This is a genomic window from Streptomyces sp. NPDC006385, assembly GCF_040612485.1.
In the GTDB taxonomy this organism is placed as follows: domain Bacteria; phylum Actinomycetota; class Actinomycetes; order Streptomycetales; family Streptomycetaceae; genus Streptomyces.
Map to the genome: position 1 here is coordinate 55,096 of NZ_JBEXQG010000009.1, position 56,803 is coordinate 111,898.

Sequence of the window (56,803 nt, forward strand, 5' to 3'; positions counted from 1 at the left end):
GCTGGTCGAGGGGCCGGTGGCCGAGGGCCCGGCGTCGCGCTGTCCCGTCGCCGGCTTCCCGGTGGCCTCCGCCGCGGGCGCCGCCCCCAGCAGCGCCCGCCCGTGCGCCGCCAGCGCCCCCCGTCCGGTCACCCCCAGCAGCTCCGCCTCGCTCAGCGTCCACCGGGCGAGCCTGCTGCGCAGATCGTCCTCCTGCTGGGGGCCGCGCAACGGCCGCTCCCAGCGCAGGCGGGCCAACACCGACTCGGCGGACGGGGCCGCCCCCTCCGGCAGCCCGGCGAGCAGGGTGAGCACCCGGTGCCGCACCTCCGGCGCGGCGGAGCGGTCCAGACCCGGGCCCAGGGCCGACAACGTACGGTCCTTCGCGTCCCGCCCCCCGACCAGCCCCGCCGTACGCGTCGCCGTCAGCCACGCCTGCGCCAGCCGTGCCCAGCGCTGCGCGGCGGGCTGGTCCAGCCACTCGTCGTAGGCCGGGGTCGCCGCGTACCGCTCGTCGGCCTCGCCGTCGGAGGCCAGCAGCCCCGCGGCGTAGGCGAGTTCGACCCAGAAGGCGGCCACGGGCTCGGGAACGTCCAGCGCGACGGCGGTCCGCTTGAGGTCGCGCACGCTCAGGCCGCCCGCCCGCAGCACGGCCGGGCCGCCCTCGTGCCAGTCCTTCAGCAGCTCCTCGACGGTCGCCAGCGCCGTGTACGCCTGCCCGGCCGCCGTCGCGTCCACAACCTGTGGACGGTGCGTCGCGGCCGCCTCCACAGGCGGCGGCAACGGCTCGGTGGCGCGGTGGGCGCGGCCCGCCCGCAGATGCAGGGCCACCTCGCGGGGGAGCACGACCGTGCCGGGCGCCGTCGGCAGCAGCAGGCCGCGGTCCAGGAGCCAGCGCAGGCGGGGCGCCGGGTCGGCGGTGACCTGGCCGTACGGCGGCCCCCAGACCAGGCGGGACAGGACCTCCCGGGACTCCTCCGGGGCGTCGGCGAGCAGGGCCGCCATGCGCCGCCGGTCGGTGAACAGGGCGGTGAGCGACGACACGGCGGACACGGCGTCGTGGGTCGAGGGCAGCCCGGCCGTCGTGACGATCTCCTGGATCCGGCCCGGCGACATGCCCGCGGTGGCTTCCTGCACCGTCGGGCCCAGACCGGTCGGCGACGGATGCTGGGGCGAGGGCGCGAGCAGCTCCCGGGCCGTACGCACCAGCCGCAGCCGGTCGTCGGCGCCCCACACCAGGGCCTGCGCGCGCAGGGTCCCCAGGGCGTGCGGCAGCGCGCCGGCCACGGCCGGGTCGCCCTCGTCACCGCTCATCAGGCCGAGCAGTTCGTCGTACGCCGCCGGATCCGACGCCACGGCCAGCGCCTGAGCCGTCTGCAGCGTGAAACGGTCCAGCCGCTCCAGGGCGCGCACGACGGAGGCCCGGGTGCCGGCGCGGGTCGCGAGCTGGGTGAGGTCGGTGGGGACGGGCGTGATGAGGTCGGGACGGCTGCGCAGGAGCACGGCCAGGGAGACGTCGTCCCGCGCGCGGAGCGCTTCCGCGAGGGAACGGGGCGGTGCAGCCGGGTCGCTCATCCGACTCACGTTACCGGGTGGAGGGACGGGGCAGGGGAGTGCGCCGGGCGGCTCCTGGGCGAACGGAACGTTTCGTAGTTGGCCCCCGGATGAACATCAGCCGGAGGATTCCGGCGCCTCTGGCACCACCGCACACCCACTCGTCACCCTGGGCTCCCTGCCAACCACTTCATGGTTCAAGGGAATTCGGGGGGCCCGGCGGTGAGCGAACAGGTCGAGCAGTGGATCGCGATACTGAGCCTCGGGTTCCCCGTCGCCGCGTTCCTGTGGGAGTTCGCGATCGTCGGCCGCAAGCGGCTCGGCTACCGGGTGCAGATGGACACCCTGGCCGCGGACGCCGCTGACAAGCCGTACGCCGGTGTCCTGGGGGACATGCAGCACGAGGGCCACCAGCTCAAGGACCCCTCGTTCGTGCTGCTGCGCATCGAGAACGCGGGATCGGCCAAGATCGTCTCGGAGGACTACCTGGCCGACCCCGCCGACCCCTACGGCATCAAGGTCACCTTCCGGGACCGCCGGGTCGCGGCCGTGGTCCTCACCGACCCGAGCAACAACGCGCTGCGCGACTTCTTCTTCGAGGAGGTGACCGAGGGCGACAACCTCCGCATCGTCGCCAAACCCGGCTTCCGCCGCAGCAACAACGCCCGGGACCGCACGGGCACCATCCGGCTGCCGAAGGTGACCCTGCCCCGGGGCGCCGAGTACAAGGTGCTCGTCGTGCTGGAACGCTGGCCCGACGACCACAGCACCGACACCTTCCCGGACCCCGTCGTCCAAGGGACCGACGGGCACGACCGCTGGTACGACCCGCTGGTGAGGTTCTTCCGTCTGAAGGCGACCAGGACCGAGAGCCATGTCTTCGCCTCCCGGCCCGCCTGGTGGGCGATCTGGATGCTGATCGCGGCCGTCGTCGTCCAGGCCGGCTTCACGCTTTTCCTCCGCGACGACCGGCGGCCCCCGCTGGACTGCGTCGAGGGCACCCTGCACCTGCACGGCTCCACCGCCTTCGCGCCCGCGGTGCGCGCCGCCGCCGAGGACTACCTCCAGCGGTGCGAAGGGGCGAACGTGGCGATTCCGCTGGAGAAGGACACCTTCCGGGGCAGCACCGACGGCGTCACCGCCCTGGACGCGGCCGGCGAGGACGCGAAGGTCCCGGTCGGTGAAGGACTCGGCGACCACCTGGCCTTCACCGACGGCCTCGCCTCCGCCGGACACCCCCGGCTGATCCCCAGGCCCGTCGCCTTCTCCGTGTTCACCCTCGTCGTCAACAAGGACGCGGGCGTGGAGAACCTGAGGCTGGACCAGATCCGCGCCCTCTTCGCCGGCCGCGTCCAGAACTGGTCGCAGGTCGGCGGCAACGACGTCCCCGTCCACCTCGTCAACCGCAACCCCGGCTCCGGCACCCGCGGCACCCTCGTCCGCAAGGTCCTCGACGGCCGCGAACCGCCCCAGTTCACCGAGACCGACTGCGCGGCCCTGGACGCGGGGGCGTACGGCCGCTGCGAGGTCAACAGCACGGACACCCTGCTCGACACGGTCGCCTCTACCCCGGGTGCCCTCGGCTACAGCGAGGCCGCGGTCGTCGACGGCCACGGCGGCGCCGACCGCTTCGTCAAGGTGGCGATCGACGGCAAGCAGCCCACCGCCGAGGGCGTGGAGGAGACGAACTACCCCTACTGGCAGACCGAGTTCGCCTACACCTACGGCGAGCCCCCGGCCGGCTCCGTCGCCGCCGCCTTCCTGAACTTCCTCACCCAGCAGAGCGGCCGCGACATCCTCCACGAGCACGGCCACGGCCTGTGCTCCGAAGTGCAGAACTCGGGGGAGTGCCGCCCTGCCTGACCCGCACCACCCGGCCTGTCCTGCGCTAACGTCCTCCCAGGGGGTATCCAACGCACCCACCCCGGAGGGGACTTCGTGGGCATCGAGAGCGACCAGGTCGTCTACGAGTATCTGAGCCGCGTCGGTGACGTGGCGCAGCAGCGGCAACTGCCGTCGGCCACCCGCATGCGCCTGGTGTCCGAACTGCGCGGCGAGATCGACCGGCGGCGCGCGAAGGCGCCCGTCGACAGTCCCGCCGCCGTCCGCCGCATCATCGCCCGCCTCGGCACCCCGGACGAGGTCGTCACGGCCGCGGGCGGCGACGCCGCCCCCGCCCCCCGGGCGCCGGTCGCCTCCGTTCCGGCGCAGCCGGACAGCGGCGGCGGCGAGGCCGACCGGCAACGCCCCAAGGGGCTGCGCCGCATCGTGCCGCGCCCGCGCCCCGCCGAACCCTCGGCGGCCCCCGACGACGCGCCCCCGCCGCCCCACCTCGCCGGCACGGCGGATCTCGGGGGCAGCGCGCTCCAGCCGGACTGGTGGCGGGCCGACAGCAGCCCCTTCGGCCCCGGCGAGGACGTCCCGGGATTCGTCGGCGGTGTCGAGATCCCGGAGATGCTCAGACGCCCGCCCGCGCAGGACGACCCGCTGCGGAAGAAGGAGCCGGCCGAGGAGCCCGCCGCGGCCGTCGAGAAGGCCGAGGAGACGGCGCCCGAAAGCGCCCCCCGCCGCCGGCTCCTGCGCCGCCCGGCCCTGCCCACCGGCCGCTGGAGCAACCCCCTCCTCCTGCTCTCGGCCGCCCTCCTCGTGGCCGGCGCCGTCCTCGGCAACCTCGTGGTCCTGCTCCTCGGCTGGCTCATCGCCTGGGGCTCGCGGCGCCTGTCCGACGCCGAGACCAAGTGGGCGGTCGTGATCCTCCCCGGCCTGTCCCTCACGGCCGGCGTCGTCTGGCTCTGGGGCCGCGCCAACGAGCGCTGGGGCACCGCCATCGCCGAGGGCGGGACGAACGCCGCGATCGCCGAGACCTGGCCGTGGGTGCTGCGGGGAGCGGCGGTGGCGTCGGCCCTGTTCATCGTCTGGCGGTCACAGAGGAAGGGCTAGGCCCCGGCGCACATCACACCCGCCCGGCGTCTGTCCCTCGGGGAGCCTGGGCACAATGGCCCATATGGCCTCCACCCCGCTCCCGCTCACCGTCGGCTTCGACCTCGACATGACCCTCATCGACTCCCGCCCCGGCATCCACGCCACCTACACGGCGCTGGCCGAGCGGACGGGGACCCACATCGACGCCGACCTCGCGGTCACGCGGCTCGGGCCGCCCCTGGCCCAGGAGCTGGTCCACTGGTTCCCGGCGGACGAGGTACCGGCCGTCGCCGACCTGTACCGCGAGATGTACCCGGCGATCGCCATCGCCGCGACCCCCGCCCTGCCCGGCGCCCGCGAGGCGATCGCCGCCGTACGGGAGGCGGGCGGACGGGCGATCGTCGTCACCGCCAAGTACGAGCCGAACGCCAAGCTGCACCTGGCCCACCTCGGCATCGAGCCGGACGCGGTCATAGGGAACCTCTGGGCCGAGCAGAAGGCGGAGGCCCTGCGCGAGTACGACGCGCGCGTCTACGTCGGCGACCACGAGGGCGACGTACGCGCCGCCCGCGCCGCCGGCACCCTGTCGGTCACCGTGGCGACCGGGCCCTACGACGCCGACCAGCTGCGCGCGCTCGGCGCGGACGTCGTCCTCACCGACCTGACACGGTTCCCGGCCTGGCTCACCGGCTACCTGGACGCACCGCGCGCCTGACGCCTCCCGGCCGCGACCGACTGGAGCACACCCGCGCCGGCGACGAGGAATCCGACGCCCATGAGCATGCTCAGTCCGAACATGTACGTCGGAAAGGGCGTCGTACCGAGCAGGAACGGGGCCACCGTGACCAAAGTGGCCACGGCACCGATGAAGAACACGGCCGCACCGGCACGGATCAGTCGGTCACCGGGAGCGGCGGAATTCGTTTGGGTTTTGTCACGCACTCGACCAGGGTAGTTCCCTGCGCGAGGGAACAGCCGGGCGACGTCTTGCCACCGGCCCGGGGACCATTAGCCTTGGTACCGGCGGGTCGTGGTCGACCCGCTGTAGTGCTATCAAGAGCCGTTTTCAGAAGCAGTTTTCCGACGAGTACGAGGACGAGGACAGACGTGCCTACCGGCAAGGTCAAGTGGTTCAACAGTGAGAAGGGCTTCGGCTTTCTCTCCCGCGACGACGGCGGTGACGTCTTCGTCCATTCCTCGGTTCTCCCCGCCGGAGTAGACACACTCAAGCCGGGACAGCGCGTGGAGTTCGGTGTGGTCGCCGGTCAGCGAGGTGACCAGGCGCTCTCGGTCACCCTGCTCGACCCGACCCCCTCGGTCGCGGCCGCCCAGCGCAAGAAGCCGGACGAACTGGCCTCCATCGTCCAGGACCTGACGACCCTCCTGGAGAACATCACACCGATGCTGGAGCGCGGCCGCTACCCGGAGAAGGCCGCCGGCAAGAAGATCGCGGGTCTGCTGCGCGCGGTCGCCGACCAACTCGACGTGTAGGCGCCTGCCGGCCTCACGGGAAGTCCAGCGCGTCCGGTCCGAGGGGCGGCACCAGCCCCTCGGCCGCCGCGCGTGTGAGCAACCCCCGCACCGCGGCATAGCCGTCCTCGCCCAGGTCGGCGGTGAACTCGTTGACGTACAGCCCGATGTGCTGGTCGGCGACCGCCGGGTCCATCTCCTGGGCGTGCTCCATGACGTACGGGCGGGACGCCTCGGGGTCGTCCCAGGCGGCCCGTACGGACGTACGGATGGACTCGGCGAGCAGGCGCAGCCGCTCCGCGCCCAGCGACCGCTTGGCGATGATCGCGCCCAACGGGATGGGCAGCCCGGTCGTGTCCTCCCAGTGCTCGCCCATGTCCGCGAGCTTGTGCAGCCCGTAGTTCTGGTACGTGAAGCGCGCCTCGTGGATGACGAGCCCCGCGTCGACCTTCCCGTCCCGCACCGCGGGCATGATCTCGTGGAACGGCATGACCACGATCTCGCCGACCCCGCCGGGCAGCGTGTCGGCGGCCCAGAGACGGAACAGCAGATACGCCGTCGACCGCTCGCTCGGCACCGCGACGGTACGGCCGCTGAGGTCCACCCCCGCCTCCCGCGTCAGCACCAGAGGCCCGCACCCGCGCCCCAGCGCGCCCCCGCAGGGCAGCAGGGCGTAGGTGTCGAGGACGTACGGCAGCACGGCGTACGACACCTTCAGCACGTCGAACTCGCCGCGCTCGGCCATGCCGTTGGTGAGGTCGATGTCGGCGAAGGTGACGTCGAGCGCGGGCGCGCCGGGGACGCGGCCGTGCGCGAGGGCGTCGAAGACGAAGGTGTCGTTCGGGCAGGGGGAGTACGCGATCTGCAGCCGCTGTCGCTGCTGTTCACCGGTCATGCGGGTGCCAACTCTCCAGGACGGGTGCGAGCTTCCCGAAACCCTCGGTGAGGGCCGCCAGCGCGTCGCCGATGCGCCAGGCGGCGCGGTCGCGCGGGCCGACGGGGTTGGAGACCGCGCGCAGCTCCAGCACGGGTGTGCGGTGCGCGGCCGCGGCCTCGGCGACGCCGAAGCCCTCCATGGCCTCGGCGAGGGCGGTCGGGTGGCGCTGAAGGAGCCGCGCGGCGCTCGCGGCCGTGCCGGTCACCGTGGACACGGTGAGGACGGCGCCGACGCGGGCTCCGGTGGCGGCCGCGACCTCTCGTACGAGTGCTTCGGGCGGACGGTGGGTGACGGTGCCGAAGCCCAGCTCGGTGACGGGCAGGAAGCCGTCGGGGGTCTCCGCGCCGAGATCGGCGGCCGTGATCTCGTCCGCGACGACGAGGGAGCCGACGGGGGCGTGGGGCACGAAGCCGCCGCCGATGCCGGTCGAGACGACCAGACCGTAGGGGGCGCCCTCCAGGGCGGCGGTGGTCAGGGCCGTGGCGGTGGCGGCGGCGGCCCGGGCGGGACCCACGCCGACGGCGATCAGGTCGGTGCGGGGGTCCGTGAGCGCCCTGGCCACCGCGTCCCTCTCCGCGGGGACGGCGGTGGCCACCAGGACCCGTACTCCGGCGGACGTGGTCAGCTGTCCTTCTGGAGCTTGAAGGACCACAGACCCGTCACGTCCTTCTCGCCCTCCTTGATCGACACCAGCGTCGAGTCGCCACTGGCGCCGTACTGGGCGTTGAAGAACACGCTGCCCGGGATGGTGCGGTACGTCTTCTTGCTGGAGTCGGTGAGCGGCTGGCCGTTCATCAGGACCGTCCAGCCCTCGTCCGCGATCTCCGGGTCGACGCCGAAGCGCACGGTCTCGTCGGGGTCCACCTTGATGGACTCGATGCCCTTGTCCTTCAGGCACTTCTCCAGGTCCGGCGTCTTCAGCGCGTCGCCCTCACCACCGCAGGTGGCCTCCGCGTGGACGGAGGAGGAGCCGACGGTGATCGTGGCCAGCGGCGTCGGCTTGTCACAGGCCGACAGGACGAGCAGTCCGGCGGAAACGGCGCCGGCGGCGGCGAGCGCACGGCGGCGTCGCACAACGCGTGTTACATCAGCGGCTTCGCCGCGGGGCAGCGTGGTCATGGGCGAAGGCTATCGGGCACGTCCGGTGGCCTCTCTACGTGGGTACGGCGTGCCGTAGGTCACGCAGGTGTCATGCCACGTGTGGTCGCGCGTGCCCGCCGTGCCGGGCCGAGCCGATCAGGCCCTTCACGGTGGTCAGCCAGCCGACGGCGACGATCCCCGAGCCGACCAGCAGACCGAACGAGCCCTGGAGCGGCAGCACGATGCCGACCGCGCCGCCGAGCACCCAGGACATCTGCAGCAGCGTCTCGGAGCGCGCGAACGCCGACGTACGGACCTGCTCGGGGACGTCCCGCTGGATCAGGGCGTCCAGCGACAGCTTGCCCAGGGCCTGCGCGAACCCGGCGACCGCGGCGAGGAACGCCACCAGGACGGCGCCGAAGAAGGCCGCGGCCGTGAGCGCCACGCCCATCACGAACCCCACGACGGTCACGATGATGATCTCCGGCGCCCGGGACCTGAGCCATGCCCCGACGGCCGTACCGAGCGCGTTGCCCGTGCCGGCCGCGACGGCCACTATGCCCAGCGACACGGCCGCGCTCTGGCCGGACATCGGGTGCTCGCGCAGCAGGAACGCGAGGAAGAAGATCAGGAAGCCGGACAGACAGCGCAGGGCGGCGTTGGCGCCGAGGGCGTGGGTGACGGCGATGCCGACCGTGCGCAGCCCGGGGCGCTTGACGGGCTTGCGGTGCGGCCCGTGCAGATGCTGCGCGTCGGCCGCCAGCAGCGCGGTGTCCTCGCCCTTGGCCGAGTCGACCTTGTGCGGGAGCGAGAAGGACAGGAACGTACCGGCGATGAAGATCACAAAGGCGCCGTAGAGCGGCCAGCGGGGCCCGATCGCCTGGAGCCCCGCGCCGACGGGGGCCGCGATGCCGGTGGCGAGCAGCCCGCCCAGCGTGACCCGTGAATTGGCCTTCACGAGGGAGAAGCGGGGTGGGAGCAGACGGGGCACGACGGCGCTTCTGACGACCCCGTACGCCTTGGAGGCGACCAGCACCCCGAGCGCGGCCGGATACAGCTGGAGGTCGCCGCTGACGACGGCGCTGGACAGGACCAGGGCGAGCAGCGCCCGGGCGAGCATCGCGCCGGCCATCGCCGCGCGGCGGCCGTGCGGCAGGCGGTCCAGGAGGGGGCCGATCACGGGTGCGAGGAGCGTGAACGGCGCCATGGTGATGCCGAGGTAGAGCGCGACCCGGCCGCGGGCCTCGTCGGTGGGGACGGAGAAGAAGACCGTGGAGGCGAGGGCGACGGTGATCATCATGTCCCCGGCGCCGTTGACCCCGTGCAGTTCGATCAGCTTGCCCAGGCCGGACTCACCGGCGCCCTGCGCGTGCGTGGCCTTGCGGATGCCGCGGGCGGTGCCGGTGACGGGGAAGTGCAGGGCACGGCCGACCGCGCGGAGGGAGCCGCGCATCCGGCCCGTTCCGCCACCTCGACTGCGGCCTCCCTTGGCACCACCGACACCGGTGGCTCCTTGGGGCTGCCTCGCGGTTGCCACGACGCAATAGTGCCCCGTAATGGGGGTGGGTAGTGCGGTTACGGCGCGTATGGAGGGCACGGTCTCAGGTGCGTGGGAGGTGGTGCGGGGGTCGGCGGCACGGTTTTGCCACCCGCCGCGCAGCGGTGAAAGGGCCGTCGGTGTAGGCCCAGCGCTCGCGAACAGGTAGCGTGCGTATCTCAGCCATCCCGCACAATGGATGACGTAGGTGCGCCCGAGCGTCGGTTCGGACGCGGACGTCGACGCGGCCCACAGGTCCGCTCCGTCCGTTCCACCGCCCTTGAGGCCGCACCCGAGAGACGGCGTAGGAGAGAAGCGATACCTGTGAGCGCAGCGACAACGCGAAGCCGCACCCCCGACCGTCTGTGCGCCGAGGCGGTCGACCTCGCGCGCAGCGCAGCCGAGGAGGCCGCCGCGCCCGGCGTCGTGGGCGAGCACGCGGGTCTGGTCTCCGAGGGCGACCGCGTTGTCACGCACTTCTTCGAGTGCAAGGAACTCGGGTACCGCGGCTGGCGCTGGGCGGTGACGGTGGCGCGGGCGTCCCGCGCGAAGATCGTCACGCTCGACGAGGTGGTCCTGCTCCCCGGCCCGGACGCGCTCCTCGCCCCCGAGTGGGTGCCGTGGAGCGAGCGCCTGCGCCCCGGCGACATGGGCCCGGGCGACCTGCTGCCCACGGACGCCGAGGACCTCCGTCTGGAGCCCGGGTTCACCGGCGAGGACGAGCCGGTGCCGAACTCGGTGGTCTCCGGGGAGATGGCGGAGCTGGTCGAGGCCGAGGACGCGGAGGTCGCGGGAGGCGTCCCCGCCAACCTCGCCGTCGCCCCCTTGCGCGGTTCGATCGCCTCGGTGGCGGAGGAACTGGGCATGCGCCGGGCGCGCGTGCTGTCCCGCTACGGCCTCCATGTCGCCGCGGACCGCTGGGAGGAGGCGTTCGGCGCGAAGACCCCCATGGCCCAGGCGGCCCCGGCCTCCTGCGTCACCTGCGGCTTCCTGGCGCCGATCGGCGGCTCACTGGGCCAGGCCTTCGGAGTCTGCGCCAACGAGTTCTCCCCGGCCGACGGCCATGTGGTGTCGCTGACGTACGGCTGCGGTGGCCACTCCGAGGCCGCGGTGATGCCCAAGCCACCCCGTCCGGCTCCGCCGGTCATCGACGAGACCCGTGTCGACCCGTTCCCGCTGCGTCCGGCGCCGGACTCGGGGTCGGTGCCGGTGACCACCGACGAGGACTCGGCGGAGTTGGGGCACTCGTAGGGCGTTCGGCCTTCAGAGCGTCGGCCGACCGTTGGCCACGTCCTCGTCCTCGGCTCCCTCGGCCTTGTACCGCGGCAGGTTCTCCGTCGAGATCGTCCAGTCGCCGAGCGAAGACGGCGTAGACGGGGATGCCGATCAGGGGGTAGTCGCGCATCTTGGGTGCCCGGCACGTCTGCGGCGCCCGCCCGGTAGGGCGGGCCGCGCGGTCCCCCCATCTGAGCGGTACCTTCGTCGTCACGCCGATGAGGAGAGTCAACGTGAGCAAGTTCGTGCGGCCCGCGGTCGAAGGTGCCGACCCCTTCGGTACGGCCCGTCTGCGTCGCGGAGTCATGGACGCCTGGGCCACCAGCCCCGCCCGTTTCCGGGAGGACGCCAACGCCGAGGAGGATCTCGTCCTCGGCGGGTACCGGGACCGGCTGGTCGTCGAGCTCGCTCAGAACGCCGCCGACGCCGCCGCCAGGGCCGGGGTGGCCGGACGGCTTCGGCTGACGCTGCGCGAAGGGGTGCTCGTCGCCGCCAACACCGGGGCCCCGCTGGACGCGGCGGGCGTCGAGTCGCTGTCCACCCTGCGCGCCTCCGCCAAGCGGGACACGGCTGCCGTGGGGCGCTTCGGCGTCGGGTTCGCCGCCGTTCTCGCCGTCACCGACGAGCCCGCCGTCGTCGGGCGGCACGGTGGCGTGCGGTGGTCCCTCGCCGAGGCCCGGGAGCTGGCCCAGGACATCGCGCGGCACAGCCCGGGACTGGGCGACGAGATCAGGCGGCGGGACGGGCATGTGCCGCTTCTCCGGCTGCCGTTCGCCGCCGAGGGCACCGCCCCCGACCCGTACGACACCGCCGTCATCCTCCCCCTGCGGGACACCGCGGCCGCCGACCTCGCCGAGCGGCTGCTGCACGCCGTCGACGACGCGCTCCTCCTCGCGCTGCCCGGGCTGGACGAGGTCGTCGTCGAGGTCGGCGACGGTGAGCCGCGCACCCTGCGCCGCAGCGTCGACGGCCCCTTCACCGTCGTGGAGGACTCACGCGACGGCGTCACCCACTGGCGTACGTCCGTCGCCCACGGCCCGCTCACGCCCGACCTCCTCGCCGACCGCCCGGTCGAGGAGCGGCTGCGCCCCCACTGGTCGCTCACCTGGGCCGTGCCCGTCAACGCCGCCGACAGCGCCCCGGCCCACCCCCGCACCGCACCGGTCGTCCACGCGCCCACCCCGAGCGACGAACCACTCGGTGTCCCCGCCCTCCTCATCGCGTCCTTCCCTCTCGACACCACCCGCCGCCACGCCGCCCCCGGCCCGCTGACCGACTTCCTCGTGCGGCGGGCGGCGGACGCGTACGCCGAACTGCTCGCCGACTGGCGCCCGGTGAGCGAGGGCATCATCGGACTCGTGCCCGGCCCGCTCGGCAAGGGCGAACTGGACGGGGCCCTGCGGCAGGCGATCCTGGAGCGCCTGCCCCGGACCGCGTTTCTCCCACCCGCCCAGCCGGCCTTCCCGCCCTCCGCCGTCCCCCCGCACGAGCACGACGACTCCGAACCGCCCGAGTCCCTGCGGCCCCGGGACGCCGAGGTCGTCGAGGGCGCCGGTGCCGACACGGTGCGGGTGCTGGCCGAGGTGCTGCCCACGCTGCTGCCCGCCGGGCTCGAACGGCGTGTGGAGCTGCGGACCCTGGGCGTCGCCCGCGTCCCGCTCACCGACGCCATCGACCGCCTCGCCGGGCTGGAGAAGGACCCCGGCTGGTGGCGGCGGCTCTACGACAGCCTCGCCGGCGTCGACCCCGACCGGCTGTCCGGGCTCCCCGTGCCGCTCGCCGACGGGCGCACCACCATCGGACCCCGGCAGGTCCTGCTCCCCACGCCGGACGCCACCGGCATCGATCCGGAGGTGCTCGCCCGGCTCGGCCTCAAGGTCGCCCACCAGGACGCCGCTCACCCGCTCCTGGAGAAGCTCGGCGCGCTGCCCGCCACGCCCCGCGCGGTCCTCACCACGCCCCAGGTACGCGCGGCCGTCGCCGCCTCCCTCGACGACGACGGGGGCGTGAGCTGGGAGGAGGACGCCCCGGACGCCGAGGAGCTGGCCGACACCGTGCTCGCGCTGGTGCGGGACGCGGGCCTGGAGCCCGGTGACGAGCCGTGGCTCGGCGCGCTCGCGCTGGCGGACGAGGAGGGCGAGCCGGCCCCCGCCGGTGAACTCGTCTTCCCCGGCAGCCCCTTCCACCAGGTGATGCGGGAGGGCGAACTGGCCTGCGTGGACGCCGAGTTGGCCGAGAAGTGGGGTGAGCGGCCGCTCGCCGCCTGCGGGGTCCTCGCCAACTTCGCCCTCGTCCGGGCCACGGACGTCGTCCTCGACCCGGACGAACTGGAGCCGAGGGAAGGGGACTTCGCCGAGCCCGACGACGCCGGTCTGCTGGACGCCGTGGACGTGTGGTGCGAGGACATCCTCGACCGCTTCCCCGACACCCCCGTACCGCCGGTCGCCACCGAGCTCATCGCCGTACGCGATCTCGACCTCGTCGACGACGACAAGTGGCCGCAGGCCCTCGCGCTGCTCGCCCAGCCGCCCCTGCGGGACGCGCTCACCCAGCAGGTGCGGATCCTGCTGCCGGACGGCACGCACGAGGTCGTCCGGCCGTACACGGCCTGGTGGCTGCGGGGGAACCCGGTGCTCGACGGACGCCGTCCCGCCGGGCTCCTCGCCGCCGGCGGCGATCCGCTCCTGCGCGGGCTGTACGACGAGGCCGACGCGACCGGCTTCGAGGACGAGCAGGTGCTGCGGGCGCTGGGCGTGCGCACGTCCGTCGCCGCGCTGCTCGACGAGCCGGGCGGCGCCGCCGAGCTCCTGGACCGGCTCGCCGACCCGGACCGTCCCGTCACCTCCGCCCAACTGCACGGCCTGTACGGCGCCCTGGCCGAGCTGGACCCCGAGCAGGTGACCCTGCCGGACGAGCTGCGGGCGGTGGTCGACGGGCGCGTCGAGGTCGTGGACGCGGCGGACGCGGTGGTCGTGGACTCGCCGGATCTGCTGCCCTTCACCGAGGGCGTGCCGTTGCTTCCGGTGCGGCCGTCCCGGGCCGCCGAGCTGGCCGAGCTGTTCCAGGTGCGGCGGCTGAGCGAGTCCGTCACCGGGGAGGTGACGAGCGAGGGCGCCGAGCACGACGTACCGGAGTCGGTGCGGGTGCTGCTCGGGGCGCGGACGCCGCGGTCGTACGTCGAGCACGAGGAACTCGTCGTGGACGGGATCGAGATCGACTGGCGCCTCACCGACGACGGCGCCCTGCACGCCTCGACCCTGGAGGGCGTCGCCGCCGGGCTCGCGTGGGCGGCGGGGCAGTGGCCGCGGCGCTTCGAGGTGGCGGCCCTGCTGGAGGACCCGTCGCGGACGGCGGAGTTGGCGCGGGACCGGTGGTTCGACTGACGGGCGGTGGCCGGCGGCGCGGTTGATCGTGGAATTTCTCGCACAAACTTTTCACTCGACGTACAACTATTCGCATGCCTCGCGAATCTGATCACCTGAGTCAACAGACTCCCTGATCACTTGTGGGGAAAACACATGCGCATGCGTGCCACCCTCGGCGTCGTGACCGGCGCCCTGGCTCTCTCCGTCGTCGCCGTTCCGGTCGCGCAGGCCGACGAGGTCCACGGCGACACGGCGATCTCGAACGTCGTGGTGAACGGTGGCAAGCCGGCGGTCGTCGGCGCGGTCGCGACGAAGACCATCACCGTCTCCTTCACCGTCAAGGACGGCTCGGGCGTCGACTGGGCCCAGGCGATCCTGTACCACGGCGCGGACATCGACAGCTCCGACTCCGGTGCCGTCGCCAACAGCGGCGACGGCCGCGCCACCTGCACGCAGGTCAGCGCCACGACCGCGAACTGCAAGTCCACCTTCGACCTGGAGCCGGCCGCCAACCTGATCAACAGCGTGGCCGGCACCTGGAAGGTCTGGGCGATCGCGGCGGGCAACGACGCCGACTACGTCCAGAAGGACAACGCCAAGAGCTTCCAGGTCCAGCGCCTGTCGAAGCTGACGGTCAACGCCTCGCCGGAGCCGGTGAAGAAGGGCAAGACCATCACCGTCACCGGCAAGCTGACCCGCGCCAACTGGGAGCGCGGCACGTACAACGGCTACTCGACCCAGCCGGTGAAGCTGCAGTTCCGCAAGAAGGGCAGCAACACGTACACCACCGTCAAGACCATCAAGACGAACACGTACGGCGACCTGAAGACCACGGTCACCGCGTCGGTCGACGGCTACTTCCGCTACTCCTTCGCGGGCACCACGACGACCCCGGCGGTCAACGCCACGGGTGACTTCGTCGACGTGCAGTAGGCCCTCGCCGGCTCCGGGTCGCCCGGTCCCGAAGTCACCTGGGACCGGGCAACTCGCCGTGGTTCACCCCGTGTTCATAACACTTGCGCAACATCACCATGCGCGGCACAACCGATCACTCCCGCCGCATATCTGCTCTCGTGAGTCAACAGACTCCAACGATCACTCGGGCCCCGTGTGACCGCGAAACGCGTCACAGCGACCGACGGGGCCCCTTCTCCACGTGGAGAACGCATGCGCATACGAGCCACCGTGGCCGCCGTCTCCGGCGCCCTGGCCCTCTCCGCCCTCGCCGTGCCGGCCGCGCAGGCCGACGACGCCGCGAGCCGTGCGGACATCGCGAAGATCCGCGAGGCCGCGCAGGCCTCGTCCGGGAAGAGCGCCCTGAGCACCCGCGCCCCCGAAGAGGGCCAGCCGTACGCCCTGAACGTCACCTTCTCCAACTTCAAGATCGCCAAGGCGGTCAAGGTGGGGACGACGAACCACGTCTCCACCAAGGTGACGTACACGATGACCCACGGTGCGGACGTGGACATCGCCGCGGACGACTTCTACACGGACCCCTTCATCTACAAGGGTGCCTTCGACGCGCCGGACAACATGCTGTTCGGCAACAACTACGGCAAGTGCACGCCCACCTCGTCGACCACGGCCAACTGCACCGGCACGATCGACTTCTACCCGGCCGACAGCGAGCTCATCAACTCCGACGCCGGCAGTTGGAAGGCCGGCGCGATGGCCATCGCGTTCAACGGCCAGGACCCGGACGGCGAGACCTTCGACATCACCAAGGTCGGCTACAAGGAGCAGGGCAGCCTCGCCTCCACGCTGGTCCAGCGCTACTCCAAGCTGACGGTCAACGCCTCGCCGGAGCCGGTGAAGAAGGGCAAGACCATCACCGTCACCGGCAAGCTCTCCCGGGCCAACTGGGAGGACAACAAGTACCACGGCTACGTCAGCCAGCCGGTGAAGCTGCAGTTCCGCAAGAAGGGCAGCAACACCTACACCACCGTCAAGACCATCAAGACGAACTCGACGGGCAACCTGAAGACCACGGTCACCGCGTCGACCGACGGCTACTTCCGCTACAGCTTCGCGGGCACCACGACGACCCCGGCGGTCAACGCCACGGGTGACTTCGTCGACGTGCAGTAAGAACCAGCGGTACGCCGCTCCGCGCGCCGTCGGCCTCCGGTTCCCGGGGTCGGCGGCGCGCTTCTTCATGCGGGCGCCAAGCGATGCACACGGGGGCGCCAAACATTGCGTATGCGCCGACAAAATCAGGACCTGCCGCTACAACCCGCCCCAGGCACCGCGGATCACACCACGTGAGTCAACAGACTCCTAGATCACCTCTCCCCCTGGGGAACGCACATGCGCAACAGAGCCACCCTGGCCGCCGTCTCCGCTCTCTCCGGCGCCCTGGCCCTCACGGCCCTCACCGCCCCGACGGCTCAGGCCGCCGACTCCGGCACCCCGTATCCGCTGGACGTCAGCTTCTCCGACTTCAAGATCGCCCCGGCGATCAAGGTCGGCACCACCAACCAGGTCACCGCCAAGGTGACGTACACGCTGACCCACGGCGCGGACGTCGACATCACCGCGCAGGACTTCTACACCGACCCCTTCCTCTACCGGGGCACCTTCGGCGGCGACAGCACGCCCGAGCTCTACGGCGACGACTACGCCACCTGCACGGCGACCTCGTCGACCACCGCCACCTGCACCGGCACCGTCGACATCCACCCGGCCGACGGCGACCTGACCAACGCGGAGGCGGGCACCTGGAAGGGCGCCGCGGAGGCCATCGCCTTCAACGGCCAGGACCCGAGCGGCAGCGGCATCGACTACAGCAAGGTCGGCTACAAGGACCAGGGCGACCTCGCCACCACCCTCGTCCAGCGCTACTCGAAGCTCACGGTCAACGCCGGTCCCGAGCCGGTCGCCAAGGGCAGGACCCTCACGATCACCGGCAAGCTCTCCCGCGCCAACTGGGAGGACAACCTCTACCACGGCTACACCGGCCAGCCGGTCAAGCTCCAGTTCCGCAAGGCGGGCACCAGCACGTACACCACCGTCAAGACCGTGTACACCGACTCCTACGGCAACCTGAAGACCACCACCACCGCCACCTACGACGGCTACTGGCGCTACAGCTTCGCGGGCACCACGACCACCCCGGCGGTCAACGCCACGGGTGACTTCGTCGACGTCCGGTAGGACAACGCCCCACGGGGCGCTAAGCGGGGACGCGGCGGTCGACCCACCTCCAGCTGAACTCCAGGACGACCGCCGCCACCGCCGCGACACCGACCGCGATCCACGGCATCGTCACCCCCACCAGCCGCAGCGCGAAGAACTCCTGGAGCCACGGCACGACCAGCACCAGCAGGAACCCGAGGCCCATCGCCGTCACCAGCCCGACCCGCCACCAGGTGTACGGCCGGGCGATGATGGCCAGCACCCACATCGAGATCAGGAACAGCGTCAGCGTGGCGGCGCTGGTCTCCGCGGGCAACGCGTCCGCGCCCGAGTAGGAGTGACGGGCGATCAGATACGTCGTGAAGGTCGCCACCGCGGCCACCACGCCGCCCGGGATCGCGTACCGCATGACCCGCCGTACGAAATGGGGCTTCGCCCGCTCCTTGTTGGGCGCGAGGGCCAGGAAGAAGGCCGGGACGCCGATGGTGAGGGTGGACAGCAGGGTCAGATGGCGCGGCAGGAAGGGGTACTCCACCTGCCAGAACACCACCATCAGCGCCAGCAGCACCGAGTAGACGGTCTTGACCAGGAACAGGGTCGCCACGCGCGTGATGTTGCCGATGACCCGCCGCCCCTCCGCGACCACCGAGGGCAGCGTCGCGAAGCTGTTGTTGAGCAGCACGATCTGCGCGACGGCCCGTGTCGCCTCCGACCCCGAGCCCATCGCCACGCCGATGTCGGCGTCCTTCAGGGCCAGGACGTCGTTCACGCCGTCGCCGGTCATGGCGACCGTGTGCCCGTGCGACTGGAGCGCGCCCACCATGTCCCGCTTCTGCTGCGGGGTGACCCGCCCGAACACCGTGGCCTCGTCGAGCGCCGTCGCCATCGCGTCCTTGTCCTGAGGCAGCCGGCGCGCGTCGACCGTGGCACCGGCCAGCCCGAGCTTGCCCGCCACCGCGCCCACGGACACCGCGTTGTCCCCCGAGATCACCTTGGCGCGGACGTTCTGGTCGGCGAAGTAGCGCAGGGTGTCGGCGGCGTCGGGCCGCAGCCGCTGTTCCAGGACGACGAGCGCGGCGGGCTCGGCGCCGTCGGCGATGCCGGGATCGTCGAGGTCGCGGCCCGCCCGGGCGAGGAGCAGGACCCGCAGGCCCTGCTCGTTGAGGCGGTCGGTCTCGGCCAGGGCGGGGTCGTCCGCGGGCAGCAGCACGTCGGGGGCGCCCAGCAGCCACGTACTGGCCTCGCCGTTGCCCTCGCTGAAGCTGGCGCCGCTGTACTTGCGGGCGGAGGAGAAGGGCAGGGACTCGGTGCAGCGCCAGTCCTCGGCGTCCGGGTAGGCGTCGATGATGGCCTTCAGGGAGGCGTTCGGGCGGGGGTCGGACTCGCCGAGGGCGCCGAGCACCTTGCGTACGTACTCCTCGTCGCTGCCGTTCAGCGGCCGCAGTTCGGTGACGTCCATGCCGCCCTCGGTGAGCGTGCCGGTCTTGTCGAGGCAGACCGTGTCCACGCGGGCCAGGCCCTCGATGGCGGGCAGTTCCTGCACCAGGCACTGCTTGCGACCGAGGCGGATGACGCCGATGGCGAAGGCGACGGAGGTGAGCAGCACCAGCCCCTCCGGGACCATGGGCACGATGCCGCCGACGGTCCGGGCGATCGAGTCGTCGAGGTCGTTGTCCTTGACGAACAGCTGGGTGATGATCAGGCCGGTCGCGGCCGGGATCATCATCCACGTCACGTACTTGAGGATGGTCGAGATGCCGGAGCGCAGCTCGGAGTGGACGAGCGTGAAGCGCGAGGCTTCTTCGGCGAGCTGGGCGGCGTAGGCCTCGCGGCCGACCCTGGTGGCCTGGAAGGCGCCGCCGCCGGCGACGACGAAGCTGCCGGACAACACCTGATCCCCGGGCCGTTTGACCACCGGATCCGCCTCCCCGGTGAGCAGCGACTCGTCGATCTCCAGCCCGTCGGCCTCGACGCACACCCCGTCCACGACGGCCTTGTCGCCCGGCCCGATCTCTATCAGGTCGTCCAGCACGATCTCGGACGTGCTGACCTCGGCGGCGACCCCGTCCCGCCGCACGGTGGGCCGCGCCTCGCCGATCACGGCGAGCGAGTCGAGGGTCTTCTTCGCCCGCCACTCCTGGATGATCCCGATGCCGGTGTTGGCGAGGATCACGAAGCCGAACAGGCTGTCCTGGATCGGCGCGACGAACAGCATGATCACCCAGAGCACGCCGATGATCGCGTTGAACCGGGTGAAGACGTTGGCGCGGACGATGTCGGCCATCGACCGGCTGCTGCGCACCGGTACGTCGTTGACCTGCCCGCGCGTGACCCGCTCGGCCACCTCGGCCGCGGTGAGTCCGCCCGTCGCCACCGGGGCGGGGGCGGGGTGCACAGGGTTGTCCACTTCGGCGCCCGCGTCGGTATGCGTCATGCATTCGACGGTACGTGCGGACGTACGGCTTCACCCGCCGAGTGCGCGGAAGTTCCGACCCGGGGAGGACGGGAACGGCCCGATGTGGTGCCGTGGTTGTACGCCCTCAGTCGGTGGCGGGGGCCTTGGCGTCGTCCTCGGCCCGCGTCGGCGCCGCCGCCCGCTTGATCGCCGCGTCCCGCCTGCGGACGTACCAGATGCCGATGAGCCCCAGCCCGCCGCCGGCCAGACAGGTCCACACCCACCAGGTGTGCCCGTGGTCGTCGAACCAGCCGTAGAACGGCAGCTGCACGACGAAGAGGACGAACCAGATGATCGTGCCGCCGGTGATGGTGGCGACCACGGGCCCCTCCAGGGGCTCCGGTGCCTCGTGCTTCGGGGTCCACTTCGCCATGGAGGACAGCTTACGAGGCGCCGGTGTCTACGCGCGGAGATGGCCGATCCGGACTTTATATGTTCATACTGAAACGGTTTGTGTCTGACCACTTCTCTTCGTAGGAAACGCCAAGCACATGTCCACCTCGGCCCCCGCCAAGGTCCCCGCCCCTGAACAGCCGGGAGCCGGCCCCGCCTACGGCGCGCTCGACCGCTTCTTCAAGATCTCCGAACGCGGCAGCACGCTGCCCCGTGAAATCCGCGGCGGTTTCGCCACCTTCTTCGCGATGGCCTACATCATCGTGCTGAACCCGATCATCCTCGGCAGCGCGAAGGACATGTACGGGCACCAGCTCGACAACGGGCAGCTCGTCACGGCGACGGCCGTGACAGCGGCGTTCACCACGCTTCTCATGGGCGTCGTCGGCAACGTGCCGATCGCGCTCGCCGCGGGCCTCGGCGTGAACTCGGTCGTCGCCCTCCAGTTGGCGCCCCGTATGTCCTGGCCGGATGCCATGGGCATGGTGGTGCTCGCCGGCTTCGTGGTCATGCTGCTCGTCGCCACCGGTCTGCGCGAGCGCGTCATGAACGCCGTCCCCTACAGCCTGCGCAAGGCCATCTCCATCGGCATCGGCCTGTTCATCATGCTGATCGGCCTCGTGGACGCCGGCTTCGTCTCCCGCATCCCGGACGTCGCCCAGACCACCGTGCCGCTCCAACTCGGCGGCGACGGTCACCTCAACGGCTGGCCGGTCCTCGTCTTCATCCTCGGCGCGCTGCTCACGCTCGCGCTCATCGTGCGCAAGGTGTCCGGCGCGATCCTCATCTCGATCGTCGCGATGACCGTGCTCGCCGTCGTCATCGAGGCGGTCGCGAAGGTGCCGTCCTGGGGCCTGACGACCCCGAAGTGGCCCGGCAACCCGGTCGCGAGCCCCGACTTCGGGCTGATCGGCCAGGTCAGCCTCTTCGGCGGCTTCGAGAAGGTCGGCGTGCTGACCGGCGTCCTCTTCGTCTTCACGGTCCTGCTCTCCTGCTTCTTCGACGCCATGGGCACGATCATGGGCGTCAGCGACGAGGCCAAGCTGACCGACGCCCAGGGCCAGATGCCCGGCATCAACAAGGTCCTGTTCGTCGACGGCCTCGCCGTCGCCGCGGGCGGCGCCAGCTCCTCCTCGGCCACCACCGCCTTCGTGGAGTCCACGGCCGGCGTCGGCGAGGGCGCCCGTACCGGACTCGCGAACGTCGTCACCGGCGCCCTGTTCGGGGTGGCGCTGCTCCTGACCCCGGTCGCGACCATGGTCCCGTCCCAGGCGGCCACCCCGGCGCTGCTCGCGGTCGGCTTCCTGATCCTGGCCAACTCGGTCAAGGAGATCGACTGGGCCGACTACACGCTCGCGATCCCGGCCTTCGTGACGATGGTGATGATGCCGTTCACCTACTCGATCACCAACGGCATCGGCATGGGCTTCATCACCTTCGTGGTGCTGCGTCTGGCGGCCGGGCGGGGCCGGGAGGTGCCGGTCGCGATGTACGCCGTGGCGGCGGTGTTCGCCTTCTACTACCTGATGCCGGCGCTGGGGCTCACGTGAGGCCGTAGAACTTCTCGGTCTCCTCGACGGCGGACTGGAACCGTTCGTCGAAGTCATCGCGGATGAGCGTCCGGACGACGTAGTCCTGGACGCTCATTCCTCTTCTCGCCGCATGCTCCCGGAGTCGTTCGAGCAGCTCGTGGTCTATCCGCAGGCTGAGCACGCTGGTCCCCATGGATACGAGGGTTGCCGCACCTGCCGGTTCGCTGTCTCACGTTCCGCCTTCGGATCACCCGGACGAGTGATGCTGTACCCGGTGGTCTTTAGCGAGAGTAATGAGGTACGCTAAAGAACATGTCGGACCTCACCCATGGCGACGACGCTGCCGCCGTGAACTCTCTGCGCTCCGCCGTGATGCGACTGTCGCGTCGGCTCAAGCACCAGCGGGTCGACGAGTCGCTGAGCCCCACCGAGATGTCGGTGCTGGGCACCCTCTCCCTCTGCGGCAAGGCCACCCCCGGTGAGCTGGCCCGCAAGGAGCACGTACAGCCACCGTCGATGACCCGCATCGTCGCCCTGCTGGAGTCCAAGGGGCTGGTCCGCCTGGAGCCGCACCCGGACGACCGGCGCCAGAAGGTCGTCACCAAGACCGAGCAGGCCGAGGCGATGCTCGAGGAGAGCCGCCGCAAGCGCAACGCCTTCCTCGCCACCCTGGTCGAGGGCCTGGACGAGGACGAGTGGGCGAAACTGCGCGCCGCCGCCCCCGTCCTGGAGAAGCTCGCGCATCTGTAAGCCGTAGCACCGCAAGGAGGCGAACCCTTTGAGTACGGGACCCGGAGCAGCTTCCGCACCCGCACCGGACACCGACGACTCTCTGTCCACCCCCACCAGCCGCTCCTCGATGTTCAGCTCGCTGAAGGTCCGCAACTACCGCCTGTTCTTCCTCGGCCAGGTCGTCTCCAACACCGGCACCTGGATGCAGCGCATCGCCCAGGACTGGCTGGTGCTCAGCCTCACCGGCTCCGCCACCGCCGTCGGCATCACGACGGCCCTGCAGTTCCTGCCGATGCTGCTCCTCGGCCTCTACGGCGGCGTCCTCGTCGACCGTCTGCCCAAGCGCCCTACGCTGCTCGTCACGCAGACGTCGATGGCGGCCACCGGCATCGGGCTCGCCGTCCTCACCCTCGGCGGACACGTCCAGGTCTGGCACGTCTATCTCGCCGCCCTGGCCGTGGGACTCGCCACGGTCGTCGACAACCCGGCCCGGCAGTCCTTCGTCACCGAGATGGTCGGCCCCGACCAGCTTCAGAACGCGGTCAGCCTCAACTCCGCGAACTTCCAGTCCGCCCGTCTGGTCGGCCCGGCCGTCGCCGGCCTGATGATCACCGGCGTCGGCACCGGCTGGGCGTTCCTCGCCAACGGCCTGTCCTTCGTCGCGCCCATCGCCGGACTGCTGCTGATGCGGGCGCGTGAGCTGCATGTCGTCGAGCGCGCCCCGCGCGCCAAGGGGCAGCTGCGGGAGGGGCTGCGGTATGTCGCCGGGCGCCCGGAGCTGATCTGGACCATCGTCCTCGCCGGGTTCGTCTCCACCTTCGGCTTCAACTTCCCGGTCTACCTGTCGGCCTTCGCCGACGACGTCTTCCGCGCGGGCGCCGGCTCCTACAGCCTCTTCAACACGCTGATGGCGGTCGGCTCCCTGGCGGGCGCCCTGCTCGCCGCCCGGCGCGGTACGGCCCGGATGCGGGTGCTGATCGTGGGGGCGGTGGCCTTCGGCGCCATGGAGATGGTGGCCGCGTTCGCGCCCTCCCTGTGGCTGTTCGCCCTGCTCATGGCTCCCATCGGCATGTTCGGCATGACGGTGAACGTCACCGCCAACAGCAGCATCCAGATGTCCACCGACCCCGCCATGCGCGGCCGCGTCATGGCCCTGTACATGATGGTGTTCATGGGCGGCGCGCCGCTGGGCGCGCCGATCGCCGGCTGGATCACGGACGCGTACGGCGTCCGGGCGGGCCTGGCGGTGGGCGGTGCCATCACCGCCGCCGCTGCCGTCACGATCGCCCTGGTGCTGGCCCGGGTGGGCGGCCTCAGGCTCTCGGTCGGCTGGAACCACGGCCACCCGCAGGTGCGGTTCGTGCCCCGGGAGCGGCGGGAGGAGCAGGTGGCGGCGGTGGCGTAGGAGGGGCCGGGCGGGTCAGTCGCGGGGGAACTCGTCGGTCTTGAGGACGAGACCGACCGGGGTCCCCGTCAGGTCGATGTCCTCCCCGAAGGGGAAGCTGACGTCGCTGTGGTACTTGCCGTCCTTCGGCAGGGTGTGCAGGTGCCACTCGCCGGCGTACGGGTCCACGATCAGGTACACCGGCACTTCGGCCGCGGCGTACGCGTCCTTCTTCGGGCCGTGGTCGTTGGCCGCCGTGTCCTTGGAGATGACCTCGGCGACGAACTCGACGTCCTGATAGCGCCAGCGCCCCTTGCTGTCCTTCACCGACCGATCGGCCATGGCCGCCAGGTCGCAGGCGAAGCCGTTCAGGTGCCCGGGGAAGTCGATCCGCACGTCCGACGCCAAGCGCTTTTGCGAGTACTTGGCGTCCATCTGCTTCGCGATGCCGAAAATGATCTCCCAGTGGCTCTGCCGCTGCGGTGACATGAAGATGTTCCCCCCGACGATCTCGACTTTCGTTCCCTGGGGGACGGGCATCTTCTCGAGCCACTCGAACAACACGTCCAGAGTCAGCTCGCCGCACTCCTCGGCCATCTCGATCCTGTCGTCAAGGACGGTCATCGTGGCGCTCCTCCCCGGCTGCCGCTCGGTCACGGGCAGCCGCGCAGTACAACGATACGCACGGTGACCGGGTCACGTGTGGCCGTGGTCACGCGTACGGCCCGCGGGGACTAGACACGGCGGGCCAGCACCTGCCCCGGCCACTTCCCGTCCGCCCCGGCGGTGTAGGTCTCGGTCGGGGTGAAGCCGTTGCTCTCGTAGTAGCGGACGAGCTTGCCGTCGTCGCCCGCGTAGCAGTCCACCCGCAGCAGCGAGACGCCCGCGCGCCGGGTCACCTCGGCGGCGTGCGCGATCAGGGCGCTGCCCGCGCCGTGCCCCTTGAAGCGGCGGTCGGAGACGAGCCAGTGGATGTACCGCTCGGGCTCACCGGGCGGCGGCAGGTGGGACAGGGAGGCGCCCGGTGCGTCGGCGAGGGTGAGGGTCCCGGCCGGCACGCCGTCGACCTCGGCGATGAAGACGCTGCCCTCGTCCATGTCCCGGGTCACCGACTCGACCACCTTCGGGTTCTCCGACAGGCGCCTCGTCCCCCACTGCCCCGGGCGCCCCTGCGCGACCAGCCACTGCGCGGAGCTGTCGAGCATGCCGAGTATCGCGGGGAGGTCGTCGGGCCCGCCTTCTCTGATGGTGATCGCGCTCCGGATTTCCATGGCTCCATGATCTCCCCTGCGCGATCTGCCCAGGGGCGTACGGGTCAGTCGCGGGGGAACTCGTCGGTCTTGAGGACCAGGCCGACGACGGTCCCGGTCAGGTCGATGTCGTCGCCGAAGCCGAAGCTGACCGCGCTGTGATACTCGCCGTCCTTCGGCAGGGTGTGCAGGTGCCACTGCGCGGTGTACGGGTTCACGACCAGGTACACCGGTACTTCGGCGAGGGCGTAGGCGGTCTTCTTGGGGCCGTGGTCGTTGGCGGCGGTGTCCTTGGAGATGACCTCGGCGACGAACTCGACGTCCTTGTACTGCCAGCGGCCCTTGTCGTCCTTCTGGGCGTCCTCCGCGAGAGCCGTCACGTCGGTGGCGAACCCGTTGAGATGCCCGGGATAGTCGATGCGGATGTCGGACTTGACGCGCTTGCGCGGGTACTTGGTGCGCAGTTGTTCGACGATGTCCAGGGCATCTTCTCCAGCCACTCGAACAGCGTGTCGAGCGTGAGTTCGCTGCTGCTTTCGGCCATCTCGATCCTGTCGTCAAGGACGGTCACCGTGGCGCTCCTCCCCGGCCGCCGCTCGGGCACGGACAGCCGCGCGGTACAACGATACGCACGGTGACCGGGTCACACGTGGGTGCGGCGGTGAGACTGGACGCATGAGACTCTTCGCCGCCGTGCTGCCGCCCGAGGCAGTGGTCCAGGAACTCGCCGCCCAGGTCGACCGGTTGAGGAAGCTGCCCGGCGCGGACGGGCTGCGCTGGACCGGCCGGCCCGGCTGGCACTTCACGCTCGCCTTCTACGGCGAGGTCGACGACGACCTCGTCCCCGACCTGTCGGCCCGCCTGGAGCGCGCCGCGCACCGCACCGCCCCCTTCCGGCTGGCGCTGCGCGGCGGGGGCCAGTTCGGGCGCGGGCGGGCCCTGTGGGCGGGCGCGGAGGGGGACGTGGCGGCCCTGCGGCTGCTGGCGGACCGGAGCGAGGCGGCGGCGCGCAAGGCCGGGGTGCCGATGGGGGAGCACCGGCGGTACAAGGCCCACCTGACGGTGGCCAGGAGCCGGTCGGCGGTGGACGTACGGCCGTATGTCACCGCCCTCGACGCCTTCATGAGCCGTGCGTGGACGGTGGAGGAGCTGGTGCTGGTGCGCAGCTGTCTGCCGCGGTCCGGGGTGGCGGGCGAGCAGCCTCGCTACGAGGCGGTCGCCCGCCGGCCGCTCGGCGGGGCCGGTTAGGCTCGTTCGCGTGGACCCCAAAACCCGGAACCGGATCATGGCCGGTGCGCTTGTGCTGATGTTCGTCGTGGTGGCGTTGGCGGCGGCGCTCGGACGGTAGTCGTCGCCCGAGCACCGCCCCGTCCCGACGACTGCTACCAGGCGAACGCCTCCGGGGACGGCCCCGGGCCGGGGAAGATCTCGTCCAGCCCCGCCAGCAGTTCCTCGCTCAGCTCCAGTTCCGCTGCCCGCAGCGCGGACTCCAACTGCCCGGCGGTGCGCGGGCCGACGATCGGGCCCGTCACGCCCGGGCGGGTGAGCAGCCAGGCCAGGGCGGCCTCGCCGGGCTCCAGGCCGTGCTTGTCGAGCAGGTCCTCGTACGCCTGGATCTGCGCTCGTACGGCCGGGTCGGCGAGGGAGTCGGCGGCCCGCCCGGAGCCGCGCCGCCCGCCCTCGACCTCCTTCTTGAGCACGCCGCCGAGCAGTCCGCCGTGCAGCGGCGACCACGGGATGACGCCGAGGCCGTAGTCCTGCGCGGCCGGGATGACCTCCATCTCGGCGCGGCGCTCGTAGAGGTTGTACAGGCACTGCTCGCTGACGAGGCCGATGGTGCCGCCGCGGCGGGCGGCGATCTCGTTGGCCTGGGCGATCTTGTACCCGGGGAAGTTGCTCGACCCCACGTACAGGATCTTGCCCTGCTGGACGAGGACGTCGATGGCCTGCCAGATCTCCTCGAACGGCGTGTTCCGGTCGATGTGGTGGAACTGGTAGACGTCGATGTAGTCGGTCTGGAGCCGCTTGAGCGAGGCGTCCACGGCACGCCGGATGTTCACCGCCGACAGCTTGTCGTGGTTGGGCCACACCTCGCCGTCCGCGCCCATGTTGCCGTACACCTTGGTGGCGAGGACGACCTTGTCGCGGCGCTCGCCCTTCGCGAACCAGGTGCCGATGATCCGTTCGGTACGGCCCTTGTTCTCGCCCCAGCCGTAGACGTTCGCGGTGTCGAAGAAGTTGATGCCGGCGTCCAGCGCCGCGTCCATGATCGCGTGGCTGTCGGCCTCGTCGGTCTGCGGTCCGAAGTTCATGGTGCCGAGGACCAGTCGGCTGACCTTGAGTCCCGTGCGTCCGAGCTGCGTGTACTTCATGGCTGCACGCTAGCCAGGTGGAGTGCGCTCCAGGCAACCGTGGGGGAGGTGTGATCGCTCGGTGCCCTCACCTTCACGGAATGTTCAGGCCGCGGCGTTGTCCGGACGATCATGGTGTTTTACCATCACTTGACCAGTTCGTTGAAAGATAAAGGAAATTTCATGAGCACTGCTCTCACCCCCCTCCGCCGCGCCGCTGTGGTGGCCGCCGTCCTCCTCGGTGCCCTCGGTGCCACGTTCGCCGCCCAGTCCCCGGTCCACGCGATCGGTGTCGGCCACCCGGGCTCCTGCCAGGCGGCGGACCAGGACGGCAACCGGGTCTGCCCGAGCCGGTAGGTCCCTCGCCCTGCGGCCGGCTCCGTGCTCCGGGGCCGGCCGCGGGCACTGAGCGCTCGGGGTGTCAGTCGCCGGGGAAGTCGTCGGTCTTGGCACCGCCCTTGGCAGGGATCGGCGATGACGTAGACGGGCACCCCGGCGCCGACGCCTTGGTGCGGGCCGTCGGGCATCAGGCCCCGTACGGCTCGCCCAGGTCCCACGCCTGATACATCGCCTCCGCGAAGGCTTCCGCGACCTTGTGCTCGCCGCTCGCGTTCGGGTGCGTGCCGTCGTAGGTGTCGAGGTGAATGTCGTACGACGGGGGTGGGGAGGCCAGGAGGAGGGGCGAGCGGGGCCCGTCCAGGTCGGCGACCGCCTTCCCCAGCAGTTCGTTGAAGCGGGCGACCTCCGCGGCGAAGGGCGCGTCCGCCTCGGCGCGGACGTTCGGGATCACCGGCAGCACGACCATCCGGACCCGCGGGTTGGCCGCCCGTGCCCCGGCCACGAACGCCCGCATGTTCTGCGCCGTCTGCTCGGCGTTCGTGTAGAAGCCCAGGTCGATCAGGCCCAGCGACACCAGCAGCACATCCGCCCGGTGCGCCCGCACGGCCTCGCCGATCAACGGCGCCATGTGCAGCCAGCCCTCGCCCCAGCCGGCCAGGTGGGCACGGGGGAAGGCCGGGTCGCAGCCGGGGGCGTACTCGTACGACGTGGGCGCGTCCGTCGCCTTGTCGTACAGGGTCTCGCGCGGGCCGACGAGGGCGAAGGGGCCGCCGTACGTCTCACGCAGGTGCTGCCACATGCGGTAGCGCCACGTGTGTTCGCCGGCGCTGCCGATGGTCATGGAGTCGCCGACGGGCATGAACCTGAGCATCCGCTCATGATGGACGATCGCTACCAATCGGTAGGGGCGGGCGCGGTGTGAAGCCGGACACGCCAGCGATTCCTCAGGCCGGATGGCAGGCTTGGGGCATGCGCCGACCGCTCGCCATACTCGCCGGGGTCCTTCTCACCGGTGCGCTCACCCTGCCCGCCTCCGCCGCGGACGGCGACGAGGACTTCACGATCAAGGACCCGCGGATCACCGAGTCCAGCGGTCTCGCCGCCTCGCGTCAGCACCCGGGCATCTACTGGACGCACAACGACCAGGACAAGGGCGCCTACCTCTACGCCGTCGACAGCCGCACCGGCGAGACCGTCGCGACGATCACCATGACGGGCGTGGGCACCCCGCGCGACGTGGAGGCCATCTCCATGGGGCCGGACAACCAGCTCTACGTCGGCGACATCGGCGACAACGACGGTGTGGAGTGGCCCTATGTGTGGGTCTACCGGCTTCCCGAGCCCAAGACGCTCAAGGACCAGACGATCCGTGCCACGCAGTACGTGGTGAAGTACTCCGACGGGCCCCGCGACGCCGAGTCGCTCGTCGTGCACCCCAGGACCGGGCGCGTCTACATCATCGACAAGCAGGAGGACGGCGGGCACCTGTACGAGGCGCCGGCCAGGCTCTCCCCCTCCGGCACGAACGTCTTCGAGCCCGTCGCGCCGGTCGACCTGTGGGCCACCGACGCCGCCTTCTCGCCGGACGGCGAAACGCTCGCCGTGCGCGGCTACTTCTACGGCATCGCCTACGACTGGAACGGCGGCAGGCTCAAGCGCCTGGAGCGCATCAGCGTGCCCCTCGGACAGGGCGAGTCCGCCACCTACTCCCGCGACGGGAGCAAGCTCATGCTCGGCAGCGAGGGCGCCGGCAGCGCCGTGATCGCGAACGACGCCCCCGGGGACGCCGGATCCTCCGACTCCTCGCCCGGCGCCGGGAGTTCGGCCTCGGACGACGGCGCCGGCGGCCCGAGCGGTGACCTCAAGGTCGGCGCCGTCGCGGTGGTCGTCGCCTGTGTCCTCGTCTTCGGTCTCCGGCGGCTTCTGCGGAGGGGATGAGGGGAGAGCGCGCGGGTCCGGGGGCGGACGGGCAGGGCGGGGCGGGGCAGCGAGCCGGACACGATCCGGCGGGCCGGGTTCTGGGGTGTCGGGCCGGGTTCTGGGGTGTCATGGGCGAGCTGTGGCAGGTCGCGCTGTGCGTGGGCGTCCTCGCCGCCCTCGCGTACCAGGCGATCGAGCCGCGCGGACAGGACGACCGCTGTGAGGCCCGTCGCCGCTGGAGCGCCATGCTCGTGGAGCCGGCGCCCTAACTCTCCTCCGCGCGCCGGGCGACGATGACCTCGAGTCCGTCCAGGATGCGTTGCAGGCCGAACTCGAAGTGGTCGAAGCCGGGGGTCCAGGTGTCCTCGTCGAGGGAGGCGAGGAGGGGATAGCGGCCGGACGCCATGATCTTCTCCAGTACCGGGGTCTGGGCCTGCCAGAACTCCGCGTCCGTCAGGCCCGTCCGGCGCTCTGCCTCCCGCTGGTACAGCTGGTTGCGCGCGGCCCCGACGACATAGCCGTCGATCATGATGATCGCCGAGACCAGCTCGCGGTCGGTCAGACCCATGGGCTTGATGCGGGCGAGCACCTTCTCCAGCCCGTCGAGCGCGCTCGGGCCCAGGATCGGGCGGGACTGGTTGACCTGGAGCAGCCAGGGGTGGCGCCGGTAGAGGGCGAGGGTCGCGCGGCCCATGGCCTCCAGCGCCGAGCGCCAGCCGCCGTCGCCGAGGTCGGCCGGGTTCTCGGAGGGGCGCTGGACGCGGTCCAGCATCAGGTCGAGCAGCTCCGCCTTGCCGGGGACGTACCGGTACAACGACATCGTGCCGGTGCCCAGCTCGGTGGCGACGCGGCGCATGGACACCGACTCCAGTCCCTCGGCGTCCGCGACCCGGACGGCCGCTTCCACGATCTGGTCCAGGGAGAGGGTCGGCTTGGGCCCGCGGCTCGGACGTCGGCCTGTGTCCCACAGCAGCTCCAAGGTGCGGACGATGTCGCCGCTGCCGCTGGTCTCCGTGTCGCTGGTGCCGCCCTTGCCGCTCGTCATGCCGTTCAGCTTAAGTCCTTCCGAAAAAAATTGGGTACGGTGTACGCGCAATCGGGTACGCTGTACTCAATTAACGAAAGGGGGACCCATGGGGGACGACGGATACGCGGTCCGGGCCGAGGGCCTGGAGAAGCGCTACGGCGACAAGCGCGCCCTCGACGGCTTCGACCTCGCAGTACGGGAAGGCACGGTGCACGGCCTGCTCGGTCCGAACGGCGCGGGCAAGACGACGGCCGTACGCATCCTGTCGACGCTGATCAGGCTGGACGGCGGCCGGGCGACCGTAGCCGGACTGGACGTGGCCCGGCAGCCGCGCGAGGTCCGCGCGCGCATCGGGCTGACGGGTCAGTACGCGGCCGTGGACGAGGTGCTCACCGGCCGGCAGAACCTGGAGATGTTCGGCCGGCTTTTCCACCTGGGCGGCAAACGGGCGAAGCTGCGCGCCACCGAGCTGCTGGAACAGTTCGACCTGACCGACGCCGGCGACAAGGGCGTCGGCAAGTACAGCGGCGGCATGCGGCGCCGCCTCGACCTCGCCGCCTCGATGATCCTCGCCCCGTCCGTCCTCTTCCTCGACGAGCCGACGACGGGCCTCGACCCGCGCAGCCGGGGCGAGGTCTGGGAGTCGGTGCGGGCGCTGGTGGCGAGCGGCACGACCGTGCTGCTGACCACGCAGTACCTGGAGGAGGCCGACAAGCTGGCCTCGCACATCACCGTCATCGACCAGGGGCGGGCCATCGCCGACGACACCCCCGACGGGCTGAAGAACCTCGTCGGCGGTGACCGTATCGAGGTCGTGGTCGCCGAGCGGTCCGACATCCCGCGGGTCGTGAAGGTGGTCGCCCGGGTCTCGGATGGTGAACCCGAGTCCGACGAGAACGAACTGCGCGTCCACGCGCCGGTCACCGACCGGGTGCCCGCGCTGACCGAGGTGGCGCGCACGCTCCAGGACGAGGGCGTCGCGGTCGAGGACATCGGGCTGCGCAGGCCGAGTCTCGACGACGTGTTCCTGCGCCTGACCGGCCACCGCACCGAGCAGACCGAGAAGGAGGCCGTCGCATGACCGCCGTCGACACCGCCGTGGACCTCACCGTCCCGGCCACCCGGGGCCGCCTGTACTGGGCCCTCGCCGACGTCTGGAACATCGTCCGCCGGGGCATCACCCACTACCAGCGCCAACCGATCAACATCGCCTGGCAGTTGGGCTTCCCGATCCTGTCCGTCCTGCTCTACGGCTATGTCTTCGGCAGCGCGATGAAGGTGCCCGGCGGCGGGGACTACACGCCCTATCTGATGCCGGGCATGTTCGTGATGACGATGGCGTTCGGCTTCATCAACACCGCGACGCTCGTCGTCTACGACTCGACGAAGGGTGTCATCGACCGTTTTCGCTCCATGCCGATGGCCTCCTCCGCGGTGGTCGCAGGGCGCGGCATCACCGATCTGCTCGCCGCCTGCGCGGAGTTGGCCATCATGATGCTGACGGCGTTCGCGATGGGCTGGCGCCCGGACGGCGGCCTCGGCTTCCTCGGTGCCTTCGGACTGCTGCTGTGGCTGCGGTTCGCGCTGATCTGGATCGGGGTGTGGCTGGGCCTGCTGGTGCCGAACCCGGAGGCCGCGGGCGGCCTGTTCGCCGTCGCCTTCCCGCTCACGATGATCTCCAGCATCTTCGTCGCGCCCCAGCTGATGCCCGACTGGCTGGGCTGGGTGGCGGCCTGGAACCCGATCTCCTCCACGGCGGCGGCCACCCGTGAGCTGTTCGGGGTGCCGCGCGAGGCTGTGGCCGGGGACTCCTGGGTCGAGCAGCACGCGCTGCTGATGGCCGGGGTGTGGCCGGTGATCCTCACGGCGATCTTCCTGCCGCTCGCGGTGCGCCGCTTCCAGAAGCTGAGCCGGTGACGGGGGGTTGAGGGCGTTGATGGCCGGTTGACGGGCGGTTGAGCTCGCCGGGGTCGTGCCCTCCCAGGGTCTTGACGTGCCCATGGTGCGTCAGTTCTCTGGGAGGTGCGCGGCGTTATGGGAGCGCTCCCATTCCGTTCCGGGTGCCGCGCCTCCCCCCGAGAGGAAGCAGCCACATGTTCCGCACTCTGCGCAGAGCGCTGTGTGTTGCCGCGGCGCTCCTGTTACTACCGCTGGCCGGCACGCGGTCGGCCCACGCCGACGACGTGACCGTGCAGGCGGGCGGCGCCGGCTACTGGCACACGAGCGGCCGCCAGATCCTGGACGCGGCCGGGCAGCCGGTCCGTATCGCCGGGATCAACTGGTTCGGCTTCGAGACCGGCAACCACGTCGTCCACGGCCTGTGGGCCCGCGACTACAAGAGCATGATCGACCAGATGAAGTCGCTGGGCTACAACACCATCCGCATGCCCTACAGCGACGACATCCTCAAGCCCGGCACCATGCCGGACAGCATCAACTACGACGGCAAGAACGCCGACCTGCGCGGCCTGACGTCGTTGCAGGTCCTGGACCGGATCGTGGCGTACGCCGGTCAGCTCGGCCTGAAGATCGTCCTCGACCGGCACCGTCCGGACGCGGCCGGCCAGTCGGCACTCTGGTACACCTCCTCGGTCCCCGAGTCGACGTGGATCAGCAACCTCAAGGCCCTGGCCACGCGCTACAAGGGCGACCCCACCGTCGTCGGCATCGACCTGCACAACGAGCCGCACGACCCCGCCTGCTGGGGCTGTGGCGACACGTCACGGGACTGGCGGCTGGCCGCCCAGCGCGCGGGCAACGCGGTGCTGTCGGTCAACCCCCAGCTGCTGATCATGGTCGAGGGCGTCCAGTCCCACAACGGCGTCAACGGCTGGTGGGGCGGCAACCTGATGGGCGTCGCACAGCACCCGGTCCACCTGGACGTCCCGAACCGGCTGGTGTACTCCGCCCACGACTACGCCACATCGGTGGCCCAGCAACCGTGGTTCAGCGACCCGTCCTTCCCCGCCAACATGCCGGGCATCTGGGACAGGTACTGGGGCTACGTCTTCAAGCAGAACATCGCCCCGGTCTGGCTCGGCGAGTTCGGCACCACACTCCACTCGACGGTGGACCAGAAGTGGCTGTCGGAACTGGTGAAGTACCTGCGCTCGACATCGACGTACGGAGCGGACTCCTTCCACTGGACGTTCTGGTCCTGGAACCCCAACTCCGGTGACACGGGCGGGATCCTGAAGGACGACTGGTCGACCGTGGACACCGTGAAGGACGGCTACCTGGCGAGCATCAAGGCGCCGGGGTTCGCGCCCGGCACGGGCGGGGGCGACCCCGACCCCGACCCCGACCCTGATCCCGACCCCGGCGGTGGCACGGCCGCGTGCCGCGCCGCCTACTCCGTCAGCAGCGACTGGGGCGGTGGCTTCAACGCCGAGGTGAAGGTGAGCAACACCGGCACGACCCCGGTCAAGTCCTGGAAGGTGACCTGGACGTGGAGCGGGTCCCAGAAGGTCACGTCCATGTGGAACGCCTCGTACACACAGACTGGGGGCACGGTGACCGCGTCCAACGCCGCGCACAACGGGGCGATCCCGGCGGGCGGTTCGGCGAGCTTCGGTTTCGGGGGTGCGCCCGGGGGCGGGGGTGTGCCGAGTGTGAGTTGTACGGCTACGGCTGCATGACGGGTTTCGTGACAGGGGTGCTCGGTGGTCGGGCACCCTCACCCGCGAGGGCCAGCAATTGCGTGTAACGTGCAGGCGTATGCTCGTCCCAATGGTTGAGCATCGCATGATCGACGTGAACGGTATCCGGCTGCACATCGCCGAGGAGGGCGAGGGTCCGCTCGTCGTGCTGCTGCACGGCTTTCCTGAGTCCTGGCACTCCTGGCGCCACCAGTTCGGCCCGCTGGCCGCCGCCGGGTTCCGGGTGGTCGCGCCCGACCAGCGGGGATACGGCCGCAGTGATCACCCCGAGGACGTGGAGGCGTACAGCATCCTCCATCTCGTCGGTGATGTGATCGGGCTGATCCACGCCCTGGGCGAGGAGCATGCGTTCGTCGTCGGACACGACTGGGGCGCACCGGTGGCCTGGCACACCGCGCTGCTGCGGCCCGATGTGGTGCGCGGGGTGGCGGGGCTGAGCGTGCCGCCGCCGTTCCGCGGGGAGCGTCCGCCGCTGGTGGCCATGCAGGAGCGGTTCGGCGGGCGGTTCTACTGGAACTACTTCAACCGGCCCGGGGTCGCCGACGCCGAGTTCGGCAAGGACACCCGGACCGCCCTGCGCAAGCTGTTCTACTCCGCCTCCGGTGACGCCCCCGACGCCGGCCGCCCCGACCAGGCCCTGGTGACCGACCCGGAGCGGGGCTGGCTCGCGGACATGACCGACCCCGAGGTGCTGCCGGACTGGCTCACGGAGGAGGACCTGGACGAGCTCACCGAGAGCTACGCCAAGGGCTTCACCGGCGCCTTGAACTGGTACCGCAACCTGGACCGCAACTGGGAGCTGACCACCGCCTGGCACGGCGCGGTCGTCGGTCCGCCCGCGCTGTACCTGTACGGCGACCGCGACCTGGTCCCGGCGTTCCCGGGCACGCCCGAACTCATCGCGAGGCTCCCGCAGTTGCTGCCCGACCTGCGCCGCCCTCCGATCGTGCTGCCCGGCTGCGGCCACTGGACCCAGCAGGAGCGGCCCGAGGAAGTGAACGCCGCGCTGATCGACTTCCTGACGGAGCTGCGGGGATGACTGACGCATGAAGAAGGGCGCCCGGTGTTCGCCGGGCGCCCTTCGACGACGTACCGAGAACGACTACAGCTTCTCGATCACGTAGTCGACGCACTTCGTCAGCGCCTCGATGTCCGCCGGGTCGATCGCCGGGAACATCGCGACGCGGAGCTGGTTGCGGCCGAGCTTGCGGTAGGGCTCGGTGTCGACGATGCCGTTGGCGCGCAGGACCTTGGCGACGGCGGCCGCGTCGACCTCGTCGGTGAAGTCGATCGTGCCGATGACCGCCGAGCGCTTGGCCGGGTCGGTGACGAACGGGTTGGCGTACTTGATGTCCTCGGCCCAGCCGTACAGCGTGCGGGCGGAGGTGGCCGTGCGGCGGACCGCCCAGTCCAGGCCGCCCTGGCCGTTGATCCACTCCAGCTGCTGGTTGAGGAGGAAGAGCGTCGCCAGAGCCGGGGTGTTGTACGTCTGGTTCTTGCGGGAGTTGTCGATCGCCGTGGGGAGCGAGAAGAACTCCGGGATGTGGCGGCCGGAGGCGTGGACGCGCTCGGCGCGCTCGATCGCCGCCGGGGAGAAGACGCCGATCCACAGGCCGCCGTCGGAGGCGAAGGACTTCTGGGGGGCGAAGTAGTAGACGTCCGTCTCCGACACGTCCACCGGGAGGCCGCCGGCGCCGGAGGTGGCGTCCACGAGGACCAGGGCGCCCTCGTCGGCACCGGCCACGCGCTTGATCGGCATGGCGACGCCGGTGGAGGTCTCGTTGTGCGTGAAGGCGTAGACGTCCACGCCCGACTGGGCGACCGGCTCGGGGTGCGTGCCCGGGTCGCTGGAGATGACGTCCGGCTCGGCGAGCCAGGGGGCCAGCTTGGCGGCCTTGGCGAACTTGGAGCTGAACTCACCGAAGGTGAGGTGCTGCGACCTGTTCTCGATCAGGCCGTGCGTCGCGATGTCCCAGAAGGCCGTCGAGCCGCCGTTGCCGAGGACGACCTCGTAGCCGTCGGGCAGCTGGAACAGCTCGGAGATGCCCTCGCGCACCTGGCCGACCAGGTTCTTGACGGGGGCCTGGCGGTGGGAGGTGCCGAGGAGGGAGGTACCGGTCGCGGCCAGCGCGTCCAGCGCTTCCGTCCGCACCTTGGAGGGGCCAGCGCCGAAACGTCCGTCGGCGGGCTTGATGTCAGCGGGAATCTGGATCTCAGCCACGAGGTGAGGTTAGCCGGTGGGGGAAACCTGGGTGAAACCTCGTCCGTCGGGTGAGACGGCGTTTTGGCGGCCGTCGGCTGGTTTGCTGGAGGCATGACGGATCTTGAAGCCGCGCTGCGTACCGTTGTCCGGGGTGAGGTGAGCTTCGACGTCACCTCCCGGGCGCTGACGACCATGGACGCGTCCAACTACCGGCGTGTCCCCCTCGGTGTGGTCGCACCACATGACGCTGACGACATCGCCGCCGTGCTGGAGGTGTGCCGGGACCACATGGTGCCGGTCGTGGCGCGCGGCGGCGGCACCTCGATCGCGGGACAGGCCACCGGCACCGGCGTCGTGCTGGACTTCACCCGCCACATGAACCGGATCGTGTCCCTGGACCCGGAGACCCGCACCGCCGTCGTCCAGCCCGGCCTCGTCCTCGACCGCCTCCAGGAGGCCGCCGCCCCGCACGGGCTGCGCTTCGGACCGGACCCCTCCACCCACAGCCGCTGCACGCTGGGCGGAATGATCGGCAACAACGCGTGCGGCTCGCACTCGGTGGCGTGGGGGACGACCGCCGACAGCGTGCGGGAGCTGGACGTGGTCACCGCGCGCGGGCGGCGGCTGCGGCTCGGGCAGGGGTGGGCGGGGGCTCCGGACGGGCTGCGGGACCTGGTGGCCGGGGACCTGGCCCGGCTACGCACCGGCTTTCCCGAGCTCCCGCGCCGTATCTCCGGGTACGCGCTGGATGCCCTGCTGCCCGAGAAGGGCGCCGACGTCGCCCGTTCCTTCTGCGGGAGCGAGGGCACGCTCGGGATCCTCACCGAGGCGGTCGTACGGCTGGTGGAGGCGCCACGCGCGCGTGCGCTCGCCGTGCTGGCGTACGGCGACGAGAGCGCGGCGGCTCAGGCGGCGGCCGGGCTGTTGCCGTACAGGCCGTTGACGGTGGAGGGCATGGCGGCCGACCTGGTGCCGCCCGGGACCACCGGGCTGCCGCGGGGCGCGGCCTGGCTGTTCGTGGAGACGGGCGGGGCGTCGGAGGGGGAGGCACGCGCGCGTGCGGAGACGATCGTGCGGGCCGCCGATGTCGTCGACGCGCTGGTCGTGACCGATCCGGCCGGGCAGCGGGCGCTGTGGCGGATCCGGGAGGACGCCAGCGGTACGGCGACCCGTATGCCGGACGGCAGCGAGGCGTGGCCCGGCTGGGAGGACTGCGCGGTGCCGCCTGCCCGGCTCGGGGCGTACCTGCGGGACTTCCGGCGACTCCTGACCGCCCACGGGCTGCGCGGGACGCCCTACGGGCACTTCGGGGACGGCTGCATCCACGTCCGTATCGACTTCGACCTGCTGACGGAGGCGGGCATCGGTCGTTTCCGGCGCTTCTCCGAGGAACTCGCCGAGGTGGTGGTCGCGCACGGGGGCTCGCTGTCCGGGGAGCACGGGGACGGGCAGGCGCGGGCCGAGCTGCTGCCGAAGATGTACGGCGCGGAGATGGTGGGGCTGTTCGAACGGGCGAAAGCGGTGTGGGACCCGGACGACCTGCTCAACCCCGGGATGCTGGTACGGCCCGCGCCGCTCGACGCCGACCTCCGTTTCGCCGTCCTGCCGCGCGAGCCGGTCGACGTGGCCTTCGGCTACCCGGCCGACGGCGGTGACTTCTCGGCGGCGGTACGGCGCTGCGTCGGGGTCGCCAAGTGCCGTACGGCATCGGTCTCGGGTCCTGCCGTCATGTGCCCCTCCTTCCGTGCGACCGGTGAGGAGGAGCACTCCACGCGCGGGCGTGCCCGGTTGCTGCACGAGATGCTCGCCGGGGAGCTGGTAACCGACGGGTGGCGGTCGACCGAGGTGCGGGATGCGCTGGACCTGTGCCTGTCGTGCAAGGGGTGCCGCTCCGACTGCCCGGTCGAGGTCGACATGGCCACGTACAAGGCGGAGTTCCTGCACCACCACTACGAGGGACGGCGCCGCCCGGCCGCGCACCACAGCATGGGGCGGCTGCCGCAGTGGCTTCGCTTGGTGTCACGCACGCGTACGGCGGCGCTGGTCAACGCCATGGCGGCCGTACGGCCGCTCGCGTGGGCGGCGAAACGGCTCGGCGGGATCGCGCCGGAACGGCAGATCCCGCGACTGGCGACGCGGACGTTCAGCCGGTGGTGGGAGCGACGACGCGCGACGGCGGTCGCAGGCGGGAGCGGGAGTGAGGGCTGGAGTGAGGGCGGGGGGCGTGCCGGCGGCCGTGCCGGTGGCCGTGCCGGCGGCCGGGATGGTGAGCTGGTCATCCTGTGGCCGGACACCTTCACCGAGCACTTCTCGCCGTCCGTGGGGCAGGCGGCCGTACGGGTCCTGGAAGCCGCCGGGTTGCGGGTGGCGTTGCCGCCCACGGTGCCGATGCCGAGGGCGGAGGCGGGGGATGCCAGGGCGGTACGTGCGGCCGGGGCCGTGGGTGGGGGCAGGACCGTTGCGCTGGATCCGGTGTCCCTCCTACGGGGGCGGGGACGGGTCTGCTGCGGGTTGACGTACGTCTCGACGGGGCAGCTCGACCGCGCCCGGGCGGTGCTGCGGCGCACACTCGACCTGATGGAGCCGGTGCTGGAGAGCGCCGCCCCGGTCGTCGTGCTGGAGCCGAGCTGCGCGGCGGCCCTCCGCTCGGACCTGCCGGAACTGCTGCACGACGATCCTCGGGCCCGGCGCCTGGCCGACCGTGTCCTGACCTTCGCGGAGACGCTGGAGCGGCTGGCCCCCGACTGGACGCCACCCCGCGTGGACCGGCCGGCGGTCGGGCAGACCCACTGTCATCAGCATGCGGTGCTGGGGGACGAGGCCGACCGCCGGCTGCGCGAGGCCGCGGGGCTCTCCGGGGAACTCAGCGGCGGCTGTTGCGGTCTCGCGGGCAACTTCGGGTTCGAGAAGGGGCACTTCGAGGTGTCGGTGGCGTGTGCGGAGGAGCAGTTGCTGCCGGCGGTGCGGGAAGCGGGCGCGGCGGAAGGGGGTGCCGTGGTGTTGGCGGACGGGTTTTCCTGCCGGACGCAGGTGGAGCAGCTCGCGGGGGTGCGGGGGAGGCATCTGGCGGAGGTGCTGGCGGAGCGGTTGTAGGCCGTTCGTGAGCGAGCGGGCCGCTGGACGTGAGGCCGTGCCGGGGCGCGCATAGGCTGGCAGATCACGCAGCGTGTTCGACCCATGAGTATCCGGCCACCAACCCTCCGGCCGCCCGGCCCTGACCCCGGGGCCACAAGCCGGCCCCGACCTCCGTCCACCGACAGGAGACCGCCCATGCCCCTCCGCCTCCAGCCCATCACCCGCGACGAGCATCTCGCCTTCGTCGCCGCCCGCCCCTCAGCCAGCCACACGCAGGTGCCCTCCTGGGGCGACGTGAAGCCGGACTGGCGGGCGGAGAGTCTCGGGTGGTTCGACGAGGAGGGGCGGCTGGTCGGGGCGGGGCTGGTGCTGTTGCGGCCGCTGCCCAGGCTGAAGAAGTACCTCGCCTACCTCCCCGAGGGCCCGCTCATCGACTGGCATGCCCCCGACCTCCGCGAGCGCTGGCTGGAACCGATGCTCGTCCACCTCAAGCGCCAGGGCGCCTTCTCGGTCAGGATGGGCCCGCCCGTCGTCGTACGCCGCTGGAGCCCCGAGGCGGTGAAGGCGGCGATCGCCGACCCGGACGCGCGGCGGCTGCGTGACGCGGAGCCGACGTCGTGCGACACGCGCGCCCTCGATGTCGCCGACCGGCTGCGGGGGGCCGGCTGGCGGCAGACCGAGCCGGGCGCAGAGGAGGGCTTCGCGGCCGGGCAGCCGCGGTACGTCTGCCAAGTGCCGTTCACCGGACGGTCGTTGGACGACATCCACCGCGGCCTCAACCAGCAGTGGCGGCGCAACATCAAGAAGGCCGAGAAGGCGGGCGTGAAGATCGAGCGGGGCGGTTACGAGGACCTGCCCGCCTTCCACGCCCTGTACGCCGAGACGGCCGAACGCGACCGCTTCATCCCCCGCCCCCTGCCCTACTTCCAGCGCATGTGGACCGCGCTCACCGCCGAACACCCCGACCGCATGCGGCTCTACCTCGCCCACCACGACGGCGACGTCCTCGCCGCCGCCACCATGCTCACCGTCGGTGACCACGTCTGGTACTCCTACGGCGCCTCCACCAGCCGCAAACGCGAGGTCCAGCCCAACAACGCGATGCAGTGGCGCATGATGACCGACGCCCACGCACTCGGCGCCGCCGTCTACGACTTCCGCGGCATCACCGACACCCTGGAGGAGTCCAACCATCTGCTGGGCCTGCTGCGGTTCAAGGTGGGCGCGGGTGGCGAGGCCGTCGAGTACCTGGGGGAGTGGGACTTTCCGCTCAACCGGCTGCTGCACAAGGCGCTGGATCTGTACATGGCCCGGCGGTAGCACCGGCAGACCAGACCTCCTGGCAGACCACACCTCCCGGCAGACCACACCTCGGGTGGTCCGCACCTCGGGTGGTCCACACTCCGGGACAGCGGCGTGATCGGTTCACACACCTGACGAAGTCCATTAGCCTGTACCCAGAAGTGCAGCATGATGGACAGCCGCAGCACGATGAACAACCGAGTCGAGCCCTGGAATGCCCGTGAGTACCCCTGATGCCGCCGCCGCGCCCTCCTCGACCCCCGCCCGGGCGGCCGTCCCCGAGCCGACGGCCGGTGCCCCGCGCCGCTGGAACTCCCTCGGTCCCGTGGGCCTGGTGCTCGCCGGAGGGATCTCGGTGCAGTTCGGCGGCGCCCTGGCGGTGAGCCTGATGCCGAGGGCCGGGGCGCTCGGCGTGGTGGCGCTGCGGCTGGTGGTGGCGGCGGTCGTCCTGCTGCTGTTCTGCCGGCCCCGGCTGCGCGGCCACTCCCGCACCGACTGGGGCACGGTGATCGTCTTCGGCATCACGATGGCCGCTATGAACGGCCTCTTCTACCAGTCGGTCGCCCGTATCCCGCTGGGCCCCGCGGTCACCCTGGAGGTGCTCGGCCCACTCGCCCTGTCGGTCCTGACCTCGCGCCGCGCGATCAACGTCGTCTGGGCCGGACTCGCCCTGGCCGGCGTCTTCCTCCTCGGCGGCGGGGGCTTCGAGAGCCTGGACCCCATAGGTGTCGCTTTTGCCCTGGGGGCCGGCGCCATGTGGGCGGGCTACATCGTCTTCAGCGCCCGTACGGGCCGACGCTTTCCCCAGGCCGACGGGCTGGCCCTCGCACTGGCGGTCGGCGCCGTGCTGTTCCTGCCCCTCGGGATCGCCGAGTCGGGTGCGAAGCTCACCGACCCCGTGACCATCGCGCTGGGCGCGGCCGTGGCGATCCTCTCCTCGGTCCTGCCCTACACACTCGAACTGCTCGCCCTGCGCCGCCTGCCCGCAGCGACCTTCGCGATCCTGATGAGCCTGGAGCCGGCCGTCGCCGCGGCAGCCGGCTTCCTCGTCCTCGACCAGGCCCTCTCCGCCGTACAGGCCCTGGCGATCGCCTTGGTCATCGCGGCGAGCATGGGCGCGGTGCGGACGCAGGTGGGGCAGCGGAAAGCGAAGGCCGAAGAGGGCGGGACGACTTCGGTCGGGTCGGCCGAGTACACCTAGCGCATCAGCAGCCCCTGGACGCGAAGGCCGTGCCGGACGCGCAGCCGGCGCAGCTCCCACAGGCCCACCGCGGTCACGGAGACCGGGGCGCCGAGGACGAACACGATCCGGACCGGCGCCGGCACGCCCGCGTAGGCGCCCGTGAACAGGTCGATCAGCGCCATCTCCCACACCACCGTCATGGCCAGCAGCGGCGGCATCGTCTCGTGGATGTCGGCGGTGCGGAACACATGGACGAGGGCCAGACCGATGCCCCAGATGACGAAGGGCAACACCCACACGAAGGTGAGCGCGATTCCGGTGTAGGTGACGACGGACATCACCGGGTCGGTCGCGAAGCGGCCGTCGACGAAGCCCGTGAGCACGGAGGCGGGGAACACGGAGACCGCGGCCACGAGGGCGACCATCGAGCCGAAGCACTTGGCGGCCCGGCGCAGCAGCTCCCGCCTGGCCGGCGGGGAGGCCAGAGCGACCAGGCTGGCGGCCCGGCGCAGCAGCTCCCGCCTGGCCGGCGGGGAGGCCAGAGCGACCAGGACGCCCACGAGGACCGGGAACGTCACGGACAGCACCAGGACGCTGATCCAGGACTGGTTCAGCCGGTCGTCGGCGACGTCTCCGACGGAGGTGGCGATCTTGTAGGTGATCGACAGCCACACCACCGCGCCCAGTCCCACCAAGGTGCGGATCTTCTGCATGCGTGCCACCACCGGGTCCTCGACGATGCCCGGCCTGGACGGCTTGAAGACCCTGCGCGCGGTGTGGATGGGGCCGATCCGCCGCCGTAGCCGCGTGAGGGGGCCGGGTGGCGTGGGTGTCGGTGGGGCCGGGTATGGCGCGTGCGGCGGGTACGGCTGGTGGGGATAGGGCGGATGGGCATGGGGCGGATGGGGATGGGGTGGATGAGGGTGGGGGGTGTAAGCGTGCGGGTCGTAGGGCGGTCGGCCGCCTGGATTCCAGGTGCTCATCCTGCGTTTCCCCCGATGCGTGAGTGATGCGTCGCCGTCGCGGCAGGCGCGGCGGTCGAGTGTATTGATCGCCCGCCGCACCCACACCCTTCCCCTCGGGAACAGCTCTCAAAGAGCCGCCGCCAATTAATGCAAGCATGCTTGCTTGTTTTGATTCCCGCTGCCATGCTCCTCCCCACCGCACCACGTCGCACCACCCCGCACCGTCCCGCCGCACACCGCCGTGCCCCGAGGGGAGCGCACCGTGTCCGATCCGACGCCCGTGTTCGACGACCTGCGCGAGGAGAGCGAGGAAGTCGACCGGCTCGTGGCCGAGTTGAGCTCCGAGCAGTGGGCACTGGCGACTCCCGCGCCCGGCTGGAGCGTCGCCCACCAGATCGCGCACCTCGCCTGGACGGATCGCTCGGCCCTGCTGGCCATGACCGACGTGGACGCGTTCCACGCGGTGGTGGAGAAGGCGCTGGTGTCACCGGGGTCGTTCGTCGACGAGGGAGCGGAGGAGGGAGCCGGCCTGCCGCCCGCCGAACTGCTGGCGCGGTGGCGGCAGGGGAGGGTCGCCCTCGACTCGGCGCTGCGTGCGGCACCCCAGGGCGCCCGCTTCCCCTGGTACGGGCCGCCCATGTCCGCCGCCTCCATGGCCACGGCCCGACTTATGGAGACCTGGGCCCATGGTCTGGACATCGCCGATGCGCTGGGTGTGGTGCGCACACCCACCGACCGGCTGAGGCATGTGGTGTGGATCGGGGTGCGGACCAGGGACTTCGCCTTCGGCGTGCACGGGCTCCCCGCGCCTGTCGACGACTTCCGCGTCGAACTCCTCTCGCCCTCCGGTGAGTTGTGGACGTACGGCCCCGAGGACGCCCTCCAACGCGTCACCGGACCGGCGCTCGACTTCTGCCTCCTGGTCACCCAGCGCGCCCACCGCTCCGACCTCGCCCTGCGCGCCGAAGGCCCCGACGCCGACCGCTGGTTCGACATCGCCCAGGTCTTCGCGGGCCCACCCGGCGCGGGCCGTGCGCCGAAGAGGGCCGCGCAGTGACCTCGGGGCACCTGGGGGCATCCCCGGGCACCCTGCGGATCGGCAACGCCTCCGGCTTCTACGGCGACCGCTTCGACGCCATGCGCGAGATGCTCACCGGCGGCGAACTGGACGTCCTCACCGGCGACTACCTCGCCGAACTGACCATGCTGATCCTCGGCCGGGACCGGCTGAAGGACCCCCGCGCCGGATACGCCCGCACCTTCCTGCGGCAGCTGGAGGAGTGCCTGGCGCTCGCGCACGAGCGGGGCGTCAGGATCGTCGCCAACGCGGGCGGTCTCAACCCGGCCGGACTGGCGGAGGCCGTACGGCAGCTGGCCGACCGCCTCGGCCTGCCCGTACGGGTCGCCCACGTCGAGGGCGACGACCTCACCTCCGCACACCCGGGCAGCCTCGCCGCCCACGCCTACCTCGGCGGGTTCGGGATCGCCGCGTGCCTGCGGGAGGGCGCCGACATCGTGGTCACCGGGCGGGTGACGGACGCGGCCCTGGTCACCGGGCCCGCCGCCGCGCACTTCGGGTGGGGCCCGGGGGAGTACGACCGGCTCGCGGGCGCCGTCGTCGCCGGGCATGTGCTGGAGTGCGGGGCACAGGCGACCGGCGGCAACTACGCCTTCTTCCACGAAAGAGGCGGCGGTGAGAACGGCGGTGACCTGAGGCGCCCAGGCTTCCCACTCGCCGAGCTCCACGAGGACGGCACCTGCGTCATCACCAAGCATCCCGGCACCGGCGGCTTCGTCGACGTCGGCACGGTCACGGCCCAGCTCCTGTACGAGACGGCGGGCGCCCGCTACGCGGGGCCGGACGTCACCGCCCGGCTGGACACCGTACGGCTCACCCAGGACGGACCCGATCGCGTCCGCGTCGACGGCGTACGAGGAGAGGCCCCGCCCCCGACCCTCAAGGCCGGTGTCAACCGCCTCGGCGGCTTCCGGGGCGAGGTCGCCTTCGTGCTCACCGGCCTCGACATCGAGGCCAAGGCCGCCCTCGTACGCGAGCAGATGACGGACGCGCTCGCCAAGTCGCCGCCCGCTGAGGTGCGTTGGGACCTGGTGCGCACCGATCGGCCCGACGCCCCGAGCGAGGAGACGGCGAGCGCGCTGCTGCGGCTCGTCGTGCGCGACGCCGACCAGGAGCTCGTCGGGCGGGCCCTGAGCGGGGCCGCCGTGGAGCTGGCGCTGGCCAGTTACCCCGGCTTCCACGTGCTGGCACCACCCGGAAAGGGCTTGCCCTATGGGGTCTTCGAGGATGTGTATGTCCCCCATGGTGCCGTCGACCATGTGGCCGTCCTCCACGACGGACGCCGGGTCCGTGTGCCGCCGCCCCACGACACCCTCGTACTCGACGACGTCCCGGAGCCGCCCCCGCCGCAGCCGCTGCCACCCGGGCCCACCCAGCGCGCCCCCCTCGGTCGCGTCGCGGGCGCACGCAGCGGGGACAAGGGCGGGAACGCCAACGTGGGCGTCTGGGTGCGGACGGACGACGCCTGGCGCTGGCTGGCGCACGAACTGACGGTCGACCGATTCCAGCAGCTCATCCCCGAAAGCCGTCCGCTGAAGGTCACCCGGCACCTGCTGCCCGACCTCCGCGCCCTCAACTTCGTCGTCGAAGGCATCCTCGGCGAGGGCGTCGCCGCCCGGCACCGCTTCGACCCGCAGGCCAAGGCCCTCGGCGAATGGCTGCGCAGCCGCCACCTCGACATCCCGGAGACCCTGCTGTGACCGTCCTCGCCTCCGCCCTGGACACGAAGAGTCCCGAATACGCGGCCAACCGCGAAGCCATGCTCGCGAGGCTCGCCGAACTCGACGCCGAGCACGCCAAGGCGCTCGCGGGCGGCGGCGAGAAGTACGTGGCCAGGCACCGAAAGCGCGGCAAGCTCCTCGCCCGCGAGCGCATCGAGCTGCTCCTGGACCCCGACACGCCGTTCCTGGAACTGTCCCCGCTGGCCGGCTGGGGCAGCGACTACACGGTCGGCGCGTCCCTCGTCACCGGTATCGGGGTCGTCGAGGGCGTGGAGTGCCTGATCACCGCCAACGACCCGACCGTGCGCGGCGGAGCGAGCAACCCCTGGTCGCTGAAGAAGGCCCTGCGCGCCAACGACATCGCCCTCGCCAACCGGCTGCCCGTCATCAACCTCGTCGAGTCGGGCGGCGCCGACCTGCCCTCCCAGAAGGAGATCTTCATCCCCGGAGGCGCCATCTTCCGGGACCTGACACGGCTGTCCGCGGCCGGGATCCCCACCGTCGCGGTCGTCTTCGGCAACTCGACGGCGGGCGGCGCGTACGTCCCCGGCATGTCCGACCACGTGATCATGGTCAAGGAGCGCGCCAAGGTGTTCCTCGGCGGTCCGCCCCTGGTGAAGATGGCGACCGGCGAGGAGAGCGACGACGAGTCGCTGGGCGGTGCGCAGATGCACGCGCGCGTGTCGGGTCTCGCGGACTACTTCGCCGTCGACGAACCGGACGCCCTGCGTCAGGCACGGCGCGTCGTCGCCCGCCTCAACCACCGCAAGGCGTACGGCGACCCGGGTCCCGCCGAACCCCCCGAGTACGCCGCCGACGAACTGCTCGGCATCGTCCCCGGCGACCTCAAGACGCCTTTCGACCCGCGTGAGGTCATCGCCCGCGTCGTCGACGCCTCCGACTTCGACGAGTTCAAGCCGATGTACGGCACGAGCCTCACCACCGGCTGGGCGGCCCTGCACGGCTATCCGATCGGCGTGCTGGCCAACGCCCAAGGGGTCCTCTTCAGCGAGGAGTCACAGAAGGCGGCCCAGTTCATCCAACTCGCCAACCAGCGAGACATTCCCCTCCTCTTCCTGCACAACACCACCGGCTACATGGTGGGCCGCCGGTACGAGCAGGGCGGCATCATCAAGCACGGCGCGATGATGATCAACGCGGTCGGCAACAGCCGCGTGCCCCATCTCTCCGTCCTCATGGGCGCGTCCTACGGCGCCGGCCACTACGGCATGTGCGGCCGCGCCTACGACCCCCGGTTCCTCTTCGCCTGGCCCAGCGCCAAGTCGGCTGTCATGGGCCCGCAGCAGCTCGCCGGCGTGCTCTCGATCGTCGCCCGGCAGTCGGCGGCCGCGAAGGGACAGCCGTACGACGAGGAGGCGGACGCCGCGCTGCGCACCATGGTCGAGCAGCAGATCGAGTCGGAGTCGCTGCCGATGTTCCTGTCCGGGCGGCTGTACGACGACGGCGTCATCGACCCGCGCGACACCCGCACCGTCCTCGGCCTGTGTTTGTCCGCCCTCCACACGGCGCCCTACGAGGGCGCGCGCGGCGGCTTCGGCGTCTTCCGGATGTGAGGGACCTTCCAGTGATCACTTCTGTGCTCGTCGCCAACCGGGGCGAGATCGCCTGCCGGATCTTCCGCACCTGCGGTGGGTTGGGAATCCGGACGGTCGCCGTGTACTCGGACGCCGACGCCAACGCCCTCCACACGCGCGTGGCCGACGCGGCGGTACGGCTGCCGGGAGCGGCGCCCTCCACGACGTATCTGGACGGCGACCTGATCGTGAAGGCGGCCGTGGCGGCCGGCGCGGACGCCGTGCACCCCGGCTACGGCTTCCTCTCCGAGAACGCCGGCTTCGCACGCGCCGTCCTCGACGCGGGGCTCGTCTGGATCGGCCCGCCCCCGGAGGCGATCGAGGCGATGGCGTCCAAGACGCGGGCGAAGGAGCTGATGGGGCTGGAGCCCCTGGGCGAGGTGACCGAGGCCGACCTGCCCGTGCTGGTGAAGGCGGCCGCCGGCGGCGGAGGGCGCGGGATGCGGATCGTTCGCCGCCTGGAGGAACTCGACGGCGCGTTGCAGAGCGCGCGTGCCGAGGCCGCGAGCGCCTTCGGGGACGGTGAGGTCTTCGTCGAGCCCTACATCGAGCACGGCCGCCACGTCGAGGTGCAGATCCTCGCCGACACCCATGGCACGGTCTGGGCGCTCGGCACCCGCGACTGCTCCCTCCAACGCCGCCACCAGAAGGTGATCGAGGAGTCCCCGGCGCCCGGGCTCGCCGAGGACCTGGCGGATGAGCTGCAGGCACTGGCCGTACGGGCCGCCCGGGCCGTCGACTACGTCGGCGCCGGCACCGTCGAGTTCCTGGTGGCCGGTGACAAGGCGCACTTCCTGGAGATGAACACCCGCCTCCAGGTCGAACACCCCGTGACCGAAGCGGTCTTCGGCATCGACCTGGTCGCGGAACAGATCCGCATCGCCGAAGGCCACGCCCTCGCCGACGACCCGCCACGCGCGCGTGGCCACGCCGTCGAGGCCCGCCTCTACGCCGAGGACCCGGCCCGCGACTGGGCCCCGCAGACCGGCACCCTGCACCGTTTCGCCGTACCCGAGGGCGTCCGGTTGGACACCGGCTTCACCGACGGCGACGAGATCGGCGTCCACTACGACCCGATGCTCGCCAAGCTCGTCGCCCACGCCCCCACGCGCGCGGGAGCCATCCGTAAACTCGCGGGCGCCCTGGAACAGGCGACCATCCACGGCCCGCTCACCAACCGGGACCTCCTCGTCCGCTCACTGCGCCACGAGGAGTTCACGTCCGCCCGCATGGACACCGACTTCTACGACCGCCACCTCACCGACCTGACCAGGGCCACTCCGGACCCGCACGCCCCCCTGGCCGCCGCCCTCGCCGACGCCCACGGCCGCTCCCGCTTCGGCGGCTGGCGCAACGTCCCCTCCCAGCCGCAGGTCAAGCGGTACGCGGCAGCGGGCGAGGAGCACGAGGCCCGCTACCGGCACACGCGGGCGGGCCTCGAGGCCGACGGGGTGCGGGTCGTGCACGCCGACGCGCGTCTCGTCGTACTCGAAGTGGACGGCGTACGAAGGAAGTTCGACGTCGCGAGGTACGGCGACGACATCCACGTCAATGCCACGCGGCTCACCGCGCTACCCCGCTTCCCCGACCCGACGGCCCAGCACGCGCCGGGTTCGCTGCTCGCGCCGATGCCAGGGACGGTCGTACGAGTCGCCGAGGGCTTGACCCCAGGAGCCGCTGTACGGGCCGGAGAGCCTCTTGTGTGGCTGGAGGCGATGAAGATGCAGCACAAGATCTCGGCGCCGGTCACAGGCACGCTGAGCGCTTTGCACGTCGTACCCGGCCAGCAGGTGACGGTCGGCGCGCTGCTGGCGGTAGTGCGAGAAACCTAGGGGCGCGGGGAACCGCGCGACCAGCCACACACGACCCGCACTCGGAAGGAGTCCCATGCCCCCCACTCTCGAATCCGAAGAACACAAAGCCCTACGGTCCGCAGTATCCGCCCTCGGCAAACGCCACGGCCGAAACTTCGACCGAGAGCAACTCTGGTCCGAGGCGGCCAAGCTCGGCTACCTCGGCGTCAACCTGCCGGCGGCACACGGCGGCGGAGGCGGCGGAACAGCCGAACTCTCCATCGTCCTGGAAGAACTCGGCGCGGCCGGCGCCCCTTTGCTGATGATGATCGTCTCCCCAGCGATCTGCGGCACGGTGATCGCCCGCTTCGGCACGGAAGCCCAGAAACAGCGCTGGCTTCCCGGCCTCGCCGACGGCACCCTCACCATGGCCTTCGGCATCACAGAGCCGGACGCCGGCTCCAACAGCCACCGCATCACGACCACGGCTCACCGCGACGGAGCCGACTGGCTGCTCACCGGCCGCAAGGTCTTCGTCTCCGGCGTCGACATCGCGGACGCCACCCTCATCGTCGGCCGCACCGAAGACGCCCGCACCGGCCGCCTCAAGCCCTGCCTGTTCGTCGTCCCGCGCGACACCGAAGGCTTCACGCGCCGCCAGATCGACATGGAGCTCGACGCGGCGGAGAAGCAGTTCGAGCTGACCCTCGACGACGTGCGGCTCCCCGCCGACGCGCTCGTCGGCGACGAGGACGCCGGCCTCCTCCAGCTTTTCGCCGGCCTCAACCCCGAACGCATCATGACGGCCGCCTTCGCGATCGGCATGGGCCGGTACGCCCTCGCGCGTGCCGTCGAGTACGCGCGCGACCGCACCGTCTGGAACGCCCCCATCGGCGCCCACCAGGCCATCGCGCACCCCCTCGCCCAGGCGCACATCGACCTCGAACTGGCCCGCCTGATGATGCAGAAGGCGGCCTGCCTGTACGACACCGGTGACGACACCGGTGCGGGGGAGGCCGCCAACATGGCCAAGTACGCGGCCGGCGAGGCATGCGTGCGGGCCGTCGACCAGGCCGTGCACACCCTCGGCGGCAACGGCCTGACGCGCGAGTTCGGCCTCGCCTCGCTGATAACCGCCGCGCGCGTGTCTCGTATTGCTCCGGTGAGCCGGGAGATGATTCTCAACTACGTCTCCCACCAGACCCTTGGCCTGCCCAAGTCGTACTGACCGGCACCATGTGGTGCCAGTCGCGAGGAGGAACGATGTTCCGCAGCGAGTACGCAGACGTCCCGGCCGTAGAACTCCCCATCCATGAGGCCGTGCTGGGTCGGGCCGCCGAGTTCGGTGACGCGCCCGCGCTCCTCGACGGCACGGACGGCACCACCCTCACCTACGCGCAACTCGACCGTTTCCACCGGCGCGTCGCCGCCGCCCTCGCCGAGGCCGGCATACGCAAGGGCGACGTCCTCGCCCTGCACAGCCCCAACACGATCGCCTTCCCCACGGCGTTCTACGCCGCCACGCGCGCGGGGGCCGCCGTCACCACCGTGCACCCGCTCGCCACGCCCGAGGAGTTCGCCAAGCAGCTGAAGGACTCGGCGGCCCGCTGGATCGTCACCGTCTCACCGCTGCTGCAGACGGCACGCCGGGCCGCCGAACTCGCGGGCGGCGTACGGGAGATCTTCGTCTGCGACAGCGCGCCCGGACACCGGTCGCTCATCGACATGCTCGCCTCCACGGCCCCCGAACCACAGGTCGACATCGACCCCGTCGCGGACGTGGCGGCCCTGCCGTACTCGTCGGGCACCACCGGCATCCCCAAGGGCGTGATGCTCACCCACCGACAGATCGCCACCAACCTCGCCCAGCTCGAACCCGCCGTCCCGGCGGGCCCCGGCGACCGCATCCTCGCCGTCCTGCCCTTCTTCCACATCTACGGCCTCACCGCCCTGATGAACGCGCCCCTGAGGCTGGGCGCGACGGTCGTCGTCCTGCCCCGCTTCGACCTGGAGACCTTCCTCGCGGCCATCCAGAACCACCGCATCACCGGCCTGTACGTGGCCCCGCCGATCGTCCTGGCCCTCGCCAAGCACCCGCTGGTCGAGCAGTACGACCTGTCGTCCCTGAAGTACATCATCAGCGCCGCCGCGCCCCTGGACGCGAAGCTCGCGGCGGCCTGCGCGCAGCGCCTCGGCCTGCCGCCCGTGGGCCAGGCGTACGGCATGACGGAACTGTCCCCCGGCACCCACGTCGTCCCCCTGGCCGCCATGCACGACGCCCCCGCCGGAACCGTCGGCAAACTCATCGCCGGCACCGAGATGCGCGTCGTCTCCCTCGACGATCCCGGCAAGGACCTCGGCGTCGGGGAGTCCGGCGAGATCCTCATCCGCGGCCCCCAGGTCATGAAGGGCTACCTCGGCCGCCCCGACGCCACCGCCGCGATGATCGACCCCGACGGCTGGCTGCACACCGGCGACGTGGGGCACGTGGACGCGGACGGCTGGCTGTTCGTCGTGGACCGCGTCAAGGAACTCATCAAGTACAAGGGCTTCCAGGTGGCCCCCGCCGAACTGGAAGCCCTCCTGCTCACCCACCCCGGCATCGCGGACGCGGCGGTGACCGGCGTCTGCAACGACGACGGCAACGAGGTCCCGCACGCCTATGTGGTCCGCCAGCCGTCCGCGACCGACCTCTCCGAAGGAGAGGTCATGATGTACGTCGCCGAACGCGTCGCCCCGTACAAGCGCGTCCGTCAGGTCACCTTCATCGACGGCGTCCCGCGGGCCGCCTCCGGCAAGATCCTGCGCCGCGAACTGAAGGCGCTCAAGGAGGGCACATGACGTTGGTCGGCCGGACACGCGCGCGTGCCGTGGAGACCCTCACCCTGGACTCCCCGCACAACCGCAACGCGCTCTCGGCGGCCCTGGTGGGCGAGCTCGCCGACACACTGACCGACTGCGGCAAGGACGCCGGCGTACGCGCGATCGTCCTCACCCACACCGGCAACACGTTCAGCGCGGGCGCGGACCTGCGCGACCCGCCGCCCCCGGACGGACTGGTCGCGCTGCTCCGGCAACTCGTGGAACTGCCCAAACCCGTCGTCGCCCGCGTCACCGGCCACGTACGCGCGGGCGGCCTCGGCCTGCTGGCCGCCTGCGACATCTCCGCGGCGTCCAGCGCGGCCACCTTCGCCTTCACGGAGGTCCACACAGGCGTCGCCCCCGCGGTGATCTCGCTGCCCCTACTGCCCCGCACCGACCCCCGCGCCCTGGCCCGCTACTACCTCACCGGCGAACGCCTCACCGCGCCGGAGGCGGCCCGCATCGGCCTGATCACGACGCAGGGCGAGGACGTCGACGAGGTGCTGGCCCCCGTCCTGGACGGCCTGCGCCGGGCCGCGCCCCAGGCCCTGGCCGAGACGAAGGCGCTGCTCACGGCTAAGGTGCTGGAAACCTTCGACCGGGACGCGGCCGACCTGACCGCGCTCTCGGCCCGGCTGTTCTCCTCCGCCGATGCCCGCGAGGGGATGACGGCCTTCCTCGAAAGACGGGATCCGGAATGGGCGGTGTGAGCGCAGTCGGCGACCGCGTGGACCGAGCGGACCGCGTGCCCAAACAGGACCGCAGCCGCGCCACCCGGCGACGGCTCCTGGAGGCCGCCGTGGCCTGCCTCGCCGAACACGGCTGGGCGGGCTCCACGGTCTCTGTCGTCGCCGAACGCGCCGGCGTCTCGCGCGGCGCCGCCCAGCACCACTTCCCGACCCGCGAGGACCTGTTCACGGCCGCCGTCGAGTACGTCGCCGAGGAACGCTCCACGGCCCTGCGGGCCCTGTTCCCGCAGGGCGCGGCGGGGGACCGCCGGGCGGTGGTGTCGGCGCTGGTCGACCTCTACACCGGCCCGCTGTTCCGCGCCGCCCTGCACCTGTGGGTGGCCGCCTCGAACGAGGAGCAGTTGCGGCCGAGGGTCACCGAACTGGAGGCCCGCGTCGGCCGCGAGACCCATCGCACAGCGGTGGACCTCCTGAGCGCGGACGAATCCCGCCCCGGCGTACGAGAGACGGTCCAGGGCCTCCTCGACATGGCCCGCGGCCTCGGCCTCGCCAACCTCCTCACCGACGACACGGCCCGCCGCGACCGGGTGGTGACCCAGTGGGCGGCGCTGCTGGAGGAGGCGCTGGGCTGAGGACGTCGGGCTGAGGACGTCGGGCTGAGGCGTTCTCAGCGGCGGGCTCCGCCGGCCGTCAGTCGTCCTCCTCGCCGTCGTCGTCCTGCTGCGCCTCGCGCTGCTTCTGAAGCTCTCGCTGCCGCTCCCGCTCTCGCTGCCGCTCCCGGTCCTGTTCCCGCTGCGCCTGTTCGCGCTGTTCCCGCTGCTCGTCCCCCTGCTCGTCCCGCGGCACGCTCGTCTCCGCGGCCGGAGTCGGGGAGACCGTCGGCGAGACCGTCGGGGAAGGGCTCGACGGCTGCGGGGACGAGGACGTGGAGGCGCTCGTGCTGGGCGGTGGCTCGGACTTCGTGTCCTCCGCCGCGGTGTTGTCGGGGGAGAACCACAGCATGCCGAGAAGCATCGCGGCCACGAAAAGCACCGTTCCCGCGGCCGTGACGACCGCGCGCCGAGACCCGGTCAGCGACCGGCTCCCGGACCGGCTCCCGGACCGGGACCGGGACTGGGACTGGGGCCGGGGACGGCCGGTGGACGCCGTCCCCTGGGCGGACGGCAGCATGTAGGTGGTCGGATTGCTGGTCTCCCCCACCTGCTGCGACCCGGGCGCGGACGCCGAGGCGACCGCCGGTCGCCCGGTCGGCGCCGTCGCGTCCGGCAGTGGCTCGGGGCGGCCCTGCCAGGCGCCGCCGGCGAACCAGTCGGCGGCCTGCTGGGCGGCCGGCCGGTGCTCGGGGTCCTTGGCGAGCAGACCGAGAAGGTAGCTCTCGAAGGCGGGCGGGAGACCGGGGACGCCCAGCTCGCGGGGCGGCACGGGCACGGCGTCGAGGTGCTGGTGCAGGATGGCGACGGCGGTGTCGGCCTGGAACGGCGGGCGGCCGGTCAGCAACTGGTACAGCACGCAGCCCAGGGCGTACACGTCGGAAGCCGGGCCCGCCGGCTTGCCCAGCGCGCGCTCGGGCGCCAGGTAGAGGCTCGTGCCCACGATCTGCCCGGTCGCGGTCAGCGCGGCGCCGGGATCATCCAGGAAGCGGGCGATCCCGAAGTCACCGATCTTGAGGGTGCCGTCCGCGTCCAGGAGCAGGTTGCCGGGCTTGATGTCCCGGTGGACGATGCCCTGCCGGTGCGCGGCGGCCAGCCCCGCGGCGGCCTGGGCGGCGATCCGCGCCACGCGCTCGGCGGGCAGCGCCCCGGACTGCGACAGCACCCGGGCGAGACTGTCGCCCTCGACCAGCTCCATCACCAAGTAGAGCTGGTTGTCGAACTCACCGAAGTCCCGGACGCCGACCACGTTCGGGTGGTCGATCCGCGCCGCGGTCTGCGCCTCCAGCCGGAACCGGGACGTGGCGGTGGGGTCGGAGTCCTGCGGCAACAGGAGCTTGACGGCCACCTGCCGCGCGAGCGCCTCGTCGTACGCCCGCCAGACCTCCCCCATCCCACCGCGCCCGATCGACTCGTGCAGCCGGTAGCGATCCGCTATCAGCACCTGTTCTCATCCTCATGCCGTGGGACGTCACGATCGCCGAGGCCTTAACTCACCGCGTGCGAACGGGTGATGGTGGGGGGTGCCGCAGCCGCACCAGCATACTGGCGGAGCGGATCAGTCACTTCCGTATGCCGACTCTCCGGCATGGACAGCGGCGGCCCGGCCGGCCGCCGAGCGGCATCACGCGGAGCTGATACGCCCCGCGTGATGACCGGCCCGCCGGAGAGGTCGGGTGGATCAGCGCGCGGTGGATCAGCGCGCGATGTCGGCGTAGCCCTCGATCGCGCGCGGGTCGCGCGGGCCCGGCCCGATGTAGCGCGCGGACGGGCGGACGAGGCGGCCGGTGCGCTTCTGCTCCAGGATGTGCGCCGACCAGCCCGCCGTACGGGCACAGGTGAACATGGACGTGAACATGTGCGCCGGGACCTCGGCGAAGTCCAGGACGATGGCCGCCCAGAACTCCACGTTCGTGGCCAGGACCCGGTCCGGACGCCGGTTGTGGAGCTCCTCCAGGGCCGCCTTCTCCAGGGCCTCGGCGACCTCGAAGCGCGGCGCGCCGAGCTCCCGGGCGGTGCGCCGCAGGACCCGGGCGCGCGGGTCCTCGGCACGGTAGACGCGGTGGCCGAAGCCCATGAGACGCTCGCCCTTGTCGAGGGTCTGCCGCACATACGCCTCGGCGTCGCCGGTGCGCTCGATCTCCTCGATCATGTGCAGGACGCGGGAGGGGGCTCCGCCGTGCAGCGGGCCGGACATGGCTCCCACGGCGCCGGAGAGCGCGGCGGCCACGTCGGCGCCGGTGGACGCGATGACGCGGGCCGTGAAGGTGGACGCGTTCATGCCGTGCTCGGCGGCGGACGTCCAGTAGGCGTCGACCGCGGCCACGTGCTTGGGGTCGGGCTCGCCGCGCCAACGGATCATGAACCGTTCGACGACGGACTGGGCCTTGTCGATCTCGCGCTGCGGAACCATGGGCAGGCCCTGCCCGCGCGCGGACTGGGCCACGTAGGAGAGGGCCATCACGGCGGCCCGGGCCAGGTCCTCGCGGGCCTGCTCCTCGTCGATGTCCAGGAGCGGTTTCAGACCCCACACCGGCGCCAGCATCGCGAGGGCGGACTGGACGTCCACGCGGATGTCGCCGGAGTGCACGGGGATCGGGAAGGGCTCGGCGGCCGGCAGACCCGGCCGGAAGGCCCCGTCGACGAGCAGCCCCCAGACATTGCCGAACGAGACGTGACCGACCAGGTCCTCGATGTCGACGCCCCGGTATCGCAGGGCGCCGCCCTCCTTGTCCGGTTCGGCGATCTCCGTCTCGAACGCGACGACTCCTTCGAGTCCGGGTACGAAGTCGGACATCAGGCGGCTCCTCGTGAGGTGGGCGACAGATGGTTTGCGGGTGGGACGACCACATGTCGGTCGGCGGAGATGGCGTACGCCTGGTGGATCCACGGTCACGGACTCGGCTTCCGGGCTCTGTGGACGCCGGGCCTCGGCGGACTCGCGGTCCGGGGCGTACCCCTGTGATGCCCCGTGCGGCTGTCGGTCATCCAACCGCACCGGCATCAGCACGATATCCCCGAGTGTCACCTTTGGGGAGGCCTTGCGGCACTCAGTGCCAGGCAGTGACGAAGGACACCGCTCCGTAGGGAGCGCCGGTCGCATACGGCAAGATGACCGCGTGACCGACCGAGCCGCCGCCCCCTTCGACCCCGCCGCGATGCGCAAGCAGTACCGGGCCGAGGGCCTCGCCGAGAACGACCTCGCCGCCACTCCCGTGGAACAGTTCGCGCGCTGGTTCAAGCAGGCCGCGGCTCAGGCCCACCTCTTCGAGCCGAACGCGATGATCGTCTCCACCGCCGACGCCGAGGGGCGGCCCAGCTCCCGTACGGTGCTGCTGAAGCAGTTCGACGAGCAGGGCTTCGTCTTCTACACCAACTACGACTCCCGCAA

Annotated in this window: 50 protein-coding genes and 1 pseudogene (2 of these 51 running past the window's edge); 32 read left to right on the forward strand and 19 right to left on the reverse strand. The window is 71.5% G+C overall.

Annotated elements, in window-relative coordinates:
* Positions 1-1,554, reverse strand: the 5' portion of a protein-coding gene (locus tag ABZ078_RS09525) for a helicase C-terminal domain-containing protein (RefSeq protein ID WP_356573328.1). Its footprint begins 1,167 nt before the window's first position; the window shows 1,554 of its 2,721 coding nt (coding positions 1-1,554); it begins with the start codon at positions 1,552-1,554; its stop codon lies beyond the left edge, outside the window.
* A gap of 201 nt (positions 1,555-1,755) precedes the next feature.
* Between ABZ078_RS09525 and ABZ078_RS09530 the strand changes: the two genes are divergently transcribed.
* The 3 genes from ABZ078_RS09530 (at position 1,756) to ABZ078_RS09540 (ending at position 5,170) form a co-directional block, all read left to right on the forward strand.
* Entirely contained in the window at positions 1,756-3,396 is a 1,641-nt protein-coding gene (locus tag ABZ078_RS09530) for a substrate-binding domain-containing protein (protein WP_356573330.1), read from the forward strand.
* A gap of 75 nt (positions 3,397-3,471) precedes the next feature.
* Positions 3,472-4,473, forward strand: a complete 1,002-nt coding sequence (locus ABZ078_RS09535; protein ID WP_356573332.1) for a hypothetical protein — start codon at positions 3,472-3,474, stop codon at positions 4,471-4,473.
* 55 nt (positions 4,474-4,528) lie between these two features.
* Positions 4,529-5,170: a haloacid dehalogenase-like hydrolase gene (locus ABZ078_RS09540; protein WP_356573333.1), complete on the forward strand. Its 642-nt coding sequence runs from the start codon at positions 4,529-4,531 to the stop codon at positions 5,168-5,170.
* On the opposite strand, the gene ABZ078_RS09545 is transcribed toward ABZ078_RS09540, so the two are convergent.
* Positions 5,146-5,397 carry a hypothetical protein gene (locus tag ABZ078_RS09545; RefSeq protein WP_356573335.1) on the reverse strand — a complete coding sequence of 84 codons (252 nt, stop codon included), beginning with the start codon at positions 5,395-5,397 and terminating at the stop codon, positions 5,146-5,148. The two genes, ABZ078_RS09540 and ABZ078_RS09545, sit on opposite strands and share 25 nt — an antisense overlap.
* A 165-nt stretch (positions 5,398-5,562) precedes the next feature.
* Between ABZ078_RS09545 and ABZ078_RS09550 the strand changes: the two genes are divergently transcribed.
* Entirely contained in the window at positions 5,563-5,946 is a 384-nt protein-coding gene (locus ABZ078_RS09550) for a cold-shock protein (protein WP_356573337.1), read from the forward strand.
* A gap of 13 nt (positions 5,947-5,959) precedes the next feature.
* Here ABZ078_RS09550 and ABZ078_RS09555 read toward each other — a convergent pair whose 3' ends face one another.
* The 4 genes from ABZ078_RS09555 to ABZ078_RS09570 all read right to left on the reverse strand — a co-directional run bounded on the left by ABZ078_RS09555 (position 5,960) and on the right by ABZ078_RS09570 (position 9,479).
* The gene (locus ABZ078_RS09555; RefSeq protein ID WP_356573339.1) at positions 5,960-6,820 is read right to left on the reverse strand and encodes a 1,4-dihydroxy-6-naphthoate synthase; all 861 of its coding nucleotides are present in this window, start codon (positions 6,818-6,820) and stop codon (positions 5,960-5,962) included.
* On the reverse strand, positions 6,810-7,457 hold the full coding sequence (locus tag ABZ078_RS09560; RefSeq protein ID WP_356573341.1) for a futalosine hydrolase: 648 nt from the start codon (positions 7,455-7,457) through the stop codon (positions 6,810-6,812). The genes ABZ078_RS09555 and ABZ078_RS09560 overlap by 11 nt, the downstream gene beginning before the upstream one ends.
* A gap of 26 nt (positions 7,458-7,483) precedes the next feature.
* The gene (locus ABZ078_RS09565) at positions 7,484-7,981 is read right to left on the reverse strand and encodes a DUF2771 domain-containing protein (protein WP_356573343.1); all 498 of its coding nucleotides are present in this window, start codon (positions 7,979-7,981) and stop codon (positions 7,484-7,486) included.
* 70 nt (positions 7,982-8,051) lie between these two features.
* A complete protein-coding gene (locus tag ABZ078_RS09570) occupies positions 8,052-9,479 on the reverse strand; it encodes an MFS transporter (protein WP_356573345.1) in 1,428 nt (475 codons plus the stop codon).
* 324 nt (positions 9,480-9,803) lie between these two features.
* Between ABZ078_RS09570 and ABZ078_RS09575 the strand changes: the two genes are divergently transcribed.
* The 5 genes from ABZ078_RS09575 (at position 9,804) to ABZ078_RS09595 (ending at position 17,272) form a co-directional block, all read left to right on the forward strand.
* On the forward strand, positions 9,804-10,730 hold the full coding sequence (locus ABZ078_RS09575) for a DUF3027 domain-containing protein (RefSeq protein WP_356573346.1): 927 nt from the start codon (positions 9,804-9,806) through the stop codon (positions 10,728-10,730).
* Positions 10,731-10,987: 257 nt separating this feature from the next.
* On the forward strand, positions 10,988-14,137 hold the full coding sequence (locus tag ABZ078_RS09580; RefSeq protein WP_356573348.1) for a molecular chaperone Hsp90: 3,150 nt from the start codon (positions 10,988-10,990) through the stop codon (positions 14,135-14,137).
* 135 nt (positions 14,138-14,272) lie between these two features.
* Positions 14,273-15,052, forward strand: coding sequence for a calcium-binding protein (locus ABZ078_RS09585; protein ID WP_356573350.1), 780 nt, complete (start codon positions 14,273-14,275; stop codon positions 15,050-15,052).
* A gap of 234 nt (positions 15,053-15,286) precedes the next feature.
* Positions 15,287-16,207 (forward strand): hypothetical protein, encoded by a 921-nt coding sequence (locus ABZ078_RS09590; protein ID WP_356573352.1) that lies wholly within the window; start codon positions 15,287-15,289, stop codon positions 16,205-16,207.
* 219 nt (positions 16,208-16,426) lie between these two features.
* Complete coding sequence (locus ABZ078_RS09595; RefSeq protein WP_356573354.1) at positions 16,427-17,272, forward strand: hypothetical protein; 846 nt, start codon at positions 16,427-16,429, stop codon at positions 17,270-17,272.
* A gap of 19 nt (positions 17,273-17,291) precedes the next feature.
* On the opposite strand, the gene ABZ078_RS09600 is transcribed toward ABZ078_RS09595, so the two are convergent.
* Both ABZ078_RS09600 and ABZ078_RS09605 read right to left on the reverse strand, forming a co-directional pair.
* Complete coding sequence (locus ABZ078_RS09600) at positions 17,292-19,688, reverse strand: cation-translocating P-type ATPase (RefSeq protein WP_356573355.1); 2,397 nt, start codon at positions 19,686-19,688, stop codon at positions 17,292-17,294.
* A gap of 106 nt (positions 19,689-19,794) precedes the next feature.
* A complete protein-coding gene (locus tag ABZ078_RS09605) occupies positions 19,795-20,082 on the reverse strand; it encodes a DUF2530 domain-containing protein (RefSeq protein ID WP_356573357.1) in 288 nt (95 codons plus the stop codon).
* Positions 20,083-20,200: 118 nt separating this feature from the next.
* On the opposite strand from ABZ078_RS09605, the gene ABZ078_RS09610 reads away from it, so the two are divergent.
* A complete protein-coding gene (locus ABZ078_RS09610) occupies positions 20,201-21,652 on the forward strand; it encodes an NCS2 family permease (protein ID WP_356573359.1) in 1,452 nt (483 codons plus the stop codon).
* Here the strand turns inward: ABZ078_RS09610 and ABZ078_RS09615 are convergent.
* Positions 21,645-21,827 carry a ribbon-helix-helix protein, CopG family gene (locus ABZ078_RS09615; RefSeq protein ID WP_356573361.1) on the reverse strand — a complete coding sequence of 61 codons (183 nt, stop codon included), beginning with the start codon at positions 21,825-21,827 and terminating at the stop codon, positions 21,645-21,647. The two genes, ABZ078_RS09610 and ABZ078_RS09615, sit on opposite strands and share 8 nt — an antisense overlap.
* 119 nt (positions 21,828-21,946) lie before the next feature.
* On the opposite strand from ABZ078_RS09615, the gene ABZ078_RS09620 reads away from it, so the two are divergent.
* Both ABZ078_RS09620 and ABZ078_RS09625 read left to right on the forward strand, forming a co-directional pair.
* Entirely contained in the window at positions 21,947-22,384 is a 438-nt protein-coding gene (locus ABZ078_RS09620; RefSeq protein ID WP_356573363.1) for a MarR family transcriptional regulator, read from the forward strand.
* A 28-nt stretch (positions 22,385-22,412) separates the two neighbouring features.
* Positions 22,413-23,771 (forward strand): MFS transporter, encoded by a 1,359-nt coding sequence (locus ABZ078_RS09625; RefSeq protein WP_356573365.1) that lies wholly within the window; start codon positions 22,413-22,415, stop codon positions 23,769-23,771.
* 15 nt (positions 23,772-23,786) lie between these two features.
* Here ABZ078_RS09625 and ABZ078_RS09630 read toward each other — a convergent pair whose 3' ends face one another.
* From ABZ078_RS09630 to ABZ078_RS09640, 3 genes and pseudogenes are all read right to left on the reverse strand, one after another.
* Positions 23,787-24,374, reverse strand: a complete 588-nt coding sequence (locus tag ABZ078_RS09630; protein WP_356573367.1) for a Uma2 family endonuclease — start codon at positions 24,372-24,374, stop codon at positions 23,787-23,789.
* 110 nt (positions 24,375-24,484) lie between these two features.
* Positions 24,485-25,021: a GNAT family N-acetyltransferase gene (locus tag ABZ078_RS09635; protein WP_356573369.1), complete on the reverse strand. Its 537-nt coding sequence runs from the start codon at positions 25,019-25,021 to the stop codon at positions 24,485-24,487.
* 44 nt (positions 25,022-25,065) lie between these two features.
* A pseudogene (locus ABZ078_RS09640) lies at positions 25,066-25,571 on the reverse strand (Uma2 family endonuclease).
* Between the two features lie 104 nt (positions 25,572-25,675).
* Here ABZ078_RS09640 and thpR point away from each other — a divergent pair.
* On the forward strand, positions 25,676-26,248 hold the full coding sequence (gene thpR / locus ABZ078_RS09645; protein ID WP_356573371.1) for an RNA 2',3'-cyclic phosphodiesterase: 573 nt from the start codon (positions 25,676-25,678) through the stop codon (positions 26,246-26,248).
* A 134-nt stretch (positions 26,249-26,382) separates the two neighbouring features.
* On the opposite strand, the gene ABZ078_RS09650 is transcribed toward thpR, so the two are convergent.
* Entirely contained in the window at positions 26,383-27,372 is a 990-nt protein-coding gene (locus ABZ078_RS09650; protein WP_356573373.1) for an aldo/keto reductase, read from the reverse strand.
* A gap of 162 nt (positions 27,373-27,534) precedes the next feature.
* Between ABZ078_RS09650 and ABZ078_RS09655 the strand changes: the two genes are divergently transcribed.
* Positions 27,535-27,708: a hypothetical protein gene (locus ABZ078_RS09655; RefSeq protein WP_356573375.1), complete on the forward strand. Its 174-nt coding sequence runs from the start codon at positions 27,535-27,537 to the stop codon at positions 27,706-27,708.
* Positions 27,709-27,877: 169 nt separating this feature from the next.
* Here the strand turns inward: ABZ078_RS09655 and ABZ078_RS09660 are convergent, their stop codons facing one another.
* Entirely contained in the window at positions 27,878-28,561 is a 684-nt protein-coding gene (locus ABZ078_RS09660) for an SGNH/GDSL hydrolase family protein (RefSeq protein WP_356573377.1), read from the reverse strand.
* A 98-nt stretch (positions 28,562-28,659) separates the two neighbouring features.
* On the opposite strand from ABZ078_RS09660, the gene ABZ078_RS09665 reads away from it, so the two are divergent.
* Both ABZ078_RS09665 and ABZ078_RS09670 read left to right on the forward strand, forming a co-directional pair.
* Entirely contained in the window at positions 28,660-29,628 is a 969-nt protein-coding gene (locus tag ABZ078_RS09665; protein WP_356573379.1) for a WD40 repeat domain-containing protein, read from the forward strand.
* Positions 29,629-29,738: 110 nt separating this feature from the next.
* Entirely contained in the window at positions 29,739-29,879 is a 141-nt protein-coding gene (locus ABZ078_RS09670; protein ID WP_356573381.1) for a hypothetical protein, read from the forward strand.
* Here ABZ078_RS09670 and ABZ078_RS09675 read toward each other — a convergent pair.
* Positions 29,876-30,655 (reverse strand): TetR/AcrR family transcriptional regulator, encoded by a 780-nt coding sequence (locus ABZ078_RS09675; RefSeq protein WP_356573383.1) that lies wholly within the window; start codon positions 30,653-30,655, stop codon positions 29,876-29,878. The genes ABZ078_RS09670 and ABZ078_RS09675 overlap by 4 nt on opposite strands.
* An 88-nt stretch (positions 30,656-30,743) precedes the next feature.
* Here ABZ078_RS09675 and ABZ078_RS09680 point away from each other — a divergent pair, with 88 nt between their 5' ends.
* The 4 genes from ABZ078_RS09680 (at position 30,744) to ABZ078_RS09695 (ending at position 35,335) form a co-directional block, all read left to right on the forward strand.
* Positions 30,744-31,718, forward strand: coding sequence for an ATP-binding cassette domain-containing protein (locus tag ABZ078_RS09680; protein ID WP_356573385.1), 975 nt, complete (start codon positions 30,744-30,746; stop codon positions 31,716-31,718).
* Positions 31,715-32,554 carry an ABC transporter permease gene (locus ABZ078_RS09685; RefSeq protein WP_356573387.1) on the forward strand — a complete coding sequence of 280 codons (840 nt, stop codon included), beginning with the start codon at positions 31,715-31,717 and terminating at the stop codon, positions 32,552-32,554. Before ABZ078_RS09680 ends, ABZ078_RS09685 begins: the two co-directional genes overlap by 4 nt.
* Positions 32,555-32,730: 176 nt before the next feature.
* Positions 32,731-34,275 carry a cellulase family glycosylhydrolase gene (locus ABZ078_RS09690; protein ID WP_356573389.1) on the forward strand — a complete coding sequence of 515 codons (1,545 nt, stop codon included), beginning with the start codon at positions 32,731-32,733 and terminating at the stop codon, positions 34,273-34,275.
* Positions 34,276-34,366: 91 nt separating this feature from the next.
* Complete coding sequence (locus ABZ078_RS09695) at positions 34,367-35,335, forward strand: alpha/beta hydrolase (protein WP_356573391.1); 969 nt, start codon at positions 34,367-34,369, stop codon at positions 35,333-35,335.
* A gap of 63 nt (positions 35,336-35,398) precedes the next feature.
* Here ABZ078_RS09695 and serC read toward each other — a convergent pair whose 3' ends face one another.
* Positions 35,399-36,517: a phosphoserine transaminase gene (serC, locus tag ABZ078_RS09700; protein WP_356573393.1), complete on the reverse strand. Its 1,119-nt coding sequence runs from the start codon at positions 36,515-36,517 to the stop codon at positions 35,399-35,401.
* A gap of 93 nt (positions 36,518-36,610) precedes the next feature.
* Between serC and ABZ078_RS09705 the strand changes: the two genes are divergently transcribed.
* From ABZ078_RS09705 to ABZ078_RS09715, 3 genes are all read left to right on the forward strand, one after another.
* Complete coding sequence (locus ABZ078_RS09705; protein ID WP_356573395.1) at positions 36,611-39,592, forward strand: FAD-binding and (Fe-S)-binding domain-containing protein; 2,982 nt, start codon at positions 36,611-36,613, stop codon at positions 39,590-39,592.
* Between the two features lie 177 nt (positions 39,593-39,769).
* Positions 39,770-40,894 (forward strand): peptidoglycan bridge formation glycyltransferase FemA/FemB family protein, encoded by a 1,125-nt coding sequence (locus tag ABZ078_RS09710; protein ID WP_356573397.1) that lies wholly within the window; start codon positions 39,770-39,772, stop codon positions 40,892-40,894.
* Positions 40,895-41,096: 202 nt separating this feature from the next.
* The gene (locus ABZ078_RS09715; RefSeq protein WP_356573399.1) at positions 41,097-42,077 is read left to right on the forward strand and encodes an EamA family transporter; all 981 of its coding nucleotides are present in this window, start codon (positions 41,097-41,099) and stop codon (positions 42,075-42,077) included.
* Here ABZ078_RS09715 and ABZ078_RS09720 read toward each other — a convergent pair.
* Positions 42,074-42,772, reverse strand: a complete 699-nt coding sequence (locus ABZ078_RS09720) for a hypothetical protein (RefSeq protein WP_356573588.1) — start codon at positions 42,770-42,772, stop codon at positions 42,074-42,076. The genes ABZ078_RS09715 and ABZ078_RS09720 overlap by 4 nt on opposite strands.
* A 514-nt stretch (positions 42,773-43,286) precedes the next feature.
* On the opposite strand from ABZ078_RS09720, the gene ABZ078_RS09725 reads away from it, so the two are divergent.
* Genes ABZ078_RS09725 through ABZ078_RS09760 form a run of 8 tightly spaced genes read left to right on the forward strand, consistent with a single transcriptional unit; the run spans position 43,287 to position 53,394 of the window.
* Positions 43,287-44,081 carry a TIGR03084 family metal-binding protein gene (locus tag ABZ078_RS09725; protein WP_356573401.1) on the forward strand — a complete coding sequence of 265 codons (795 nt, stop codon included), beginning with the start codon at positions 43,287-43,289 and terminating at the stop codon, positions 44,079-44,081.
* Positions 44,078-45,802, forward strand: coding sequence for an acyclic terpene utilization AtuA family protein (locus ABZ078_RS09730; RefSeq protein WP_356573403.1), 1,725 nt, complete (start codon positions 44,078-44,080; stop codon positions 45,800-45,802). Before ABZ078_RS09725 ends, ABZ078_RS09730 begins: the two co-directional genes overlap by 4 nt.
* Positions 45,799-47,397 carry a carboxyl transferase domain-containing protein gene (locus ABZ078_RS09735; protein ID WP_356573405.1) on the forward strand — a complete coding sequence of 533 codons (1,599 nt, stop codon included), beginning with the start codon at positions 45,799-45,801 and terminating at the stop codon, positions 47,395-47,397. Before ABZ078_RS09730 ends, ABZ078_RS09735 begins: the two co-directional genes overlap by 4 nt.
* An 11-nt stretch (positions 47,398-47,408) precedes the next feature.
* Positions 47,409-49,250: a biotin carboxylase N-terminal domain-containing protein gene (locus ABZ078_RS09740; RefSeq protein ID WP_356573407.1), complete on the forward strand. Its 1,842-nt coding sequence runs from the start codon at positions 47,409-47,411 to the stop codon at positions 49,248-49,250.
* A gap of 55 nt (positions 49,251-49,305) precedes the next feature.
* Positions 49,306-50,439, forward strand: a complete 1,134-nt coding sequence (locus ABZ078_RS09745; RefSeq protein ID WP_356573409.1) for an acyl-CoA dehydrogenase family protein — start codon at positions 49,306-49,308, stop codon at positions 50,437-50,439.
* A 35-nt stretch (positions 50,440-50,474) separates the two neighbouring features.
* Positions 50,475-52,052 carry a 4-coumarate--CoA ligase family protein gene (locus ABZ078_RS09750; protein ID WP_356573411.1) on the forward strand — a complete coding sequence of 526 codons (1,578 nt, stop codon included), beginning with the start codon at positions 50,475-50,477 and terminating at the stop codon, positions 52,050-52,052.
* Positions 52,049-52,783 carry an enoyl-CoA hydratase family protein gene (locus ABZ078_RS09755; protein ID WP_356573413.1) on the forward strand — a complete coding sequence of 245 codons (735 nt, stop codon included), beginning with the start codon at positions 52,049-52,051 and terminating at the stop codon, positions 52,781-52,783. The genes ABZ078_RS09750 and ABZ078_RS09755 overlap by 4 nt, the downstream gene beginning before the upstream one ends.
* Positions 52,771-53,394: a TetR/AcrR family transcriptional regulator gene (locus ABZ078_RS09760; protein WP_356573415.1), complete on the forward strand. Its 624-nt coding sequence runs from the start codon at positions 52,771-52,773 to the stop codon at positions 53,392-53,394. Before ABZ078_RS09755 ends, ABZ078_RS09760 begins: the two co-directional genes overlap by 13 nt.
* Positions 53,395-53,452: 58 nt before the next feature.
* Here ABZ078_RS09760 and ABZ078_RS09765 read toward each other — a convergent pair whose 3' ends face one another.
* Together ABZ078_RS09765 and ABZ078_RS09770 are read right to left on the reverse strand one after the other, a co-directional pair.
* Positions 53,453-54,856, reverse strand: a complete 1,404-nt coding sequence (locus tag ABZ078_RS09765) for a serine/threonine-protein kinase (protein WP_356573417.1) — start codon at positions 54,854-54,856, stop codon at positions 53,453-53,455.
* 252 nt (positions 54,857-55,108) lie between these two features.
* The gene (locus ABZ078_RS09770; RefSeq protein WP_356573418.1) at positions 55,109-56,209 is read right to left on the reverse strand and encodes a citrate synthase 2; all 1,101 of its coding nucleotides are present in this window, start codon (positions 56,207-56,209) and stop codon (positions 55,109-55,111) included.
* A gap of 322 nt (positions 56,210-56,531) precedes the next feature.
* Between ABZ078_RS09770 and pdxH the strand changes: the two genes are divergently transcribed.
* Positions 56,532-56,803, forward strand: partial view of a pyridoxamine 5'-phosphate oxidase gene (pdxH, locus tag ABZ078_RS09775; protein WP_356573420.1) — the start only. It continues 397 nt past the right edge of the window; 272 of the gene's 669 nt are visible here — the first part of the coding sequence; the start codon lies at positions 56,532-56,534; its stop codon lies off the right edge, out of view.

Bases quoted from the DNA above. Each gene is read 5' to 3' on its own strand.
- ABZ078_RS09650 (WP_356573373.1), bottom strand. From the start codon at position 27,372: ATGAAGTACACGCAGCTCGGACGCACGGGACTCAAGGTCAGCCGACTG.
- ABZ078_RS09585 (WP_356573350.1), top strand. From the start codon at position 14,273: ATGCGCATGCGTGCCACCCTCGGCGTCGTGACCGGCGCCCTGGCTCTC.
- ABZ078_RS09600 (WP_356573355.1), bottom strand. From the start codon at position 19,688: ATGACGCATACCGACGCGGGCGCCGAAGTGGACAACCCTGTGCACCCC.
- ABZ078_RS09675 (WP_356573383.1), bottom strand. From the start codon at position 30,655: ATGACGAGCGGCAAGGGCGGCACCAGCGACACGGAGACCAGCGGCAGC.
- ABZ078_RS09540 (WP_356573333.1), top strand. From the start codon at position 4,529: ATGGCCCATATGGCCTCCACCCCGCTCCCGCTCACCGTCGGCTTCGAC.
- ABZ078_RS09720 (WP_356573588.1), bottom strand. From the start codon at position 42,772: ATGCAGAAGATCCGCACCTTGGTGGGACTGGGCGCGGTGGTGTGGCTG.
- ABZ078_RS09770 (WP_356573418.1), bottom strand. From the start codon at position 56,209: ATGTCCGACTTCGTACCCGGACTCGAAGGAGTCGTCGCGTTCGAGACG.
- ABZ078_RS09590 (WP_356573352.1), top strand. From the start codon at position 15,287: ATGCGCATACGAGCCACCGTGGCCGCCGTCTCCGGCGCCCTGGCCCTC.
- ABZ078_RS09670 (WP_356573381.1), top strand. From the start codon at position 29,739: ATGGGCGAGCTGTGGCAGGTCGCGCTGTGCGTGGGCGTCCTCGCCGCC.
- ABZ078_RS09655 (WP_356573375.1), top strand. From the start codon at position 27,535: ATGAGCACTGCTCTCACCCCCCTCCGCCGCGCCGCTGTGGTGGCCGCC.
- ABZ078_RS09615 (WP_356573361.1), bottom strand. From the start codon at position 21,827: ATGGGGACCAGCGTGCTCAGCCTGCGGATAGACCACGAGCTGCTCGAA.
- ABZ078_RS09750 (WP_356573411.1), top strand. From the start codon at position 50,475: ATGTTCCGCAGCGAGTACGCAGACGTCCCGGCCGTAGAACTCCCCATC.
- ABZ078_RS09690 (WP_356573389.1), top strand. From the start codon at position 32,731: ATGTTCCGCACTCTGCGCAGAGCGCTGTGTGTTGCCGCGGCGCTCCTG.
- ABZ078_RS09660 (WP_356573377.1), bottom strand. From the start codon at position 28,561: ATGCTCAGGTTCATGCCCGTCGGCGACTCCATGACCATCGGCAGCGCC.
- ABZ078_RS09755 (WP_356573413.1), top strand. From the start codon at position 52,049: ATGACGTTGGTCGGCCGGACACGCGCGCGTGCCGTGGAGACCCTCACC.
- ABZ078_RS09565 (WP_356573343.1), bottom strand. From the start codon at position 7,981: ATGACCACGCTGCCCCGCGGCGAAGCCGCTGATGTAACACGCGTTGTG.
- ABZ078_RS09635 (WP_356573369.1), bottom strand. From the start codon at position 25,021: ATGGAAATCCGGAGCGCGATCACCATCAGAGAAGGCGGGCCCGACGAC.
- ABZ078_RS09610 (WP_356573359.1), top strand. From the start codon at position 20,201: ATGTCCACCTCGGCCCCCGCCAAGGTCCCCGCCCCTGAACAGCCGGGA.
- ABZ078_RS09685 (WP_356573387.1), top strand. From the start codon at position 31,715: ATGACCGCCGTCGACACCGCCGTGGACCTCACCGTCCCGGCCACCCGG.
- ABZ078_RS09595 (WP_356573354.1), top strand. From the start codon at position 16,427: ATGCGCAACAGAGCCACCCTGGCCGCCGTCTCCGCTCTCTCCGGCGCC.
- thpR (WP_356573371.1), top strand. From the start codon at position 25,676: ATGAGACTCTTCGCCGCCGTGCTGCCGCCCGAGGCAGTGGTCCAGGAA.
- ABZ078_RS09695 (WP_356573391.1), top strand. From the start codon at position 34,367: ATGGTTGAGCATCGCATGATCGACGTGAACGGTATCCGGCTGCACATC.
- ABZ078_RS09630 (WP_356573367.1), bottom strand. From the start codon at position 24,374: ATGACCGTCCTTGACGACAGGATCGAGATGGCCGAGGAGTGCGGCGAG.
- ABZ078_RS09705 (WP_356573395.1), top strand. From the start codon at position 36,611: ATGACGGATCTTGAAGCCGCGCTGCGTACCGTTGTCCGGGGTGAGGTG.
- ABZ078_RS09680 (WP_356573385.1), top strand. From the start codon at position 30,744: ATGGGGGACGACGGATACGCGGTCCGGGCCGAGGGCCTGGAGAAGCGC.
- ABZ078_RS09760 (WP_356573415.1), top strand. From the start codon at position 52,771: ATGGGCGGTGTGAGCGCAGTCGGCGACCGCGTGGACCGAGCGGACCGC.
- ABZ078_RS09665 (WP_356573379.1), top strand. From the start codon at position 28,660: ATGCGCCGACCGCTCGCCATACTCGCCGGGGTCCTTCTCACCGGTGCG.
- ABZ078_RS09710 (WP_356573397.1), top strand. From the start codon at position 39,770: ATGCCCCTCCGCCTCCAGCCCATCACCCGCGACGAGCATCTCGCCTTC.
- ABZ078_RS09745 (WP_356573409.1), top strand. From the start codon at position 49,306: ATGCCCCCCACTCTCGAATCCGAAGAACACAAAGCCCTACGGTCCGCA.
- ABZ078_RS09605 (WP_356573357.1), bottom strand. From the start codon at position 20,082: ATGGCGAAGTGGACCCCGAAGCACGAGGCACCGGAGCCCCTGGAGGGG.
- ABZ078_RS09620 (WP_356573363.1), top strand. From the start codon at position 21,947: ATGTCGGACCTCACCCATGGCGACGACGCTGCCGCCGTGAACTCTCTG.
- ABZ078_RS09555 (WP_356573339.1), bottom strand. From the start codon at position 6,820: ATGACCGGTGAACAGCAGCGACAGCGGCTGCAGATCGCGTACTCCCCC.